This window comes from Acinetobacter sp. GRABPA_MV_2 (assembly GCF_056725885.1).
In genome coordinates this window covers 1-54,900 of sequence record NZ_JBWZNA010000023.1, presented here as the reverse complement: position 1 = coordinate 54,900, position 54,900 = coordinate 1, and the positions used below count along the sequence as shown (strand labels likewise).

The following is a 54,900-nucleotide window of genomic DNA, read 5'->3' as shown; positions in this document are numbered from 1 at the left end:
TTCTAAAGAAAACGGCACTTTACGTAAATTGAGTCCTACCTGACGTGTAATGAGCTGTAAAACATCATCAAGGTTTTGATTTTGGTTCCAGTCAAGTTGTAAACGAATCCTTTCTTCTGAAGGCTCAATTCTATAATGTTTAGCAATCGTTAAGACCGCCTGTAACCAGGGCTGGTAATTTATTTTTGTCATCATGGTTGTACTTCGAACCCCTGAATTGAAATATTATTTAAGTCATAAGCTTGGCGGGAACGTCCTGTTGCTGCAATGTACTGAACAATACTGCTGTAGATGTCATAACGTGCAGTTTCAAGTTCCGAATTGGCGCTATGAATCGCTTGTTCAGCATTCAGTAGGTCAACCAATGAACGGGTACCGAGTTTGTACTGCTCTTGATAAAGTTCGCGTGTACGAACTGTTGTCGCTTGGCGGTTGGCTAAAACCTGCATTTGACGTTGTTTATTTTCAATTTGTTCACGGCTAGTTCTGATCTGATCGAGCACATCCAGATACACAGAATTCACTTTAGATTTAGCGGCTTCTTCTGCATAACTTGCCATTTTTACTTGGGAAGAAACTACCCACCTTGATAAAACTGGCTGGTGGCTTCAAGCATGATGGAACTATATAAACCGTCGTCCTCATCATTGTTTGGGTTTTTTCCATTAATGGCCTGACTGACCGAACCTTTCACTGCCAAAGTTGGATAACGAGTTAAACGAGTCTGTTCCTTTTGAGCTTTAGCCACTTCAATACCCGCTTGTGCAGCGATCATTTTTGGAATGGTATTAAACTCAGGCTCACCATATAAATCAGATACTTTCACCAAATCATCTGAAATAATCCAACCTGTACGCGAAACATCAGCACCCAACAATGTTCTTAAATGTTGTTGGTACTGACGTAATAAAGATTGCTGTGCAATCAAACCGGACTGTGCAGCTTGTAAATAAGATTGAGCTTGGATCGGATCAGCCTGACTGCTAATACCAGCATTTGCACGTAAATTAGCGATTTCCTGAATTCGCTGAATACCCGCAATTTGCTGCTCGGCAATTTTATTTAATTGGAGATAGCGCTGAATATTGATAATCGACTGAGCCACATCAAGTGCAATATCATCAATGCTGACCAACACATTCGCCTGCTCGACTTGGAGTTTAGCCTTCTCAACCGATACGCCTGATTTGACTTTACCAAAATCATAAAGCATTTGAGTTGCGTTTAAAGTCAATAACTGCCGACCACGTTCACCACTACTCAAGTCTCCTGTGGTAATACCACCTGAAATTTGAGGATAGTAACCTGCCTTCGCAACATCAATACCAGCGTTTTGGCCAGCTAGAGTTGAAATGGCTTGGGAAATATCAGGGTTACGCTGGATGGCGATTTTCACCGCTTCCTGTAGAGTCATTTTCCTTGATGGCAAATTTGAATAAGATGAAGCTGCTCTATCATTGAGCTGAACAGTCGGAAACTCCTGCACTCTAGAACGATCTAGCCTAAAATTACTCAACTCTTGCATCTTAGCGACTTTAAATTCATCACTACTTTTAGGGGCAAAAAGTTGTGATAAGTTGTCTTTTAATGTGTGATATTGCTCACTTGGTTTAGCGGCATATATCACCATCGGTACATGCAGTGAAGTTAAAAGCATCAACCCTTTCAGGAAAGCTGGCTTTTTACATGTCCTTTTTACTCTTCTCTGGTTATATCCAATCATGCTTGTCTTGTTGATCTTGTTTGTTATCGTTTAAAAGCTTTTACATTCTACATATTTTTTTGCATAAAGAAGCATAAATGCAGGAATAATTCACACATTACTTTTTCATCAACTAAAGATTCTAATTTATTGTTTTTAAAAAATAAATATAAAAAAACTAAAAAGAGGCACTGACCTCTTTTTAGCCAATCAGATTAACTTTTTTATTTAAACTGTAAAATCGTCGCCTAAATATACTTTACGGACTTGTTCATTATCCAAAATTTCTTGTGGAGTACCTTCCGCAATTACCGCACCTTCACTCACAATATACGCACGTTCACAGATTGCCAAAGTTTCACGTACGTTATGGTCTGTGATAAGCACACCAATACCACGATCTTTTAAGGTCTGGATAATATCTTTAATATCACCTACCGAAATTGGATCGACACCGGCAAACGGTTCATCAAGTAACATAAACTTAGGATCAGCAGCCAATGCACGTGCAATTTCAGCACGGCGACGCTCACCACCAGACACACTCATTCCCAATGAATCTTTAATATGACTGATTTTAAAGTCATTCAACAATTCAGTAAGACGTTGTTGGCGCTGCTGCTTATTTAAGTCTTTGCGTGTTTCTAAAATAGACATAATATTTTCAGCAATTGTCAGCTTTCTAAAAATAGAAGCTTCTTGCGGAAGATATCCGATTCCCTTACGTGCCCGTTCATGCATTGCTAAATCGGACATATCAAGATCATCAAGGTGAATTTCACCCTTGTCCATACGCACTAGCCCAACAACCATATAGAAGCTTGTTGTTTTTCCTGCTCCGTTAGGGCCAAGCAAACCAACAATCTGTCCACTTTGCATACTAAAAGATACGTCTTTGACGACCCAACGTTTACTATAGTTTTTTGCTAAGTGCTTAATACACAAAGTTTGGGGTTGAAGAGCTTGTTGCATTAGTCACGCGCTCCTGGGAAACTTTTTGAAGTTGATGGCGGAATAATAATTTGAACACGGTTTGATGATGAACCTTGAGCTTCGACATCGCCTTTGTTCATACTATATTTCAACGAGTTACCACGAATACTTGAACCATCTTGATATAGATATGCACCACCAGTCAAAGTAATAATGCCTGTATCTGCATTATAAACAATGGTTTGACCCTCGCCTCGCGCAACGCCCTTGTCAGCACTAATTTGCTGTTGGAATTTAGACGGTCTACCTTTGGCAGTAATCGTTTGAATTTCACGTTTAGAGTTCAGCGTAGCAACAATCGAGTCGGCTTGAAGCTTCATCGTACCTTGCTCAATCACAACATTACCCGTATAAGTCGTCAAACCCGTTTTTTCATTATAAGTTGCACGATCTGCCACTAACGAAATTTGTTGATTACGGTCAGACGGTAAAGCAAAAGTCGAAGCAGATGATAAAGCAACGAATGTAATTACCGCAGCTTGTTTTAGGAAAGCTGAAGAACGTTTTAAATTAAGACTTTGGTACATACTTTCCTCGAATATTAAAAAATTCGTACTGACCATTATTCAAATTAGCTTTTAATCCTTTGCTGACAAAATCGCCTTGCGGAGATTGAACAACCACTTGGTGATCGGTTTCAATTTCTCTGGTTTTTGGATATCCGGTTAACTCATCAGTTTGGAACTCAATCTTCCCTTGTGGCGCCAGTTTGGTTGCGACCACATCACCCGATAAAATAACTTTACGGTTATCATCGTAGCCATTTGCCTGTTTTGCAAAGAACGTCGCATCAACTTTGCCATCTTTATACATCGAGGCATTAAGTTGATCCAACTTTGATGTTTTTTGTTGCATATCCTGTTCAAGCTGACGAACTTCAGCACGGATATACAAATTGCCTTGATCATCAGTTTGAGTCAAATGGACGCCCTGCGCTGAATATGTCATATTCTTCGCAGAACCAATGTCTAGTTTTTTTGCCTTGCCACTATAGTAGTAGTAACCACCACTTATAGCAGCAACCACTACAGCAACAATTGATAAAACTCTGGTATCCATGAGCAGGAATAGCCTACCTTTTTAAGTAATCTTATTATTAATGCGGTACTGCAAGATATTTTTCAAGAAGTTCTTGGTAAATGCCTTTTGCGATCAGCAACATATCACAGACTTCACGCACAGCACCACGCCCACCCATCGACTGCGTAACCAAATGCGCACGGCGACGTACTTCTTCATGACCATTTGGCACAGTAACACTCATACCTGCGATTGCAAAAGCAGATAAATCAGGCCAATCATCGCCCATATACAAGCAATCTGACGGCAAAATATTAAACTGCGCACAAGCTTCACGAAGTGCTGAGCCTTTGTCTTCACGGCCTTGAAAAACGAGGTCTACACCTAAATCAGACATACGTTTTTCCACAATATTACTTTTCCTGCCTGTAATAATGATAACTTTCATGCCGGCTTGCTGTGCAAGCTTCATTCCTAAACCATCACGAATATCGAATGATTTAATTTCATCGCCACTATTGGTTAACGTTACGAAGCCATCACTCAAAATACCATCAACATCCAGAACCAATGCCTGTAAATGACGTGCTTGTTCTAACAATGCATAAGATGCCATTGATTAATTTACCCCTGCCTGAATAAGGTCATGCATACTAATTACACCAATCACTTTGTTTTGGTCATCTACCACAACAAACTGACTAATTTTTTTCAGGTTCAGCTGTTGTAGAGCTTCTACCGCACGTGCTTCTTGAGAAATCGTTGATGGTTTTTTTGTCATCACTTCTGAAACAGGCAAATTCACATCAAAACCTTGCTGTTTATCAATTAAACGGCGCAAGTCACCATCGGTGAAAATACCAAGCAAATGTTCTTGTTCATCTACAATTGTCGTCAAGCCTAAACGTTTATTAGAAATTTCATAAAGCACTTGATTCATTGGTGTATCTGGTGAAACTTTTGGCAGTTCATCGCCTGTATGCATCAGATGTTTTACATGTAAAAGTAAGCGTTTACCCAACGCACCTGCTGGATGCGAACGAGCAAAATCATCTGCAGTAAAACCACGCGCTTCAAGTAAAGCGACAGCCAGTGCATCACCCAATACTAAAGTTGCTGTAGTACTCGACGTAGGTGCTAAACCTAATGGGCATGCTTCGTCAGACTCACCTAAAGTTAAAGCAATGTCTGCGTTTTGCGGCATTGGGCCTTTATCATCACGGCTAATGGTAATAAGAGGAACGCCAAGATGTTTGATTAAAGGCATCAACATCATGATTTCATCGCTTTTTCCAGAGTTGGAAATCGCAATTAAAACATCACCACGAACCAGCATTCCCAAATCGCCATGTCCAGCTTCACCCGGATGCATAAAGAAAGATGGTGTACCAGTTGAGGCGAAAGTAGCAGCCATTTTACGGCCAATATGCCCTGACTTACCCATGCCAGTGATCACAACACGACCTTTACACTGTAACAATATTTCACAAGCTCGGTTAAAACTGTCACCAATTTGTGTTGCTAACACGTCTAAGGCTTGTTGCTCAATACGCAATGTTGCTAATGCGCTGCTTTGGAAATCTGTAGGATTGGGCATACGAGTTTGACTCAAAATAATTGATCTGATCTCTTGTGAAGATCGGTGATTTTAATCAAAAGATTTGGGGGCATTCTAACATAACTCAATCATCTACACGTTTTTAAATGTATAAGATTTCACAAGCTTATAAAATTCTTGCATAAACCTTTGTGAAAAATGATGCATCAGTTATGATGTAACACTGTTTTTGTTGAGTGTTTGAAAACCCTTATGCAACCGTTTGTTTTATATAACTCTGAGCAACGAAAAAAAGTTGAATTTGTACCTCGCAAAGAAGGTCACATCGATATGTACGTCTGCGGTATGACCGTTTACGACTACTGTCATATCGGGCATGCTCGAGTTATGGTTGCATTTGACTACATTATTCGTTTCTTACGTAGTCAGGGCTGGAATGTTCGCTACATTCGTAACATTACCGACATTGACGACAAAATCATCAAACGTGCGAATGAGAATGGTGAAACAATCCAACAACTCACTACTCGTTTCATCGATGCAATGAATGAAGATGCTGCAAACCTAGGCTGTTTGGCTCCTGATGAAGCACCTAAAGCGACTGAATATATCGACCAGATGCAAAATATGATTGGCAATTTGGTCAACAAAGGCGCTGCTTACCCTGCTTCAAACGGCGATGTTTATTTTGAAGTGACCAAATTTGAAAAATATGGTCGCCTTTCTGGTCGTAAGCTTGATGATATGCAAGCAGGCGCAAGTGAGCGTGTTGACGTAGAAGTTGAAAAGAGACACCCTTTTGACTTTGTACTTTGGAAGCATGCAAAAGAAAATGAACCATCTTGGGCATCTCCTTGGGGTAATGGCCGTCCGGGTTGGCACATTGAATGTTCTGCAATGTCGACTTGCTGCTTAGGCAATCACTTTGATATTCATGGTGGTGGTTCAGATTTAATGTTCCCACACCATGAAAATGAAATTGCGCAAAGTGAAGCTTCGACTGGCGAGCAATATGTAAACTACTGGATGCATGTTGGCTTCATTAACGTTGACGGCGAAAAGATGTCTAAATCTTTAGGCAACTTCTTTACGATTCGTGACGTGATGGAGAAATTCCACCCTGAAGTGATCCGCTACTTTATTGTGTCTTCGCACTATCGTAGTCCTGTGAACTTCTCGGATGTGGCACTCAAAGAAGCAAAAACTTCTTTAACTCGCTTCTACCATTCATTTAAAGCTTACCAACAAGTGTACGGTCAGAAGACAACTGAAACACTTGATCAAAGCTTTATTGAGCGTTTTAACAATGCAATGTGTGATGACTTCAACACGGCCGAAGCAATGGCTGTATTGTTTGAACTCAATAAAGAGTTAAACCGTGCTGTAAAAGAAGAGCAAGCTGACCAAGCGACTGTACTTTATTCGACATTACGTCACCTCACCAATATTTTAGGTTTGGTACAACACAATGTAGATGATTTCTTAAAATCAGATATTGGACAAGAAGCGCTTGCTTTGTCTGATGCTGAAATTGAAGATTTCATTCAACAACGTGTTGATGCGAAAAAAGCAAAAGACTTTGCTAAAGCAGACGGTATTCGCCAGTCTTTACTCGACCAAGGTGTGGTACTTGAAGACACTCGCCAAGGTACAGTTTGGCGTCGTGCTGATTAAACGTTCAATTAGATCACAAGAGTGTTGACACTTTAATGAAACACTCTATAATGTGCTCACATTGCGGGAATAGCTCAGTTGGTAGAGCATAACCTTGCCAAGGTTGGGGTCGCGAGTTCGAGTCTCGTTTCCCGCTCCAAAATTTAAAAACCACTTAATTCGAAAGAATTAGGTGGCTTTTTATTGTCTATTACTTAGCTAAAAAGTCGGATTCCTTCCACCTCTTCTTATAATTATCTTTAATCAAATTTAACGGGCTGCATTCTTTCAACAAAGGACAAGATGGTAAGCATCTTTACGATCCCGAATAAAGCTATAAGTATCCTTGAAAAATCTAATATTCAAAGGTAGCAATGGCAATCAAGATATAAAACTAAAGGGCTAAATGCCCTTTAGTTTTTTAAATTACGGATCAGAATATAAAATATATATAAATATGACGTACGCCACACTTCCTAAATAATTAAGCTCTAATTTTTACCGAAAGGTAAATTTATAAAAACCAAGATAAAACAGAAGAGGTAAAGATAATGAAAAATAAATTTGATATAGCCGTTCTAGGTACTAGCTCCTCAGGATTAATAGAATCAATTCCTAAGGATGCAGATATCTCACCACTTGTAGGCGTAGGTGTTATGGTTTTCGATGAAACTGATAAAGTATTGCTAGGTTTACGTATAAAAGAAGGAGAAGAAACCTCTTGGTGTTTCCCTGGTGGAAAGATCGAAGCTGGTGAAACTTTTGAGCAATCAGCAGCAAGAGAAGTTTTCGAAGAAACTTGTTTAAAATTGGATATACAAAATATCCAACCTTTTACTGTACTTATCGATCAATCTTCACCACGTATTAACACGACTATAGGCCTAACTTTTAAATTAACAGATAGCAGTTTGAAGGAACAAGTTATGGTAACCGAACCAGATATTTTTGAACGCTGGAACTGGTTCTCTTTATCAGATTTACCTCCTAATTTATTCCCAGCATCTGCAGCAATGATAAATGTATGGAAAGAAGAGCAACTTGCTGATTATTGGGCTTCATACCCTATCAAAATGGCTGCTAATCCAAAACAACATCTAAGTTTTTAATTATATTTACGGTTTTTTATATCAACACACCTTATTTGTCAGATTAAGGAGCACAATTTGTATATCAATAAAATATTATTAATGGCAACGTTACTAGGCCTGCTTACCGCATGTAATCAACAATTTCAAAGTAAGCAAGAAAAAAACGATCAGCTAGCTTCAGTAAAGCTTCCTGTTTATCAATCTAATGGCGTTTTCGCCTCTGCACGATTGAGGGGGCCGTTACAGCTAAAACAAGAATGTCTATATGTAAATGATATTCTAATAATTTTCCCTGAAGGATATGCACAATGGGACCCTAAGAATCAAATTCTAACTTTTAATGATAAAAAAGTTGCATTAGGTGAAGAATTAGATTTAGCTGGTGGTTTTGGCCAGTTTGAACGAGATAGTAAGCGAGTTAAAAATTTAAGCCCTTTATGTGAGCATAAAAGTATTTGGTTTGCTGGATAAATTAGAGAGTTATTAAAAGTGCATTTCATAAATTGGAATGCACTTTTTCTTTTATACTGTAATTGTTAAACTAATTACTCTTCAAATCGCTTAATATCTCAGCTTTAATTGTAAAATTTTATTCGACACCACTTCGGCACCATTAAAATATAACCCTTTGTTATTTAATATTTATTATAACCTTGCCAAGGTTGGGGTCGCGAGTTCGAGTCTCGTTTCCCGCTCCAAAATTTAAAAACCACCTAGCTTAAAAAATAGGTGGTTTTTAGTATCGGTTAGTTAGCTAATTTCACCAACTCCCTCACATATTTTTAGCTAATTCTTTTGCCAAACATTGTTCATGCCAAGTGGTTTGAAAATTTTCGACAGCTTTTGACTTAATGAGAGGATCTTCAAATAGCTTTGAAGAATATGCAGATTTGATAAGTTCTTGATAAAGTTGCTTGGCTTGTTGCTCTTCAAGATGATTGGCGATGTCATGTAACTCTTTAGCTGGCACTTCATGTTGTCTAGCATCCATCACGCCACTCGCTGCTCTTTTCACAGTTTCACAGTAATGAAGTTCCATTGCTTCTGATGCTGCATAACATTGAATTGAAATTGCGCTTATAAAGAGGAATATAAATCTCATAATCTCACCTTAATTTGACGCGCAAGGTTATCAACTAATCTGCCTAAATTTAAGTTAAAAAAGGTTATTTTTGTTTTGTCTTATTTTATTTCACCTTTTGCACTTCAGTATTAGAGGCTCTCAGCACTGTTCCATCTGCCGCGACTGGTGCCATAAATGGAATTTGCTGACCCGTGTTTTTATCAATTAACAGAGAATGGCGCTCACCACTTTCAAATAGGTTCTGCTCTCCCCATTGTCGTAAAGCCACAATCACTGGGAACAAACTCTCCCCTTTAGCGGTCAATACATATTCTTGATAAGCCGTGCCATCTGAAGCATCTTGCAGTTCAAGAACACCAGTATCGACTAATTTTTTTAGGCGATCAGAAAGAATATTACGTGCTACTCCTAAGCTGCGCTGAAAATCTCCAAAACGGCGCATTCCGTCAAAAGCATCACGCACAATAAGCAATGACCAACGATCTCCTATGAGATTGACACAGCGCGCAACAGGACAAGGTTCATCTTTCATCAGTGTAGTGTTCGCCATTGAGTTTCCTAACCAATCATCAGTAATAAGTTATCTAGTTGCATTTTAAAACCAGACAATCTAACATTCAACTAGTTGCATTTTAAAACTAGATTGACTGGATTTAGGCCCATGAAAGCTTCTCTTGCATCTTCGACTTCATCCGCCGAAAGTGATAGACCACTTCCAAACATGCCTCGTGGAGTAATTTTACTATTTGCGATTGCTAGTGGTGCAAGCGTAGCAAATGTCTATTATGCACAGCCCTTGCTCGACATTTTGGCGAGTGACTTTAATGTGAGTCATGCCGCCATTGGTGGTGTGGTGACAGCCACTCAAATAGGTTGTGCGCTAGCATTAATCTTTTTAGTGCCGTTGGGTGATTTGGTAAATCGGCGTCGGTTAATGGCCCTACAGTTATTGGCTTTAATATCTGCATTGCTCGTGGTTGGCTTTGCCCATTCTACGATTATTCTTTTGGTAGGAATGCTTGCGGTGGGTTTACTCGGCACAGCCATGACACAAGGGCTTATTGCCTATGCTGCAAGTGCTGCGGGCCCACATGAGCAAGGACATGTGGTCGGTACTGCACAAAGTGGTGTGTTCATTGGTTTACTGCTTGCCCGTGTATTTTCAGGAGGCATTAGTGATGTGGCGGGTTGGCGTGGCGTGTACTTTTGTGCAGCCATCATCATGCTCATGATTGCTTTGCCCCTTTGGAAACGACTTCCTCATTTAAATATTCAACCCAGTGCCATTCACTACCCTCAACTTCTGGCTTCTATGTTGAAACTGCTACGCCAAGAAAAAGTGCTCCAAGTGCGCGGTGTGTTAGCTTTACTCATGTTTGCAGCATTTAATATTTTCTGGAGTGCATTGGTACTACCGTTAAGTGCCCCGCCTTATAACTTTTCTCATACTGTAATTGGGTCTTTTGGGCTCGTTGGGGTGATTGGTGCTTTGGCTGCTGCACGTGCCGGTTACTGGGCAGACCGTGGATATGCTCAGCGTACAAGCTTGGCGGCACTGTTAATATTATTAATTGCATGGGCTCCACTTTCACTCATGTCCTATTCGCTCTGGGCACTTGTAATTGGCATCGTATTGCTAGACTTAGGTGGACAAGCCCTACATGTCACCAACCAGAGTATGATTTTTCGTACTCGTCCAGAAGCGCATAGTCGGCTTGTTGGTCTATACATGCTCTTTTATGCGGTAGGTAGTGGATTGGGCGCAATTAGTACAACAGCGACTTATGCTTATGCTGGATGGTTAGGCGTGTGTGCACTCGGCGCAGGTGTTAGCCTTCTGGCATTATTATTTTGGCGAATGACACGGCATATTACGTCTTAAAGAGCAGATGAAAAAAGATAACAATATACAAATACATAAATTATAATAACCAAAAATTTCATCCCCCATAAATAAACTCATTTGGTCTTCAACTTTGAAGTTCGAGCGGTAATGGGATGAAATCTTCTTTAACAATCTAAAGATTGATATGTAACTTTAGTCAATTACTATCAAATATATGAAAACCCCTATAGGAACAAAATTGGGTATCTATAATAAAGTGATTTACACCATGGTATTTGCCCTTGTTGCAGGATGTCATCAACAAGAAGCAGACGATGGTCCCGATGCTGTAAAACTCCCAGTCTATCAGTTTAATGGCGTTTCTGGTTCAGCACGCTTAAAAGGAAATTTAGAGTTAAAGCAAGGATGTCTTTATGTGAAGGATATACTCATTGTCTTCCCTGAACATACTGCTCAGTGGGATGATGAAAAAAACACTTTAAGTTATAAAGGTCAGCAGATCGGCTTAGGCAATAGATTAGATATTACTGGAAATATTGGTGATTTTGAGCAAGACAATCTACGTATTAAGCATTTGAGTCCCATGTGTGATCATCAGAATATTTGGTTTGCCGGCTAATCTTTTGTGAAGACTATGAGTAAAAAAAAGCCCCCGTCTGGGAGCTTTTTCGAATTCGTTTAGCTGCTGTTATTTACAGCTTAAAACTTAACTGGGGTGAATTTCTGCCGTTAATCTTTGCAAGTCATGACCCGAAGGTGCTTGGTAAACACGTAAACCAAACTCGGGAAGAATCGCAATTAAATGGTCAAAAATATCTGACTGAATTGCTTCATAAGAAACCCACGCAATCGTGTTGGTAAATGCATAAATCTCCAGTGGCAACCCTTGACTGGTCGGCTGTAACTGACGAACAATAATGGTTTGATTTTGAGCAATACCCTTGTGCTGACGTAAGTAAAATTCAACATAGGCTCTAAATGTACCAATATTGGTTAGACGGCGCTTGTTGTAACGAGATTGATTGCTTAAATGCTTATTGAATTCTTCAATCTCAGAGTTCTTTGCATTTAAGTATTGATCTAACAACAAAAAGTCTTTGAGCTTTTGTTGCTCTTCATCACTCATGAAATGAACGCTACTTTGGTCGATGAAAAGTGAGCGTTTCATTCGACGGCAACCTGAATTACTCATACCGCGCCAGTTTTTAAAAGTATCGGTCACGAGCTTATTGGTTGGAATGGTGGTATAGGTTTTATCAAAATTTTGAACAGTCACGGTATGCAGTGAAATATCAATTACATCACCATCGGCATTGAGTGATGGCATTTCAATCCAGTCACCAATACGCACCATGTCATAAGAGGCAATTTGTACACTCGCCACCAAAGACAAAATGGTGTTTTGGAAAACCAGCATTAATACCGCTGCCATTGCACCAAAACCTGCAAGTAACGTGAACACATCCTTTTTAAGGAATGTTCCCAAAATCATGAGGCCACACACAACAAATAAAATGAGTTTAACCAGCTGTAAGTAACCTTTAATCGGCTTATTTCTAGATTTCGGATTACGCTGATAAATAAGGTTAAAGATATTTAACAGTTCGCTGATCGTAAGCGCGAGTGTAAGAAAAATGAATGCTTGCGCGCCCATCTCCACAAAAGCAATAAACTTCGGAGATAGATGAGGAACCGTTGCAATACCGTTCATAATCACAACGGCAGGAACAATATTTGCAAATTTCTTTATAACGCTATGCTGAGCAAAAATAGATTGATTCGGAGATTTGAGTTTTGTGACTAAATGACGAACGCCCCGAACAATAATGCGTTTAGCAATAAAATTTGCTATTGCTGCAAATAAAATCAAAATAGTGAGTGAAACAAACATCTCTAGCCAAGGATATTGGCTTAACTCACCCCGAATATCACGGAAAAAATTTAAAAAATCCAAACCTATACACCTTAAAACTTTCTTTTCTAGAATTTTAGGGGTTAAGGACATTTATAATAAGGTTTGTTTACATATGTAGTCATAAATACAACAACTAAGTTATATACCCACTCAAATTTAAATCGAATCTCTTAGTTTCACTCCCTTACCTATTTATGTTTAAGATTGATTCTAGAAAGTAGATCGAAGCTATCAGCTCCTTTAGAATAATGTGCTAAACGAAGGCTTCTGGTTGTATTGAGTGAAATTTTCTGACTTTTTGACTTTTATTGGAGTGGTCTGGTTCAGCTTATTCTTTACCTATATTGTCTGGACCTTTTTTCTTAAAAGTCAGGTTCAAAGATTTTTAATTTATAAACGAGGAAAGATGACTTCTGCCGAGGTCGTATATTTTCAAGACTCATTAGCTAAGGTGCAATATCGCCCTTTATGTTATATAAAATTAAAATTCCAAACTGAGAAAGGCCAAATCATTACTGAAAATCTAAAGGTGCTTATTGCTAAGCAAGATCATTATAAATATAAAGTCGGTAGCATTATTAATATTAAATATGACCATAAAAATTTAAAGAATATTTCGATATTGGGCGAAGTGATGATTTAGGTCATTAGAGATTATTTAAAAAATACGACAAACCTTGAGGTGCGCGTCCATTTAAACGACTACTTGTGGTTACTCGAACCAGATTGCTCCAAGTAATATTGCAACAATGATTGATCAATTTTTTGATTAGTGATACATCTTCATGACATGAAATAGGCTCAAAGCCACCAACCAAAAGATAGACCTCTGCACTAAAACTTAAATTTGCCCCATGAATATGCGCGTGATCCATCTGATCTTTATAGTGCGCTAAATATTTCTGCTGTTTCGTTATAGAGAGATGACTAAAATCATCTAGCGTCACAGTGCCGCAAATTGCATCTGTGGGTTGATGCTGGATTTGATAGCGTAGCCAATCTGGACTCACCACGGTGTCTGCATCAGTACATGCAATCCAAGTGACGCCACGCCTGATTAAATGACGGATTCCTAAATCCCTCGCTTGCCCTACACATGCATAGTTGCATTCAATCCAATTAATCTGATGACTTTGGACAATCAACCGCGACTGATCTGTACAGCTATCGAGTACAACAAGCACTTCTACCTCATAACCAGAAATATTATCTATGGCGACCTGAATAGATTGCAAACAGGCAGATAGATAATGCTCTTCGTTATGTGCTGGAATGACGATACCTATTTTCATCTTAGTTTTTCCTGCTGAGCTAGAGAGGAAGTGTTCGCCGTCCACAGATCAATCATAAAGTCTGGGTCGTTTAAGCTGAGGTAATGATGAAATGGGAAATGTTGCTGAAAAGCTTGATGGACTTGTTCGGCGTTTAACTCAAAATCTTGAATTTCATGACGCCAGTGACAACACAGAATCTCGCCATCATCATTTAAACTATGCTTTAACTTTTCAATAAACTGATGCAATTCATCCTTGGATAAGTAATAGGCCATCTCACTAATTAAAATCAGATCAAATTTTTGAATTAAGTAGTCTTCGGGTATTTTTCTGTTTTCAACAACGACATGCTCAAATTCTTTTAAACGCTCGGAAGCCAAGCGAACAGCACACTCAGAGACGTCTATACACACTAACTCCTCAGCTCTTTGTGCCAAATGAAAACTTAAATGTCCATTTGAACAGCCCACTTCTAGCACCTTTGGATAGCGGGGTTTTGTTAGCAGCGCGAGACAAATTTGTCTTTTACGAGCTTCATACCAATGAGCGTCATAGCCCCATGGATCACTGTTATGACGATATAAATCTTCAAAGTACACGCGAGAATGAATCACTCAAATAAACCTCATAAGGCATTAAAAGACGTTTAATCGCACTTGGAGAGAGAACCGCAGCATTACCCGTGGTTTCATCTGCTTCAAGTTGGGTTTTAAACTGCAAAATTGCTTGACGTTTTTTAGTTAGCTGTTCTTCGGTTAAGCGGTAGGCTTTTGCTCGGTGCCAATCAATGCGTGGGTCTAAAGGCTTTGCCCAATGCCAAGCCCAGATTAATACGTGTAAACATAGAAGTTGCTTAGCGGTTGCATAGGCTTGTACTGTTTTACCCACGGCTTCATGGTCTGGGTGACCATCAAATTCATAGCTACAAATTAGAATATCGTCGGCTTGAATAGTTTGCTCTAAACTCTGCCACAGTTGATCGGTTTGCAAATGGATCTGACCATCTAACAAATTAAGCTCTACGCGCTCGGTTGACTCTGTTACCTCTAAACAATTTAAGGCCGCCAAACTTTCTTGTGGGCGAAGAATATTGAGCTGATCTGGAGGATATTTTGTAGAGTGAGGATGACTTTGGGTGCCGTTACTTACTGCTAACACCAAAATCTTGCAGTTCAGTGCAATCAGCTGCTGCATTAATCCGCCACAGCCAAGCACTTCATCATCAGGATGTGGAGCGATAATTACCACTCTTTTTGAGCGAAATAGCTCAAGATCTAAAGCTGCTAACGGTTGTTCTTGAAATGCCTGTAACCATTGCTCTTTGGCCGTACCCTCACCAAAAATAACGCGGTCTTCAACTAAAGGATGTTTTAAAGTTCCCATAGGCTTTGCTCCGATACACAGAGTTCTGCAATTTGTTCATAGTCAAAAGCAGCATGACTTTGCCTGATAAACACAGGCAGATCAGCCATGAGCTGAGCAAATGTCGCATCCTCACAAAAAGGACGAGCGCCTAAGGCTTTCCCTACTCTTTCAATAACACTCAAACAGCATTGTTCTGTTTGGGCACGCAATATTCGAATTTCCCGCTCATGACTTAGCGTTGGTTTATGGTCTATAAGCTTGGCCACATATTGAAAATACTGTTTGGTGATTTCTAACTGATGAGCGACTTCGCCTAAATACAATTTTTTATAAGGATTCGGATTTGCCTGACAGCTTTCTTGTAAAAAACCGGCTAGACGAACGGCGGCACCAAACCAACAGGCCGCAACACCTGCTGCACCATGCCAAAAACCTGGGCGTTTTAAATAACTGTTTGGCTGACCAACCATCTGAACAGGCGTATTCTCGAAACGAACTCGTGCAGTCTGTGTTGCGTGCATGCCTACAGCGTGCCAGTGGTTTAAATCGGTCGTAATGGATGGATGACTTAAGTCAACAATACAAAGCTGCGCTTGGCCTTGCGGGTCCTTATAACTCATTAAAGCTTTATAAATAAATTCCGCACCAGAGCACCAAAGCTTGATGCCATTACAAAGACTATCTTCCACTTGTAATGGCGCTGGTCCACCGTCTGCCGCCCAAACAGCCCAAGTCTGGTCATCTATTTGTTGTTGATAATCTAATTCCCTCAAAATGCTTAAAGCATCGCAATGAGACTCAAAAAGCTTAGCTAAACTTAAGTCGACTCCAGCAATCTGAGCAAAAAGTTGCCAACGTTGATAGGTTTGGCCAGAAGCTGGGTGAGGCAAATTGTGAGTTAAACTTACCAATTGATTGAGCAAATCTATACGAAGCTTACTTTTCTCTTCAGCTAAGGCAGCTTCAAATTCACTCAAGATACTTAATATCGTCATATTTATAGGTATTTTAATATTCATTGCAAATAATTATTTATAAGACTTGATTTAACCATATCTAAATACTTCTGTTTAAATAAACATATAAATTGTAATAAAAAGATAAATATTATTAGTTTTATATCTAATTATTTCATTGTTATTCAAATACACCCATTAAGTGAACTTATAAACCGATCATGTAAGGTTTATTAAAAACTCAACATTTAGTTCATTATTTAAAGTAATTTAGTTCTTACCGTTTTTCTATTTCTACAGAAGAGGTCTAAAATGAACACTTTAAATATTAATGATATTAAAAAACACGCAGATGTTATTGCTTCTTGTGGCACTAAAGTAGGAACAGTCGATCACCTCGAAGGTGAAAATCAGTTAAAGCTCACCCGAGACGAAAGTGGTCAACATCACCTTATTCCTACAGGATGGATTGGGGAAGTAAAAGAAGACCAAGTCATTCTGAATAAAAATTCAGAGGAAGTTAAAGATCAGTGGCAAGCGATCTAGACTTCTAAATATAACTATAAAAGAGTTAGCTTTTATAAATAAGCTATTTTTTACTAATAAAATAAAATTAGTTTATTACTAAAATCTAAAACTAAGGCTCCTTTTTATAAAGGAGCTTTTTTTATTTATTTCATATTTAAAATAAATAAAACCTAACCTCGTTTTATTTCAAATTTAACTAGTCTTTAACAGAGCTGCTTTTATCTCTACAAACCTTTTTGTGGTTCATTTTGTCCCTTAAGCACATGGTGATCGTTTTTACTTAGTGCTAAAAATTGTGCATTCGCATTAAATGAACAATTATGAATAAGGTGACGTATATGATCACAGGGAATCATCAGCTTAAAGCCAGAAAGGTACATTTCGATTTTACCGATTCATCCGTCTGTTGGATGCCGAATGATCCGCTATGCTCGCATGTAGCCAATGGCATTAACATGCTCTTGCCAGCTGGTGAGTTTTGGTTTTGCCGTGTGTTTAATAAAACCCTGCCCTTAATTACCGATGAAACCCTAAAACAAGAAGTGATTGGATTTGTCCGCCAAGAAGCTGCTCATGCACGTGCGCATGAAAAAGCACAGGACTTCTTACGTGAAAATGGTTACGACATTCAAGAAACACTCAACCGAGCCCATTTTGTTTTTAACATTTTATTGGGTGACAAACCGCTCGGCATACCCTTTTTAAAAGGCGAAAAGCTTGATGAATATTGGTTACTTTTCCGAGTAGGCGTGATTGCTGCAATCGAGCACTTTACGGGAACCATTGGTCAATGGACGCTGGACAGTAAATCTTGGGACCAAGCTGACCCTGCTATGGCAGATTTGTTCCGTTGGCATTTAGCTGAAGAAGTTGAACATCGCTGTGTTGCCTACGATTTATTTGAGCACCTTTTAACAAACAAGTTTGGTTTTTATGTGTCACGCCAAGTGATTATGGCTGCTGTTTTCCCACTGTTTATTTATTTCCTTGCTGACTTTGCCCGTAGTTTAGGTAAGCAAGATTTAGAGCACGAAGATATTCAAAAATTGATGCGCCGTGGCTACTTCAAAATTATTCGTGAATTTGAAAAAACCGCGACTCGCTCAGACAACTTACCAACCATTAAATATTTGTGGAAAGCGACGTTAAGATGGGTTTCTCCAAAATTTAACCCAATTCATGAGGGAGACACCGAGCAAGCTTTAGCCTATATGGCTCGTTCGCCTGCGGTTCAATACTTTGAAGGAATGGTGCAGTCTGCAAAACCGGCGACATTAAGCTAAGCAACTATTTTTATTTAGAATGAAAAGCCTCCTTGTTTAGAGGCTTTTTCTTAGATGAGTTTTATCGCTTAAGCAAAATTTAAAAAGAAATAATCCAACAACCGACCTCTTTCATCTACCACATTTTTATCTAAAAGCTGAACCATTGCCCCATCAATCATAAATAAGAACATGTAAGCATCTTGGAGTGAAGCCGTAGATTTTAAGGTTAAAAGCACCTTATAAATTTCGCTAACCAACCAGTTTCTATAATCAATCACGACTTTATAGGCAACTGGGTAGAGCTTTTCTATTTCAAAAATTGCTTTAAAGGGTAAATGATAAAAGCCATTTAAGTCGGCATGTAAAAGGTAAATCTGCTTAAGTTTATCGAGCACCATTTGCTCACGGTAAGAATTAATAATGGAAAACACTTTTACTTTGAGCGCGTCTTTTTGAAAAGTGAGACACATCTCGATGAGTCGTGCTTTTGAGTGAAAGTCGTTGTAAAAAGTAGCCTTGGCAACTTTGGCTTCTGCAATAATTTGGTCGACCCCGACCTTATGAAACCCATATTGATTAAATAAGTTTTTTGCTACGTGAAGCACTCTTAGTGCTCTAAATGAAGATTCTAAATTTGGCATAGGAATACCGTTTAAATAATTTTTTGTTGTATCTAAAAGAGATAGAAATGCCGTCACTCTTAAAATGAGTGCTAAAAACAGGCATGCAAAAGCAGCACAAAAATGTGCCTAAGCTATCTCAGGTTTTATTGTTGCTATGATTTTTTAGTCGTAACGAGCTAAGGTTGTAGAAAACCTAGAGTCGATTGAACCGCTTTATAGATTGCTCGAGGGGTATGAATAAAGAGACTTTGGCAACGGCCAATAAAGAAGAAATAGTACGCATAGCGGACTCCTTTGGGTATAAAGAAGCTTCACCACATTACTGTCAAATAATGGTGGCGAAACGAGAGAAGGTTGACAGACTGATACCCAAAAGATCAGCACACCCGAAGGTGTCCCCCTCCCGTTCCGCCGCAGAGGGGGCACGCAGGGATGCCCACAAAAAAGAGAGACTTTTTCGTGTGCTTTGGGTATGCGGCCTGTCAAAGCCGACTGGCAATGTGGCCAGCAGGCAAAGGATAATCGGAGGGGTTTTAGGTGTCAATGTGATATTGGATAGAAAATAATTAAATAAATCTCGTTTTTTATAGGATTAAAATATTTAACTAATTTTTTTAAAACTCATTATTTAGTAAAAATAATAATAGAACAAAAGAGGGTTAGCAGACTGGGCATATAGAACCAGCACGCACAAGGCGTCCCTCTCTTATTCTGAGACGAAGAATAATAAGAGCGATTATATGTGTCAATGTGATATTAGGCAGTTTTTTTGGATTATTTTCTATTTTAATTGGCGAATTATATAGGGTGATACACCGATAAAATGAATAATTAAATCCATTTTATCGGCTTGCTAGAAGAGGTTTTTAAAACTTTTTTTATTTTTTAATATAGTTTGGATAATCTTTTAAAACCTTACTACACAGATGGCCTTTTGCATCTTCTCTTTTGCGCTCTTCAAATTGCTTCATACCAAATTTCATGACTTCTCTGCCGTATTTATCGCCTAGCTCATGTTTAGTACATTTTGCTGCAGCATCCTTTAACTCTTCTGAATAATAGTGAGAATTACAATCAAGTTGAGCACGGCTTAAAAAGCCATGTAGTTCAACTGCTTTCTCACATTGTGTTTGCTCTAGAAGATTCTTAGTTTCTTGACTAGCATAAATTGATGTTCCTACTAATAAAGTGAGAACTGTTACTAAAAAAATACGCATTATTTCCCCGACAAAGTTATTAAAAGTATTAGTGATAATATTGCGGGCGTATTAAATAATAATTATTCATAAGTGTCTATTAATAAAAAGAAAATTAAATAAAACCACTTCTCTTTTGAATACTTAATCACCTTAATAAAATTGGGTGATTAATTTTTATCAAGTAAATCATATTAGATTTGTTTTATAGTCATCTTTAATATAATCCAAGCTATTCGAGAAAAGAGTTCTAGTGATATTTAATTCATTTCTAATCTACTAAAACCCTTACTCATTCTGCTAATTTAAAACCCTAGTTTCTTAAAGACAAAATAACCCACATGACTTTCAAAGCTACCGTCATTTTGAATTTTGAAATATTTCTTCACAAGGTCAGATGAAGCTTCCTGCAAATAACGTAAAGTTTTGATTTGATCTTCAGGCGTTTTCATACGCTTCACCCAACTATCAAAATCTAATGAAAGTGTTTGTTTGTCTAAACCCACCAAATCAAAACCCGCATCTTCGATAAAATAGACCCACTCTTTCACACTATAGTTTCTTACATGACTCAGGTCTCGAATAGTTTCGATGGTCTGTAAAAACGTATCCAATATAGGCGAACTAGAACTAATAATATCTACAAAAATAACAATGCCATCAGGCTTAAGAACACGATTTACTTCCTTCATTGCAGTCGGAACATGCTGCCAGTGATGCGCAGAATATCGGCTAATGACCACATCAAACTGATGGTCGCTAAAAGGCATATCTTCAGCAATGCCCTGCTGCACAAAGATGTTTTTTAATTTACGTTGGCTAGCAGTTTTAGACACGGTGTCTAACATTTCATGAGATAAATCGTATGCAAAGACTAGATCAGCATGGGGAGCAACATTATAAGAGACATGACCACCACCACAGCCTAAATCAAGGACTACAGCATTTTCAAATTTCTGAATTTCATTAACAAATTTATTAAATTCAATACCTTCAGAGTGAGCTTGGCTGTTTAAATAGTCGAGAGATTTATTTTGATATTGTTTTTGATTTATATCATGCTGGGTGATCATAACCTTGCTCCTTCTATGTAATGGAATCACATTAAAGGAAAATTTAGATAAAAAATAATGATTAGTTTTTCTTCAATTGATAAATAAAAGTTATTATTTAATTTATTTTTATATGCCATGCCAATTAATAAAATAGATTTAAAGATTAATAAGAAATCCGCAAAGAGCACTGTTTAGTCACCCTTACTGAAACAGTGCTCTTTGCTCCATCCCAACCTCTATCCAGTAAGGTTCGATGCATAGAAATAGTGTATGTACCTTTGAATCAAAATGTTTCCTGTATTTTTTAAAATTTTTAAACATTCTCAGCATAAAAATGAAGTATATTGATTTTTATCAGAAGATTCTTCTTTGGTTTATATTTTGAACAGAACAGAATACACACTAGATCGTATAGATCGGAAAATTTTATCTGCATTGCGTGGAAATGGCCGTTTAACAGTTGCTCAACTGGCCGAAGAAGTAGGTCTTTCATCTTCTCCATGCTGGACTCGACTGAAACGTCTGGAAACTTTAAAAATTATTGAAGGATATACGGTAAACGTAAACCCAAAAGCGATTGGCATTCATGAAGTCTTTTTTATTGAAATTACTTTAGAGCGCCACGATGACGAAATGCTAGAAAATTTCAGTGAAGCATTAGCAGATATACCTGAAGTTGTAGAAGCTCACCTCGTCACAGGCGACTACGATTATCTGGTTAAAGTAGCAGTCAAAGATGCTGACCATTACGAACGATTTTTAAGAAAAAAACTTTATTCAATTAAGGGGATTCGACATACACGTTCGACCTTTGCCCTACGCCCTCTCAAATCTGCTAATACTGCCGATTTAATGTTAATTGAATAAAAAGGTTAAATACGTACAGTTAATTACTTAATTTATTGATTTTAAAATATTTACCAAGAGAAAACCTAAAAAATATAACAGATCATAGTTCTGTTATATTTTTTTTGAAAAATTCTGTATCTATGATTACAGCCTTCAATTCTTCAAAATGTAATTAATCTGAATTGGAGGCATCGCCATGAACATTTTGAAGAAAAAAAATAAGGCCAGTTTTGTATTCTTTATTATTACTCTCTACTCTTTTATTGGGTTTGGCTTAGGTTTCGTGATTTGGGAATACTTTTTAAAGGCCTAGTTTGCTCAAGAAGCGCTAACTCACCTCAGTAATAATTTCTGAAGTGATTTCTTTACTACGATGATATGCGGCCTTCATAGCTAAACGTATATCATCAGATACATTTCCTAACTCAAACATTCTGAGTGCTGATTCGGTAATCCCGTTAGCCAACGTCACCTTGCCACACAGATCTGCTGGTGGGACATTACTTTTACGGACCATTTCAACTGCACCACTAGCCGCTTGGAGTGCTAAATCTAGAGCAAATTGTTTATCAAGTCCTAAAGAAACCCCTGTCTTTATCATGCTATCTAAAATATAGAAAAAGTAAGCCGGTCCCGAACCAGATAAAGCAATAATTGCGTCTGTCTGAGTTTCCGACGGCGCCCAAAAAGTCTGCCCCGTTGCAGAATAGAGCATTTCGATTAAGTCTTTATCAAGCTGGTCCATTTGCTCTGACGCAATAAGCACATGTGTACCTGTATGCGTAAGTACAGGAGGATTTGAAATTACACGAACAATTTTTTTTGAACCAGTAAAACGATTCAAGTTAGCAATATCAATCCCTGCCATCATTGAAACAATTATTTTATTTGCTAACGCTTTTTTGAGGGGAATAAGTGTCTCTTTTAACTGTTTAGGATCTAATAACAACACCACAATTTCAGCTTTTTTTAAACCATTTTCTTTTTGATTTAAAATATTTAAATCATTAATTTTTTTCTCTTCAATCAAATGTATCTTTTCTTTTTGAAATCCTTTTAAAACTAATCCTCCTATTAACGCCAAAGCTAAATTACTACTTCCAATGAAACAAATACTAGGTTGTACTGCACTTAACATTTAAAATGTTTTCCTTTCTTAAGAGAGGCTTATAAAAAGAAATATTATCTATAATTTAATTATGAATATTGAATTAATGATGACCGTCTGAATAAAGAACCCACTTTAATAATATAAATTATTAAAATGGGTTTTGTTTTATTTGCGCAATAAATAAAACAACTTTAGCTTAAGCCTAATGTATTACTATTGTTAGTAAATACCACAAAAAAAATGTTAAGCTGTGTAACGTATACAATAGTATTGTAAAAAATTCTGTAACGAATTCTATTAAGCTTATATAAAGAATATCTATTACTTAATAGGAAAATCTTTAAACCAAATTAAGGCACGGAAGTGCTCTAGTTCAAACAACTAAAGAGTTTCTTTCTTATTCGATAAAATTCTCTCAGCTTTTCTGATTGCCTGTTGCAGATCAATCTCATCACAGACCCAGAAAGTAAAAATTTTTCCAAATAAGTGAAAATGTTGTTTTACATACTTCGAACTGTTATCAGAGTAATGCTCTTCTATCTTAAAAAAATCATTGTGATTTTCTATTTTTTGACCGTCAAAAATGCCGCCAATACAAATATCCATTTTAGTACCATACACCTAATTACTTATATTTTAACAAAAAATTTAGAAGTACTTTTAAGAGCGTATTTTTATTCTGCTTTTTATTTTAAAAATAAGTTTAATTAAAACTTATAAAAAACCCACAACATATAGTGGGTTTTCTTAAACTCTATCAAAGCACTTTAGCTTTAAACATATTCTATTTAAATAATATGTTTAAAACAACTATAGATGCCCTATCAAGTTATGAATTCTGAAGAATCACAATATTTGAAGCTTGTGGGCCTTTTTTACCCTGTACTACAGTAAACTCAACACGTTGACCTTCCAAGAGAACTTTAAAACCTTGTGTTTGGATATCGGTAAAATGAGCAAAAATATCTTTACCTTCATCAGCTGCAATAAAACCAAAACCTTTAGTTTCATTGAACCATTTTACTGTACCAGTAGTAGTAGACATATATTTATCCTAAATCTTAAAATATTATAACTTATTATTGGGGAAACCAATTTAACTAAAAAATAGACGTGAAAACTTAAATATCTGAATGAACCGAAGACTTATAAATAAAACTGCGAAAAAGAAATTTATGATGACAAGAATATTTTGTTAGTTATGCTCGACTATACACGCTTCAAAATCATTTGCAATCGATATTCAAAATAATTAAAGCGAGAAAAATTCTATGCTGTTTACATTTCGTCTTTCGTATTGATTTAATTAAAGATCTTTCAATTAAAAACTAGATATTTTAATTGAAAGAAATACATTTAATTATTTACACATTAATAGAATTTCTGTTCACCAGCAGGACGTGTCTTAAAGCGTCGGTGAAACCACATGTATTGTGTTGGGGCAATACGAATTTGGTTCTCAATAATTTTGTTTACCCTTTCAGCATCACTGACTTCACAGCCACTTGGGAAGTTGTCCAATTTTGGCTCTACTAAAACATGATATTGCGGATTACGAATGTTACCGCTTCGATAAAAATATAAAGGAACTGCCGCTGCTTTTGAGATATCCATTAGTCTACGATGGGCTGTAACTGTTGCGGCCTGAATACCAAAAAATGATGCCATTACACCTTGCTTAAGGCCAAAATCCTGATCTGGGCTATACCATATCGCATGCCCATGTTTAAGGTTTTGTATGAGCCCGCGCATATTGTCTCGAGCAATCTGATTTTTATACACTCGAGCCCGACTACGATGAATCAAAAAATCTAAAAATGGATTATTTTGTGGTCGGTAAACCACATCCATATTAAAAAATAAAGTACACGCTGCCCCACCTGCATCTAAAAGCGTACTATGGGTACCTAATAAAAGTACGCCATTTTCCTGATTATTGGTTAAGTTCTCTAATCCATCTATGTGAACACGGCTTTTAAACCAGTTTGGGCAGTACCATGCGTTTAGGGCTTCAAACACACCAGTTAAGGTGTCGACGAAAACTTGCTTGGCCTTTGTTTCAATCTGTAGAGGTGTTTTTTCAGGAAAACATGCCTGTAAATTACGTAGCGTTGTTTTTCTTCTCGAACCTAAAGATATCCATGCTATTTTTGATAAAAAATTAGCGAGGCGCCATTGAATAGCCCAAGGTAACATCGCGAATAACATCAAAATAAAAGCTAAGAACCATATACCCCAATATTTAAAAGATAAAAAGGAAAATTGAAACTCGCCAGATTTAAACTGCCGTTCATTTTTCGTCATATTATAGATTTCTTGAGGTATAGACTTAGCATACTAACACGCTCAATTTTTAAGGTTGTGTGTTTATGTTGCTTTCACTTTTATAGTTTTACTTTCCTGACCTGTTTATAAAAATCTATATTTTAAATATTTAATCTATTTAAGGCTTAAATATACATAACCTTCTGTATACACCGATTATTTTCTCATTTAAAGTAACCGCACAATCTTGCCTCAATTGATAAATAGGATATATCAGCGTGAGTGGTCTTTTAGTATTTATAACAATAGCATTTCTTACCCTATTAAGCCCAGGACCGGGAGTTTTATTTACTGTCACAAATTCAATTAACTATGGTGTTAAAACTGCTTTGTTTGGAATAAGTGGTTTAATTATTGGTATGTTTGTGATTGCTGTAATTTCTGCCAGCGGTGTAGGACTTATTATTACCAGTAACCCTACTATTTTTACGGTTTTAAAGTTTATTGGTGCATTTTATTTAATGTATCTCGGATATAAAAACTTCACTAAAAAACTTGCAACCCAAGATTTAATGACCGATCAACAAACCGATAAAGCTGTAAGTAAATCTAAATTGTTTTATCAGGGCCTATTCGCATCTTTGCTTAATCCTAAAACAATCGTATTTTTTATTGCTCTTTTCCCTCAATTTATCGATATAAAGAAAGAAATTTTAAATCAGTTTTTAATTCTATCTTTAACCTTTTGTTTGATTGGTTTTTTAATTCATCTAGTCTATGCAAATTTCTCTTCAATTTTTAAAGAAAAGATGTTGGCTGGAAATAATTTTTCTATACTCAATAAAATCAGTGGAGCTATTTTCTTTCTACTTGCCATTTTACTCATCGCACAATAAATCATTGCTTTAAGAATTATGCTTTAAAAGCCTTAACTCATATTTAGACTTTTAAAGCATTTCGATGATTCAGCATATTTTTATCTAATTACAATTTTTACAACGATACCCTGTTTAAGATCCAACCATAAAAGAAGACTTCATAATTTGGGTTCTTCTCTGTAATTTCGATATAGTGCTGCCCTTGCATAATATTTAAAACGCGTACCAATACCTTTTCTCCCTCTTTATTACGTCTTTTTAAGTACATAGCTAGTGCTTGCAAAGTAAGAGGTCCGTACTGACCATCTACCACAAGATTTGGCCAATCTTCCTTCCCCTGCTTATTCAGCAGATTTAAAGCACGCTGTAATAAAGGCTTTGTAAAATTGACGCCACAATTTATAGCTGTATCCAGTAACTCTTCTGCAATAACTGGGCTAATCGCATTAATTTGGTCAAACTGGGGTTCAAGCCAATATTTTTGCTTATAAATAGATTTGGCGACGCTTAATGGCAAGTCTTGCATATTGCCTTGATATCCGTTCGATCGAGCGACTGCCTCTGTAATGCCAAATTTAGTCGCATGGCCATGATCTGATGGATGATTAACATATCCGCCTTCTCGGCTGATAACTGTTTCTAAGTATTGGTCGATATTCATTTTATTCTACCTATATATTTAAAACTGTCTTTAACTATTTTGAAGATCATCTTTTGCTTTTTTTAGGTCTTTGATGACCTCTAAAATCGTTTTACCTTCTTGTTTATTGATGAAGTTAAATATCCATCTCACAATAGCCCAGCCCGGTAAACCACAGATAAAGAAGAATCCAGATAGGGTGATCATTCCCCAAATATCGGATACCCATTCATGCAGGTTCCATTTCATAATAATGAATGAGCCGCCTGTCAGGCTTGAAACTACTGTACAGATGAGAGCAACAATCCATTCTTGTGGAGAACGAGGGAAACGCATCATTAATACGACTGCGACAACTAAGCTGACTGCTAGAGCCACCATAATTGCAATACTATAAAAATTTAAAAATGTGGCTAACCCACTGCTAGAAACTGTTTCCATGACTTTGTCCTGCGCTAAAGGGTAAAACTTAAAAACTCAACACGTTGACCAGCTTGCGGTTTTCAATGTTTATTAATACCCTTCGTTTTCTTTATTACAGTCAATAAAAAACACTAACGCTTTAAAGCTGCGCTAAATTGCAAGACGAACTTATCCTTGACCCCATTTATTTCAGGGGTCCGAGAAAAAATGTTTGTATGCTAAAGCCTGTTAGTGTGCACCGTTTAAGGCTTGTTCAATCAACTCAATCACTGTGATTGCACCAATCGCTTTTTGCATAGAGACTTGATCATCGAATTCGAATGCTTCATCTTCAAGCTCATTTACAATCTGCTTGGCCTCCTCAAGTGCCCTTTTTATTTTTTGTACCTTATATTTGTTTACGTCTTTGGCAATTGTTGGGATATACCCTCCACGTTTTGCATTTTTAAGTTGTTTAGCTCTGTTCTGCATTACTGTAGTCATTCACTATCTCCAACTCAACTTACTCGTTAATAAGGCGTCTTTATCGTTTGTTATTCTTGAGGTTTTGATACATTCTTTGAGCAATATAGCTAAGCTATGGCTTCAAATATGTGTTCGAAACGTTTCAACGAGTACAACAAGCTTAAAGAACCAAACAAATTACTTTTAAGACATTAATTTATAAACAAATATTTCCTTTTTCTAAAATGTAAAAAAGTATTAAATTTTTTGGAATTAAACTTTTTACACACCTTAATTTTTTGACCAAAAAGTTCATATAAAGCTTTGCCGTATATCGGAAACTTTTGTTAGGCCTCACAATCTTTGTTAAATTCTTCATGTTCTTGATACCCTTTATCGACGAACATTAAGCCTGATCCACGGAATCGGGCTTTTTTTTATTCCAATTTTTGTTTTGATAGCCTGTTTGCAAATAATAATTGAGCTATCTCCCTTTTATTCTGCTACCTATAGAAACAAAATAAATTTAGCTTGTATCTCAAAGTTTTGATAAAGCGATAAATAGTGACTTAGACACCTCTTAAATTTCTCTACTCATCTTGAGATATAACTGATATTATAACTATAGTTATTATTAGTCAATAACTATAGTTGTTTTACTAGATATAACTTAAGTTATATATTTGTTATAAGTTTACTGGTGTAACCATTATGGCTCTTAAAGACCGTTTAAAAGACTCTAGAATTAAAGCCAAAAAAACTCAGGCTGAAGTGGCAGAAGCTGTAAAGATGTCGCAACCCGCCTATCAGGCTTTAGAGTCAGGGAAAAATTTAAAATCTGCATTTCTTCCTTTAATTGCCCAATTTTTAGGAGTAGATGGTTATTGGTTAACGACGGGGAATACTGAAGATTCTTTTAGAGAAAGTGATGTATTTAGCCCGACTGTAGTGAGTGCAGAATCTACCGATCAGTATGTTTGGATTGAAGTTGTAGAAGCTAACTTTTCTTGCGGGACAGGTGAATCTATTGAATTTCACTTTGATGCTATTAATGGAAAAATTCCATTCCCTGCTTCATTCTTTAAAGAAAAACGCGTTGCTCAAGAATGCATGCGTATTATTAAAGCTAAGGGCGATAGCATGACAGATTACATTAAAGATGGAGATTTGGTAGGTATTGATATCTCACAGACTGAAGTCATTGATGGCGAGATTTATGCGGTTTACTTTGCGGGAGAAGGAATGATCAAACAGATTTTTAAAGAAGCAGATGGTTCTTTAATTTTGCATAGCTTAAATGAAAAATTTAGAGACCGACGCGTGACAGAAGAGAACGGTAAAAACTTTAAGGTTATGGGGCGCCAGTTCTGGCGAGCAGGCTAATTGGGTTATTAAATATAATTAAAATAATACGATAATCTTTTTTAATCACTTCAACCTTTTTATAACTTTAATTATTTATATAACCTATAGACATAAAAAAACCTATCTCCTTTAAAAGAGATAGGTTTTCTCGCTTTATTACCATGGTTTTATCAACAATATGTATTTAAACGATAAAGTTGATTAAATCCGGTATAGAAGCTTTTACCATCTTGGTTTAACTCAATTTCTTCACCAGACTGAAGTTGAATTTTTTTACCAACTTCGACCCAACGATATCCATCGAGAGAGTTTTGTTTACGCACATGAGGAACAATCCTCACATTAATTTCGTTGCCATTTACGGCTGTGGCGATGTGCCACTCATTTACTATATTCACAATCATTCACTCATCACTGAGCTCATGTGATTTTACGGTATGTAATTAGAACGCTAGATTTAGGGTATGGACAGTTCGTCTAGAATTTAATATTTAGCTTTATATAGGGTTATTTATAAGCTAATTGCTTTTCATAATTTTCGTATTATGAAAAGTGGTACATCACAGAGCATAATATTTTGGATGCGGGAGTCGGATTTGAACCAACGACCTTCGGGTTATGAGCCCGACGAGCTACCAGACTGCTCCACCCCGCAATTGGAAGTAAGCTTTATACGCTCATATATTTTATAAAGCAAACTTTATTTTTTAATCGGTTGTAATTATTAACAATTCTCTTTCTATTATTTTTTCATTTTAACCATTCAGTCTAAATTCACATATCAATTTCAATTTTTAATTCTTTAAATTGTTGTATTTATTTTAAATAGAACCCGATATTCATAGACAACAATTGCCTTGGTTGGATGGCTTTTATACTATCTAGATTGGTCCTTTAATTTTTAGTTCGTATGTCTGAACCTCAGTTTTCCCTTAGTGAATATCTCGGCACAGTTCAGGAAGTCATACGTGTGGCTTTTGATGAGCCAGTTTGGGTAAAAGCAGAAATTCGAAATTTAAATATTAAGGGCGGTCATTACTATTTAGAACTCGCAGAAAAAGATGCAGAGACTGATAAAGTTATTGCCAGCTGTAAAGCTACGATCTGGAAATTTTCAGCGAGTAAAATTGTTTTAAAGTTCGAACGTGAAACTGGGATTGAGATTTCAAGTGATTTAAATGTACTCATCAAAATTAGAGCACGTTTTGATCCTCAATATGGATTTTCGGTCAATATTGAAGAGATTGACTCAAGCTTTACATTGGGTGAAATTGCTAAACGTTATCAGCAAATTATTGAACGACTTACTCAAGAAGGTTTAATCCATAAAAATAAACTTCTTCCCACTCCTTTTGATATTCAAAATGTTTTAGTAATTGCCCCTCAAAATGCTGCGGGCCTCGGTGACTTTAAAAAAGATGCAGATGCTCTTGAGCGAAATAGGGTTTGCCATTTTGTGTATCACACCGCTACTTTTCAAGGAAACACGGCTGCAACCAGTTTGATTGAATCCTTAGGTTCAGGTTTAAGACAATGGGCCAGCACGTTTAACTTTCCACCTGATTTAATTGTGATTATTCGCGGTGGTGGATCGGTGAATGATTTAGCTTATTTAAATGACTATGAACTTGCCGCCCTACTTTGCAAACGTAGTGTACCCATTTGGGTAGGCATCGGGCATGAAAAAGACCGTACAATTCTTGATGAAATTGCTCATCGCTCATTTGATACACCAAGTAAAGTGATTGCTGGTATTCGAAACCACATTGTTGAACGCGTACAAGAAGCTGTAGATAGTCTACAAACGATTAAGCTACTTTCTCAGCATCAAATCACGACCTATCAAAACAAGAATGATCAACTGCTTCATCACATAAAATCTTCGGCACAGAGTCAACTTAGCTCGGCCCATCGTTTGCTTGACCAGATGAAAGAACGTATTCAGTTTAGCTCACAGCAACAAGTTAAATTTTCATTAGCCCAAATCGAATCTTTGATGAAAGAAATCCTTTTGCAAAACCCGAAACAGGTTCAAGCCAAGGGCTATGCAATTGTGAGATCAGAAGGTAAAGCGATTCGCTCTATACATCAAATTTCAAGCCCCGCCATTGCTATTGAGATGCAAGATGGTGTGGTTGAAGCCAACATTACGCAGGTAATTCCAAATGAAGAATGAAGAGTTAACGTTTAAAGATGGTCATGACATTTTGAAGAAAAATGCCGAATTATTAGAATCTCAAGAAAGCCCAGATATTGATAATTTAATGAAAATTGTTGAAGAATCTATTACGGCTTATAAAGCATGTAAGTCACGTATTGAAGCCGTTCAACAAGCTTTAGATGAGACATTCAAAGAATAAAAAAAGCCCACTCCTACTTCTCATTGAAGGAATGGGCTTAGTGAAATCCACTTAATCCTGAAATGCAAAAATGTGGATTAGGTCACATTTTTACACAAGCATAGTCCCATAACCATTTTAGATGTTCAATATTTTAATTGTGTCTATACGTTAGTTTGGCTTAATTTTCACCACTTCTTAAATAAAACGAGTTCTATTAAGACCCTACCAAACACAAACTCTACTCATGGTTATTGTTAAATTTAATTTAAGAGTTATTCCTCACTGAATGGACCAATTAACTGATAAATTTTGCCGTCTTTAGGGTTTTCATAGAGCAAATCCATATTGGGTAAAATAATATCGTCATTAATTTCAATATGTTCAACGCTTTTATGAAGCTCAAGCGCATGGTCATTCATGGGTCTAACTTTTGCCAAAGCAATTGATTCTTTATCAAACTGGTCCTTGATAATTACTTTTAATCTTTTCATAAAAATCTCCTGAAAAATAAATTTTTTAATATAAATAATGGGTTAAGTTTAAAATGAGCTAATCGCAGAATAGCCGATTGGCATCGCAAAAAAAGTTAAAATAAATGCAGCCGTACGTTGTAAATTACGTTGGTTTAACCAAGTTACTTTGTTTGAAATTAATACGGTTCCAAAAGCAATCCATAAAAATGCAATGGGTGTAATTAATGATAAAAAAATAGCAATATGCACAAAATAAACGTGAAGCACTTCCCATGCTGCATGTGGAAAAATAGCAGAAGCAAAGAGTAAAGCTTTAGGATTTAAAAGTGTTGCAACAAATAAAGCCTTAGGTGTAATCAGTGGGGCGTCTAATTTGATGTCATTTGTTGATGTTATCCAAAGTTTAAATGCAAGGTAGAGAATAAAAGTTGCACTTATTAACTTTAATAAGGCAGGAAGCCAAGGAATAAAATGTGAAACTGACTCAAGCAAAACACCCCATGAAGTAATTGCAATAAGATAACCCATCACTTCAGCAGGAATAAGTTTAAGAGACTGCTTCACCCCTGCTTGTATTCCAGCCGAGGCTAACAATGTATTTGTTGGGCCTGGAGTCAACAAAATGGTGACCACAAGTCCAATAAACATAAATGACACCATAGGCAACGAACTCTTTAGTTATGCTAGGCGAAATATGTCAAAAAGGAATATCTATTGTCGACATAATGGTTGTAACAAGAAATATTGAATTTTATTTTTTTAATTTTAAAACAAATAATTAACTCCACCTGACTACAAATTCACTTACTATTTCAATAATTTTAAATATGCAAAATCGATCACACAAATATAGAATAAGTACAATTTTTTTCTGCTTGCTAAACAACTAAATTAAGTTTTTTTTACAGAAAATAAGCCGTTATTTTTAATATTTAGTTCTTATTCAGCTTATTTAATAAACGCTTTTTTCTGACTTGAAATTTAAAAATTGATCAATATATAAACAACTAGAAGTCGTGATTTTACTGAATATGATGTCCCATTCCCCATCAATTCTTTGATTGTCGCTTTCATCAAATAAATCAGATGATGGAGGATGCATGATGAATGCTTATGTTCGCCCTCATCCAGATGGTTTTAAATCTTTTTTAGGCAAGAATCAGAAAACTGGACTCTACATTGTACGAGTTGGTTGGACGGTTTATGAAATGAATGGCAATGGTTCTGTGCTATACATTGTCAAAAATGAAGATACGATTCCGTTGGATGTAGAAAAGTTTAAAACTGATCGTCCCAAAATTTATGCTGCTCTTCTAAGTGAAGTTCAGTTTCAACGCAAGAAACAACTCGCGATTGATCTCCAGCAATCAAACATCCCTTCTTATGACCGTAAAGCCTACAAAAAACGGCGTGGCTTTATTAACTCTTAAGTGAAGGTATTTACTTTAAACTCATATAGAAAAAGCACCCTTAGGTGCTTTTTCTTTTAACGACCTGTTGTAATTAATACAAGCATACTCAGTATTAAAGTACTTAATGATCGTTTGCAATGTATGTGGACTTCATGCTCAGCTCCGTGAGCATATTGATTAACGTTTTCCATTTCGTGTGCCCTTAAAGTTCACACTGATAATCTGCCCAATTTTCACACAATAAGAAATTAGCCAAAAGTATTATATGCAATTAAATTTAACACAATCCTTAAATTTAAATCCCCTCTTAACATGAACAATTATGAGCGTTTTAACTAAAAACTGGATGTAACATTCTACTACGAGGTTAATTATGTATTAGCGATTTGTAGACCTTTCATCTCAAACAGCCATGCCTTAAAAATGATCTTCTAAAATAGGAAATATAACGATATTCCATTTTTTAATAATAGTCTTCGACAGGAGAACTTTTATGGAAATTCAACGAGAAACCAACTCTTCTTTATTTTGTAATGCCTCTACCTCAATTCAAGCATGTATTGAATGTATGATTGCTTGTAAAACTTGTGCAGCTGCATGTTTACAAGAAGAACATGTTCATATGATGCGTGAATGTATTAAGCATTGCATGACATGTGTAGAAACCTGCCAACTTTGTACGTCTTTAGAACTAAGAAACTCTGAACTAGCAGAATCAGCCATGCAACTTTGCGCAAATGCATGTCAACTTTGTGCAGCGGAATGTAGCAAACATGAGCATGAACATTGTCAGATCTGTGCGAAAGCATGTTTAGCCTGTGCTCAAGCTTGTCTTGCCTATCGTGCTTAAATAATTTTCCAGATGTAAAGCCTACGCGTCTTTAGATCGTAGGCTGATTAAAATATTTTAAATAACAACGAATTATATATTTATTATTTAAGGAATACTTTTTTATAGGCATAAAAAAAACCCGCATCTTGGGGAAAATGCAGGCTCTTAGATCTCCCACAACGACCATGAGTTCATTATTAAACTTGAACTTTAAACCGTTAACTAAATGTACCGTTAATTAAAATAAAAATCAATACAGAATAGTCTGTATATTTCAATTTTTTTATGATTTTTACATTACTTTTTCATAAATAGTTTAAAAATATAAGATATTTTTAAATGAGAAATAGCTTTTTAAAAGACATTAAAAAAGCCCGTTTCACGGGCTTTTCTGCAACGGTGAGCAAGTTAAGATTTGTGTCTATCCATCTCTTAGTTTGCTCTTTGCTAGCTATATGTAAGGTCTTATCGTATCTTTTGCCCTGTCCCAAGTTTCCCTGTGGATCGAGGAGATATTACGATTACCTTAGGTACAGTTATAGCACATTATTTATTCATGACTAGTCTTGTTCACGTTTTTTTACAAATGAATAAAATACGATCTAACCTTAATATTTAAGGGTTTTCTATCCCATTTGGATATTGGCGAGCGGTATCACAAATTGGATACCACTTCACTTGTGAATTGACAAAAGCATGAGAGATGACTGGCGTCGATATTTCTTCATTAATAAGTCCTACCCTTAGGCGTACCACTTCTGGCTTATCTAGACGTTCACTCCAGATCGGTGAACCACAAGTTTTACAGAACACTCTCTTTTTATTAGGCGATGCAAAATAAGCCTGTAAAAGATTTTCACCCTGCACAATGTTTAAATCACTTTTTTGTACTTGAGTGATGGCAGCAAAAGCAGCCCCTTGTGCTTTTTGGCATTGCTTACAATGACAAACCATGATGGGTTCTAATTCGACATTAATGCACAGTTGAACGCCATTACAAAGACAAGAAGCAGTATAAGCCATGATTTTTCCTTTTTATTTTAATGAAACTTAGCTTACACCCACACCTTTTTCAATGTGATCTAAGATGGCACAAGAAGCCTGTTGGTCGCCACAGCAATCATCAGCAGAAGCCTGCAAAATATTGACCATTTCTTGGAGATGGGCAATTTTTTGTTTTAATTCGGCAATGTGTTTTACAGTTAAGGCTTTCACCTCTGCACTATGCCGATCGGTATTTTTCCAAAGCGAAATGAGTTCTTTCATCTGTTCGGATGAAAAACCTAACTCTCGAGCATGCTTTAAAAAGTTTAAAGTTTTCAGGTCTGTTTCTGAATAAATGCGATAGCCAGAAGCAGAACGCTGAGCTGCTTCAAGTAAACCGATTTCTTCATAGTAGCGAATCATTTTCGCCGAAATGCCCGAATGTTTGGATGCCTGACCGATATTCATCTCACACCTCAAATACTAAATTTGGTTTAAGACCTGCTGTCATGATCTTAAACCAAAAGTTGATTTGCAGCACGCTTACTCTACTGGCGCATGAAAACGTTTTAAGCGTAATGCATTGCCTAAAACAAAGACAGAAGAAAGTGCCATCGCGCCTGCTGCAAACATCGGTGAAAGTAACACACCAAATGCTGGATAAAGTGCACCTGCTGCAATTGGAATTAGAGCAACGTTATACACAAATGCCCAGAACAGGTTTTGACGTATGTTTCGCATGGTTGCTTTACTTAATGCAATTGCGTTCGGTACGCCTTTTAAACTACCTGACATCAATACAACATCGGCAGCTTCAATGGCAACATCTGTTCCTGTACCAATGGCTAAGCCAACATCTGCTTGCGCCAAGGCTGGTGCATCATTAATACCATCGCCTACGAAAGCCAAACGACCATATTGTTTTTGTAGTTGGCGAACTGTATCAACTTTGCCTTCGGTTAAAACCTCTGCCACAACTTCATCAATATTCAGCTTTTTAGCAATCGCTTGCGCCGTATGACGGTTGTCTCCTGTAATCATGGCAACCTTGAGACCTAATTGATGCAAGGCCTCAATCGCAGCATAGGTTGTTTCTTTAATTGGGTCTGTCACGGCAATAATTGCAGCAAGCTTTTGATCGATGGCGACATACAGCGGTGTTTTGCCTTCTTCACCTAATTGAGCAGCAATCGCTTGGAATGAGTTGGTGTCTAAACCAAGTTGATGCATATAACGATCTGCGCCAATTTGTACTTTTTGACCTGATACTTCAGCCTCAATACCTGAACCGGTAATCGAGTTAAATGCTGTTACGGGTAATAAGTTTAAGCCTTCGCTTTCTGCTGCTTGAACAATCGCGAGGGCAATTGGGTGTTCAGACTTGGCTTCGACTGAAGCAACTAAAGTTAGCACTTGTTCACGTTCAAAACCTGATTGCACATTAAAGTCTGTCAGTGTCGGTTTACCCTCGGTCAGTGTGCCCGTTTTATCAACGGCAACGACCTTCGCTTCTTGCAAAAGCTGCAAAGCTTCACCTTTACGGAACAAGACACCTAACTCAGCACCACGTCCAGTACCGACCATAATAGAAGTTGGCGTTGCAAGCCCCATCGCACAAGGACAAGCAATAATTAGTACCGCAACAGCATTCACTAAACCAAAAGTCAGCGCAGGCTCTGGCCCAAAAATAAACCAAACCAAGAAAGTAATTGCAGCAATTAACATCACTACAGGTACAAACCACATGGTGACTTTATCGACTAAACCCTGAATCGGAAGTTTAGAACCTTGAGCTTGTTCAACCATGCGAATAATTTGTGAAAGTACAGATGAGCTACCCACTGCGGTTGCCCGAATGTTTAGAGTACCGTTCTGGTTGACTGTACCACCGACCACCTGATGCCCTACTATTTTTTCAACAGGAACAGGTTCACCCGTAATCATAGATTCATCAATGTAGCTATGCCCTTCAATCACTTCACCATCGACAGGTACACGTTCACCCGGACGAATTTCTACAATAGTTCCACTAACCACGTCGGCAACAGCAACTTCCACCACTTGACCGTCACGCTGAATACGAGCAGTTTTTGGCTGCATTCCAACTAAATGTTGAATCGCTTGTGAAGTACGTCCTTTAGCTTTGGCTTCAAAATATCGCCCAAGTAAAATTAAACTAACAATTACAGCCGCTGCTTCAAAGTAAACATTGACCGTACCTTGTGGTAACACATGCGGCATAAAGGTTGCTACGACTGAGAAACTGTAGGCTGCCAAAGTTCCAACAGCCACCAGCGAGTTCATATCTGGTGCCAAACGCCATAAGGCCGGAATTCCTTTTTGATAAAAACGGCGACCAGGAAAAATGAGGACTAATGTGGTCAAAGCAAACTGTAAAAGCCAGCTATTGTATTGACCAATGGTGTGCATGACCCACATGTGAAAAGCTGGAATGAGATGTGAACCCATTTCCAAAATAAACACAGGTAAGGCCAACACAATCGAAATGATCAAATCTTTTTTAAGCTGATCTAACTCTGACGCTTTTTTGTCGAGCTGCTCATCTTGATTTTTTTCAGATGCTTTCGCGTCGTAACCTGCTTTTTTAACAGCACGAATTAAGTCTTCAACATTGACTGAGGAATCTGCCTGCACCCAAGCCTGCTCTGTTGCTAAGTTGACAGTCGCTTCTTGAACACCGTCTACTTTTTTAAGGGCTTTTTCTACACGTGCAACACAAGATGCACAAGTCATGCCCTCAATGGACAACTCTATTGGTGCGGCTTTTGGAACATCATATCCTGCTCGTTCAACTGCTTTAACCAGTGCTTCGCGCTGAATCGGTTGATTTGAATAAACAACCGCTTTTTCTGTTGCCAAATTAACGTTGGCAATTTCTACATTTTCAACTTTCTTAAGTGCTTTTTCGACACGACCTACACATGAGGCACAAGTCATGCCTTCAATTGGAAGTGTTTCACTATATGCTGGCAATTTTGTGTTTTTTGAGTCCATCAAACACCTCTGCAAATCTGCAAAATTTAATATTCTGTAGTGAGCATACAGATTCCCATCATGGGAAGGTCAAGCATATTTTTTTAAAAAATTGGTCTTGACCTTACAATCATGACAAGGTTTAGACTCAGTGTTATCCAAACAAACATCTCATTCTTGATGGAGTATGAACATGAAACTACTTATTGAAAATATGACTTGTGGTGGCTGCGCCCGTGGAGTGACTGCGACGATTCAAGATATCGACCCAAATGCAAAAGTAGATGTAGATTTAGCAACCAAAATCGTGACTGTTGAAAGCAGTGAAAGCATCGATAAAATTACCGAAGCACTTGAAGAAGATGGTTTCCCAGCGAAAGTGCAATAAGATATAAAACTGCATAGCTTCATCCTTTGAGGCTATGCACTTCCATTATTTAAAAATCGACACCATTTGAATCATCTATCGGGTTCTGATCTAGTGTAAAAACCGTCCGTTGATAAGGTATCCCTTCTAAGTCATAAACCTGATAAATACAATCAAACAGTGACTGTAAATCTTCACTTCGGTCCATTGCCCGTGCAGTAATAAAAATTGGGCTGACCGCGCCGTTATCTAAAATTGGAATATAGTTTAGGTGTGGAAATCGAATGGTATCGGCACTTGCTGGAATAATGCAAATCCCTTCTCCCGCTGCCACTAAGCCCAAAGCCAACTGAATCTCTCGTATTTCATGCATATTTTTTGGAACCAAACTATGTTCGGCAAAAATATTCAAAAGCTGGGTCGAAAAATTGGGTTTCGGTGAAGTGGGATACATAAACATCTTTTCATCAATGAGATCGGCCAGATATACCCCTTCCGTGCGCTGTGCAATTGGATGGCTGGTATGTGCTGCCACTACCAAACGCTCTTTACGTAAAAGAATTCGTCTCACAGCAGGATCACTAATTCTTAAACGTCCAAATCCAACATCAATACGTCCTTCTTTTAATGCCTGTAGCTGTTCGGTTGTGCTTAATTCCATGAGCTGAATATTCAGATGGGGTTGCTGTTGGCGAAATAAATAAATAATTCGAGGCAGCAAACCATAGAGTAAAGACCCAACAAAACCAATGGTCATACTTCTTTCGATGAGACCAATACGCTTGGTCATACTTTTTATTTCTTCAGCATTCGACAAAAGTTTAACGGCGTGCTGATAAAAGAAATGCCCTGCTTGTGTGGTTTGTAAAGGGCGGCTTCCACGCTCAAACAGTTGAATGCCAAGCTCGCTTTCCAGATTTTGAATCTGTCTACTCAAAGGTGGTTGAGCAATAAATAGTTTTTCGGCAGCCTTTGTAAAGCTCTGCTCTTCAACAACCGCAACAAAATACCGTAAATGTCTTAGTTCCATAAGGTTTCCATACCTTTAAGATATAAAAAAATGCAAATTCAGTCTTAGACACAGTTTAACCATTCTTTTAAGGTATATACAAGCAACAAACCGATGAAGTGATGAATTGCTTTATGAACAAGCCTTTTGCCAATCTTCCAGTTATTCATCTTCATCAATTCACGGTTAAACACTCAGCGCACTCATGCGCTTCATTGAAAATATTAGGATATCAAGACCTTGTAGATCGTAGCTAAGGCCTTGGTGACTTCCACACTTTTGGAAAGTCGGAGAACGGACATGCCACGTATTCCTGTAATCAATACTAGCCATCTTGACCGTATTGATGAATTACTTGTCGATAACATCGATACAGGTGAATTTAAACTTCATCGCTCAGTGTTTACTGACGAAGCTCTTTTTGACCTCGAAATGAAATATATCTTCGAAGGCAATTGGGTTTACTTAGCACACGAAAGCCAAATTCCAAACAATAATGACTACTACACTACTCATATTGGTCGTCAGCCTGTCATTATTGCACGTAACCGTAACGGCGAACTCAATGCCATGATCAATGCGTGTTCACACCGCGGAGCACAACTTTGCCGTTACAAACGTGGTAATAAAGCAACGTATACTTGCCCTTTCCACGGCTGGACCTTTAATAACTCAGGTAAATTGCTTAAGGTTAAAGATCCAAGTGAAGCAGGCTATTCTGACTGCTTTAACCAAGAAGGCTCACATGACCTTAAAAAAGTGGCTCGTTTTGAGAGCTACAAAGGTTTCTTATTTGGTAGCTTAAATCCCGATGTTCCTTCACTTGAAGAGTTCTTGGGTGAAACCACCAAAATCATCGACATGATTGTTGACCAGTCTGAACATGGTTTGGAAGTTTTACGTGGTTCATCTACGTATACTTATGAAGGCAATTGGAAACTCACTGCTGAAAATGGTGCCGACGGTTACCACGTTTCTGCTGTTCACTGGAACTACGCAGCAACGACCCAACACCGTAAAGAAACTCAAGCTGCCGATAACATCCGTGCGATGAGTGCAGGTTCTTGGGGTAAACAAGGCGGTGGCTCGTATGGCTTTGAAAATGGCCACATGTTGCTTTGGACACAATGGGCAAACCCAGAAGACCGTCCAAACTTCCCGAAAGCAGACGAATACACCGAAAAATACGGCGAAGCCATGTCGAAATGGATGATTGAGCGTTCACGTAATCTTTGTCTCTATCCAAATGTTTATTTGATGGATCAGTTTGGTTCGCAAATTCGTGTACTTCGCCCACTTTCGGTTAATAGAACCGAGGTCACCATTTATTGTATCGCGCCTAAAGGCGAAGCGCCTGAAGCTCGTGCACGTCGTATACGTCAATATGAAGATTTCTTCAATGCTTCAGGTATGGCAACACCAGACGATTTAGAAGAATTCCGTGCTTGTCAGGCAGGCTACGCAGGTATTGCTCTTGAATGGAATGACATGTGTCGTGGTTCAAAACATTGGATTTATGGACCAGACGATGCAGCGAACGAAATCGGTTTAAAACCCATGTTAAGCGGGATTAAAACTGAGGATGAAGGCCTGTATCTGGCCCAACATCAATATTGGTTACAAACCATGAAACACGCGATTGCATCAGAGAAAGAAATTGCTGATCAGGGAGAAACAGCATGAGTGCTCAAGACAAAGCAACTTTAGAAAATATTGCTCAGTTTCTCTATCGTGAAGCTCGCTTTTTAGATGATGAACAATGGGATGACTGGCTTGAATGCTATGCACCAGAAGCTTCATTCTGGATGCCAGCTTGGGATGATGACGATAGATTAACTGAAGATCCTCAATCTGAAATTTCACTTATTTATTATCCAGACCGTCAAGGTTTAGAAGATCGCGTGTTCCGCATTAAAACCGAGCGCTCATCTGCAACCATGCCGGACACACGCACAAGCCACAATATTGCCAACGTTGAAGTTCTCGATCGCGACGGCGACAAAGTTACTGTGCGCTTTAACTGGAATACCTTGAGTTTCCGTTACAAGACAAATTACAGCTATTTCGGTATGTCACGTTATGTGATCGATTTTTCAGGTGATCAACCAAAAATCTTGAGCAAGTATGTCGTTTTGAAAAATGACTACATCAATCAAGTCATTGATATTTACCACCTTTAAGACATACCCCCTCAGTTAAACGGACTGTTGGCTGAGGGTAAAAGATTCAAATATTTTGTAGGATACATGCCATGTCAAACCACAATGTTGCACTTCAATTTGAAGATGGTGTTACACGTTTCATTAACGTAGCTCAAGGTGAAACCCTATCTGACGCAGCCTATCGCCAAAAAATTAATATTCCTTTGGATTGCCGTGATGGTGCATGTGGAACTTGCCGCGCATTTTGCGAATCCGGTAGTTATGACATGCCAGAAGAAACCTATATTGAAGATGCATTAACCCCTGAAGAAGCTGAGCAAGGCTATATTCTTGCTTGCCAATGTCGCCCAACTTCCGATGCGGTATTCCAAATTCAAGCCTCATCAGATGTCTGTAAAACAGAAATTCATAGCTTCCAAGGTACCTTAGCCCGCGTTGAAAACTTATCAGACTCAACCATCACTTTTGACATTCAACTTGATGAAGGTCAACCAGATATTCATTTCCTTGCAGGTCAATACGTCAACGTTGCGATTCCAGAAACTGGCGAAACCCGTTCATATTCATTTAGCTCAAAACCAGGCAACCGTTTAACGGGTTTTGTAGTCCGTAATGTACCGAACGGCAAAATGAGTGAATTCTTAAACAAGAATGCCAAAGCCGGCGACAAAATGACATTTACAGGTCCATTCGGTAGCTTCTACTTACGTAATGTAGCGCGTCCAGTGCTAATGCTTGCAGGCGGTACTGGTATTGCCCCATTTATGTCGATGTTACAAGTGCTTGAAGAAAAAGGTTCAGAACAGCCTGTTCGTTTAGTCTTTGGTGTCACCAATGATTTTGATTTGGTGGCTCTAGAAAAACTCAATGAATTGCAGGCGAAATTCCCATGGTTTGAATATCGAACTGTAGTTGCAAGCCCTGAGAGTAACCATGAACGCAAAGGCTATGTCACTGGTCATATTGAAAGTGAATGGTTAAACGGTGGCGACGTCGATGTTTATCTATGTGGTCCAGTTCTAATGGTAGAGGCTGTACGTGGCTGGTTAGAAACTGAAAATATCAAACCTGCTAATTTCTTGTTTGAAAAATTCTCTGCAAACTAACTTAAGGTGGAGAAGTTATCTATGTCAAACCGTCAAAGATTTACCGATAAAGTGGTGATTGTCACAGGTAGTGCCCAAGGTATTGGCCGTGGCGTAGCACTACAAGTTGCAGCTGAAGGCGGCCAAGTCATCATGGCTGACCGCTCTGAATATGTTGAAGAAGTTCTCAAAGAAATTCAGAGCGCAGGCGGTGATGCTGTCACGATTAATGCCGACCTTGAAACCTATGCAGGCGCGCAAGCGGTAGTTGCAAAAGCCATCGAACACTATGGTCAGGTAGATATCCTGATTAATAATGTGGGTGGCGCGATCTGGATGAAACCTTTTGAAGAGTTTTCCGAAGAAGAGATCATTAAGGAAGTGAATCGCTCGTTGTTTCCAACGTTATGGTGTTGTCGTGCCGTTTTACCCGCCATGATTAAGCAACAATCGGGTGTTATTGTAAATGTCTCTTCAATTGCAACCCGTGGTATTAATCGTATTCCCTACTCGGCATCTAAAGGTGGGGTAAATGCTCTAACGGCATCGCTTGCTTTTGAACATGCCAAAGACGGAATTCGAGTCAATGCTGTTGCGACCGGTGGAACTGAAGCACCACCTCGCAAAGTACCACGCAATGCCAACCCGTTAAGTCAAAATGAAAAAGACTGGATGCAGCAAGTGGTTGATCAAACAATAGATCGAACATTTATGGCCCGTTATGGCACAATTCAAGAACAAGTCAATGCAATTTTATTTCTTGCATCAGACGAAGCATCATATATGACTGGCTCGGTTATTTCAGTCGGAGGTGGAGATCAGGGTTAACCCTGATCTTTTTGCATGATTGGGTAAATAACATGATTTGCATGGAGGCAATCACACATGGCAACCCTGTTAAAGACATTAAAAAATGACTGGTCCATATCAGCAACAGTTGCTGGCTTTCTTGCGGTTTTAATTTCTTACTCAGGCCCACTGATTATTTTTTTCCAAGCTGCTCAGCGTGCCCATGTCTCAACCGATATGATGGTGTCATGGATTTGGGGAATTTCAATTGGTGCCGCCGTTTCAGGTATTTATCTTTCGATTAAATATAAAACGCCTATCATAACCGCATGGTCAGCACCAGGCACTGCCCTGTTAGTTACTCTATTTCCAAATGTCTCATTGAATGAAGCAGTAGCCGCCTATATTACTTCTGCCATTGTTATATTCTTAATTGGCGTTACAGGTTACTTCGACAAATTACTGAAGTGGATTCCGCAAGATGTCGCTGCGGGCATGATGGCTGGTATTCTTTTTCAATTTGGTATTGGTCTATTTACCGCATCCGATAGCATGCCTTTTATTGTCTTTAGCATGCTTATTGTCTTTCTAATTGCCAAACGTTTAATGCCGCGCTATACCATGATTTGGGTGTTAGCTGCCGGAGTTTTATTAAGCCTCATTTTAGGCAAAATGAATCCGGTTGATGTGAGTTTTAATTTAGCGATCCCGCAGTGGATTAGCCCAGAATGGACTTGGAGCTCAACACTTAACCTCGCCGTTCCTCTCATTTTAGTCAGCCTAACCGGCCAGTTTTTACCGGGTATGGCGATTATGAAACTCAGCGGTTACGACACCCCGGCCAAACCCATTATTACTGTCACCAGTATTGCTTCTTTAGCCGTTGCCTGTGTCGGCGGTATTACCATTGTGCTTGCCTCAATTACCGCAGCTTTATGCATGGGCAAAGATGCACATGAATTGAAAGAAAAACGATATATCGCAGGAATCGCCAACGGAATTTTTTATATTTTAGGTGGCTTATTTGCTGGCAGTATTGTCATGCTATTTAGCTTACTTCCTAAAGAGTTGGTTGCAGCATTGGCAGGTTTAGCTTTGCTTGGAGCGATTGCCACCAATATTTCTGTTGCCATGAAAAATGACAGTCAACGTGATGCTGCACTTATTACTTTTTTAGCCACAGCATCAGGCATGCATTTCCTTGGATTAAGCTCAGTCTTTTGGGGTATTTGTATTGGTGTAATCGCCCATTTCATTCTCACCCCACGTTCAACTTCAGCCACAAATTAAGTTTTTTATCTAAGCGCCCGCCACTAAAATAAAGCCTCAATCGCCAAATCAGGATGCAAATAATTTGCTAATTCTGATTTGGCGATTTTTATTGAATATAGATTAAATTTCATTTTTAAGATCAATTTCTAAAATAATTAAATAATAGACTTTAGTATTTTGTTTTTATATTTTTACTTCAATTCATAATATAAAATTAGCTATATTTTTAGCTGTGATTATCATCAATAAAATCTATAAAAAAACATCTATAAAATCCTTAAAATTCTCATCATACAATATTTAACCCCTTTTAAAGACACAACAAAACCAACTAAATCAACAAAAATAAATACATATTTTTCAAATAATTAAACCAATAAAAGCACAATACCTTAAAGACATAAAGATATATCAATTAGGTTTTTGACTCTAATCCAATAACAAAATAGTTTATTAAAAAATAACGCGATGCTTCACAAATTGGAGGTGAAGAAAATGGATACGAGCAAGGTTAATATTAATGAGTTAATTGATAAAGCCAGTTTTACATCTTTTCATTGGAAAGTTTTAATCTGGTGCTTACTTATTATTATTTTTGATGGATATGATTTAGTTATTTATGGGGTTGCTCTTCCTCTGTTAATGCAGCAATGGTCATTAACTGCGGTAGAAGCTGGTTTACTCGCTAGTGCTGCTCTATTCGGTATGATGTTTGGTGCCATGATTTTCGGCACACTTTCAGACAAACTGGGACGTAAAAAAACCATCCTGATTTGTGTCACCTTATTTAGTGGATTTACCTTTATGGGTGCCTTTGCCAAAGGACCAACTGAGTTTGCTATTTTACGCTTTATTGCAGGCCTTGGGATTGGTGGCGTTATGCCAAACGTTGTCGCGCTTATGACCGAATACGCACCCAAAAAAATCCGCAGTACATTAGTCGCAATTATGTTTAGTGGCTATGCAATTGGCGGCATGACATCTGCTCTACTCGGTGCATGGCTCGTGAAAGACATGGGCTGGCAAATCATGTTTTTAATTGCAGGTATTCCCCTATTATTGCTCCCACTCATTTGGAAATTTTTACCTGAATCTCTCACCTTTTTAGTGAAATCAAACCATAGCGAGCAGGCAAAAAGTATTGTTTGTAAAATTGCGCCAGAAACGCAGGTAAACGCCAATACACAACTGGTGTTAAACGAAAGCACAACCACAGATGCACCTGTCCGTGCGCTTTTCCAACAAGGCCGTACCTTCAGCACATTTATGTTCTGGATTGCTTTCTTTATGTGCTTACTCATGGTGTATGCATTAGGAAGCTGGTTACCTAAACTTATGCTTCAAGCTGGTTATTCGTTAGGTGCAAGCATGTTATTCCTGTTTGCACTCAATATTGGCGGCATGGTCGGTGCAATTGGCGGCGGTGCTTTAGCGGACAGATTCCATTTAAAACCTGTTATTACAATCATGTTTATTGTGGGATCAGCAGCTTTAATTCTGCTTGGTATTAATAGCCCACAATTTATTTTATATAGCCTGATTGCCATTGCTGGTGCTGCCACAATTGGCTCACAAATCTTACTCTACACGTTTGTTGCGCAGTTCTATCCAACCGCACTTCGTTCAACTGGCATGGGCTGGGCATCTGGCATTGGTCGTATCGGTGCGATTATTGGACCAGTTTTAACAGGAGCCCTTCTCACACTTGAGCTTCCTCACCAAATGAATTTCTTAGCGATTGCAATTCCGGGTGTGATTGCTGCACTTGCAATATTTATGGTCAATCTAAAAGCCTCTGTTGCTGCACAAACGCCATCAACTTTTAACCCTCAAAACACGCTTACCCAGCAGTAAATATAAATGCGCCGAGGACTGGCGCATCTTTTGGAAATGGATTATGGAATTATTACACCGCTTTAAGCCATGTGCTTTAACTTTCGCGACCTTAGTGTTGATGTATGGCAATTCATTCGCTGCGAATCCAAATCAGCAAACTGAAGATGAATGGAAATTCACTTTAAAAAACGCCTATATCAACCGTAATTTTGATAATGATGCCCTCAAAGATACGGGCAGTTGGTCTCAGGCAGCGTCATTATTTTATAAGTCGAAAATGCATGACACCCCTCTGCAAATTGCAGACAAGCCTATTACGATTGGTGCAGATGCTTCTGTACAATACGCCGTGCGCTTGAGTTCAGACAAACATGTTGCGGACACGGTTTTGCCTTTTAATAAAGAAACTCAATCACAAGCATCTGACTTCTTAAAATACGGCGCTACTTTAAAGCTAGGGTATGACAAAACCCTTTTAAGCGTCGGTGAACTCTGGTTAGAATTACCAGTAACGGCTGTGGATGCCAGCCGACAACTACTTGCCTCTTATTGGGGAACCAATCTTAAGTCGCAACTTTCAGATCAGCTTTATGCAGAAATTGGTCGGGTTGAAAAAGTCTCTCCACGAAATGAAGAAGACTTTAAAAAGTTTTCGTTCACGGCAAATGGAATCACTAAAGAATCTGATGGTTTAAATTACCTAGATCTGCGCTATCAATTCACCCCCTCACTCAAGGGCGAATACTACTTTGGTAATTTAGAAGATCTGTATAACAAGCATTATGTTGGGCTTGAACATACTTGGAAACAACCTAATTTTGCTCTTACGTCTAAGTTTAAATACTTCAATGCAAAAGATGATGGCAATACTTTTGATATTGATGCGCAAAACATTGGGGTGTTAGAAACGCTCAAAGTAAAAAACCATACCTTTGGTTTGGGTTATCAACAGATTATCGGTGAGTCGGCTTACCCTCTACCGGATGGTTTTTTACCAGAGACCTATTTCATTAACTGGAACGCAACAGGGTTCTTTAAAGAAGATGAAAAGTCTTATCATGTCATGTATGGCTACGACTTTAAAGATTATGTTCCAGGCCTAAATGCGATGGTGAAATATGTTTACGGCCATGACTTTAAAGCAGCCAATGGCGAAAAGAATCATGAAACCGAGTCGAATGTGATTTTAAATTATGCGTTTCAGCAGCCATTCTTAAAAGGCGTCGCTCTGCAATATATTCGAATTGATTACAACGTTAAACATGGCAATGACTTTGGTGAAGATCGCCTGTTTGTAAACTACACCAAAAAGTTTTAATCATTTTTGATTTAATTGAAGCGGGCTGATTTTAGTCCGCTTTATTATTTTCGACCCATAAAAAAACGCTCTTACGAGCGTTTTTAATTAATCTAGTAACTTAAGCAACGTGCTTTTGAACAACAATCGAACCTACTGAATAACCAGCACCGAAAGATGAAATCACGCCATATTCGCCATCATCCACTTCGTGGCCTGTACGGTGTAAAGCAATAATCACACCTGCTGAAGAGGTATTCGCAAACTCATCTAGAATAATTGGTGCACGGCTTAAATCTGCCTCTTTACCAGCCACATATTTCAAGATTAGTTCATTCATATTGGCATTGGCTTGGTGTAACCAGAAACGCTTAATATCGTTTGCAGTTAACTGCATTTTTTCTAACTGTGCATTAATGATTTTTGCCACCAATGGACAAACATCTTTAAATACCTTACGGCCATCTTGACGGAATAACTTGTCATCAACGACCGCATCTTCGCTACGGTTTAAGAAACCAAAGTTATTGCGAATGTTGTTTGAAAATTGAGTAAATAAATGAATATCTAAAATTTCAAAACCAGTCTTAGTAGTGGTTTCTTCAATAATAGAAGCCGTTGCAACATCACCAAAAATGAAGTGGCAATCACGGTTACGGTAATCTAGATGACCCGATGTAATCTCGACATTTACCAATAAAACACGACGAGCACCCGAGCGAATTGCATCTGCCGCTTGTTTCAAACCAAAAGTAGCAGCTGAACATGCAACGTTCATGTCGTAGGCATAACCTTGAATGCCAAGTGCCGATTGAATTTCAATCGCTACAGCTGGATAAGCACGCTGCATGTTTGAACATGCCAAAATCACAACATCGATATCTTCAGCAGTTACGCCTGCATTTTCCATTGCTTGTTTAGCAGCAATCACACCCCACTCTGCTTGAAGTGAAAGTTCATCATTTGAACGTTCAGACAAACGAGGACGTAAACGTGTTGGATCAAGGATACCTGATTTCTCAATCACGTAACGGCGCTTAATACCAGACGCTTTTTCAATAAATTCAGCACTAGAACCACGTAACTCTTCTAGCTCACCTGCTGCAATTTTCTCTGCATTCTCTTGGTTATATTGTTCCACATAAGCATTTAAACTGTCGGCCAGTTCTTCATTAGAAATGATTTCTGTTGGGTGAAATAACCCAGTACCTGTGATACGAATGCCCATGTAAAACTCCTAAAAAAATGAATAGGGTCTGTTAATCTTTCATTTATAAATTGCGTTGTAGGCTAAACAACAGCATAAACAGACCCCGATCTATCTTAACTGATTCCCAAACGATCCCATAACTTTTGCAGTCGAGTTGGCGAAATAGGCATCTTGGTTTTCATCGGTTGAGAAAATAAAGAAATGCGAAATTCTTCCAACATCAAATACAATTCTTTGATTTTTGGATCGTTTTTGAATTTAAACACCTTGTCCATCCATGGATCGACATCGTCAATTGCAGCATGATCTCGCTGTAGATTATTTGGCAATCGATCTAAACGCAATAGCAGTGCTTTTAAATAACGCGGGTATTCCTGCCAAAGATCGACTGGTTGACAGTAAACAAAATTGCCAAGTGACATGAGATCTAACTGGTCTTCAATATCATCAATACTGCGTCCAAACACGTCTGGATCAAGTACTAAAATCTGACGACGGATTTGCTGCCACTGAATATAAATATCACTTAATTGCTCAAGTGCTTGCTGACCATAACTCAAAAATTGCTTTTTGACCTGATCTAGCAGCTTATTAAATTCATCTGCATTAATTGGCAAAGTCGTAATTGCCATCTGCAACGTTGCATAGACCAACATCTGCTCAAGCTTAGCTTTATCGCCCAAAGGTGAATAAGCTAACGCGAGCGGTTTTGAAATCTGCTTTTTCAACTGACGAACTAAATCACCAAGTTGCATATGGACTAGACGAATAATCCCTTCACGATGCTGTTTAATCGCCTCAGCCTGATCGTTAAACGTTTGAATAACAATGCCCGACTCATCTTTAGCTTCGAGGTCAGCAAAAGCCTTGGTCGGAACTAAAGCCTGATATTGCTTTACTACAACGCCCGTGACTTTATGAGAGGCCTCAAAAGTAAAGTTTTCAGGAAAGTTTTTAAACTCACCTTTTTGCTGTTTAACTGGACGATGTGTTTCTACGCGGCAACGTGCTTTTAACTCAGGTAAATCACGACCTTTCGCAATCAGCTTACCTTTTTCATCAATTACTTTAATGAAAGGCACCAAATATGGATCAATACGTTCAAACGAGAAATCTTTTTCAGTAATTTGCTCACCACGCAAGGCAAAAGCTAAATAACTAAAAATATGTTCACGTAAATGTACTGCATCAACCCCTTGCATGAGCTTACGAGCTGTATCAGGAATTGGCACCACATTACGACGCTTGTCTTTAGGTAAAGCTTTGAGTAAAGCCTCAATTAAATCTTGTCGCCAACCTGGAATTCCCCATGACCAGATATTTTCATCAACTTGAGGCAGCGCCTGTACAGGAATTTGAACAGTGGCACCATCTTCGTCATGGCTCGGGTCAAAATGATATGTGGTTGCTAAACGCAGCTGCCCATTGTGTAAATGATCTGGGAATTGCTGCGTAGTTGGCCGATCATTGAGCCAGAGCGCATCATCGTCAATAAATAAATAACGAGGATTATTTGCTTCTACCGTTGCACGCCAGTCTTCAAAACTACGGCGACTCGCGATTTCCTCAGGAATTTTCGACGCATAAAACTGATAAATTGTTTCTTCATCCACCACCAAATCACGGCGTCGCAATTTATCTTCAACTCGCTCTACTTCTTCAAGTTTAAGTAAGTTGTGTTTTAAAAATGGTGGAACTGTACCCAAGTTACCCGTAGTTAATGCATCGCGTAAGAAAATCTCATGAGCAGCAGGTTGGTCAACTTTCTCAAAATTAATTAACCGTTTTGGCTCAATAATTAAACCAAATAAAGAAATTTGCGCATACGCATTGACGATTCCCGCTTTCTTAGACCAATGTGGCTCAAAATAGTGATATTTCAACAAGTCGCGTGCAGCAAGCAAAATCCATTCAGGGTCAATTTTGGCTAAAGTACGTAAGTAAACTTGAGAGGTTTCGACCATCTCAAAAGCCATCACCCAAGAGGTATTGGTTTTATGCAGCGTACTTGCAGGGAAAACTTTGGCCTTTTGCTGACGCACCGCCATAAAGGTATTACGTTCATCAGTTTTATTGGCAATGAAGGATAATAAACCTGTCAGCAATGCACGATGCAAGTTTTCATAATTCGCAGGTTTTTCATTAAAGCTCAGTTTTAAGCCTTCGGCTAACTCAACCAATTGCTGATGTGTCTGTTTCCATTCACGTAAACGCAACCAGCTTAAGAAATGCTGCTTGGCAAATTGACGCCGTTTATTTTCAGACATTCCTGCTTCGCCTTTAGGATTTAAAATCTCCCAAAGTTTTAGATAAAACAGAAAATCTGAATCCGCTTCTTTGAATAATGCATGCTTTTGGTCAGCTTGCATTTGTTTATCTGCCGGACGCTCACGCGGGTCCTGAACAGCTAAAGCACTTACCACAATTAAGATTTCTTTGAGTACGCCAAAATGAGCACCACCCACGATCATACGCGCCAAACGTGGATCAATTGGCATACGTGCCATCATTTGCCCGACTTTAGTCAGCTCATTTTTCTTCTCGTTAAGTGCGCCTAACTCAATCAGCAACTTACGCCCATCATTGACTAGGCGGAAATCTGGCGGCTCAATAAAATCGAAGTTTTCTAACTCACCTAACCCTAAGCTCTGCATTTGCAAAATAACAGATGCTAAGTTGGTTCGTTTAATTTCAGGTTCGGTAAATTCAGGACGACTTAAAAAGTCTTCTTCGCTATATAAACGGATACACACACCCGGAGCAATACGACCACAACGCCCTTTTCGCTGATTGGCCGCAGCCTGAGAAATTGCTTCAATTGGTAAGCGTTGTACACGAGAACGGTAGTTATAACGCGATATACGAGCAAAACCGCTATCAATCACATAGCGAATATTTGGAACCGTAAGTGCAGTTTCGGCCACGTTCGTCGCAATAATAATACGACGACCTTTACCACCCGGACTAAAAATCTTTTGTTGTTCAGAAACAGCTAAACGCGCATACAACGGTAAAATTTCGGTATGTCTAGGCCCATACTTTTGTAAGGTTTCCTGCAACTCACGAATTTCTTGTTCTGTGCTTGAGAAAATTAAAATATCGGCATGTTCTGGATGACCTTTTGCTTCTGCGTCAGCAAAGCATTCTTCTACGGCCTGTACAACTGCACGAGGAAGGTTTTCTTCAAAATCATCAAACTCATCGTCATCACTGCCACCAATATTCATTTCTGAAATTGGGCGATAAAGTACTTCGACAGGATAACTACGCCCTTCTACTTCAAAAATAGGTGCGTCATTAAAGTAATTACTAAAGCGATTTACATCTAAAGTTGCCGAAGTCACAATAACTTTTAGATCTGGACGTTTTGGCAGTAACTGCTTTAAATAGCCCATAATAAAATCGATATTGAGTGAGCGTTCATGTGCTTCATCAATAATGATCGTGTCATATTTAGACAAATAACGGTCATTACCTAACTCGGCAAGCAAAATACCATCGGTCATTAACCTTACGATAGAGTCCTGCGAACCTTGTTCATTAAAACGGATTTTGAAACCAATCGATTCGCCAAGCTTTTCGCCGACTTCTTCTGCAATACGCTGAGAAACACTACGTGCAGCTAAACGACGTGGCTGGGTATGACCAATCATTCCCGTTAAACCACGGCCCGCTAGCATTGCAATCTGAGGAAGCTGGGTGGTTTTACCTGAACCCGTCTCACCTGCCACAATAATCACCTGATGCTTTTGAATCGCATCAATTAAACGGTCTGCATATTGGGAAACAGGTAAATCCTGATTCAGTTTGATTTTAGGGAGACGTTCAAATCGCTGCCTTACTTTGGCATTAGATTGTTCAAATAATTTTTCAATCTCTGCTGTATTGGCTTTTTTATCTTTACACAAACGATTTAAACGGTAACGATCTCTTGCCATCACCCACTGATCAATATTTAAATCATTCTGCACAGACAAATTTTCCTGAAAATACAACAATCCTCTATTTTACGCTCTAATGACCATAAGGTAAAACAGTTGGTTTTTTATATATTTTTAATTTTTTAAAATTTTACCCTTGAATTTTGATTCACTAGACTTCATGTTGTTAGGCAAGTTTCTTTTACGATAACTGTCATTTGATTTACATGTTTTTGCAGTCAAATCGAATACAGTGTGTGGGGACTTAAAAATCGTAAATTTATCACTTATTCGATTTTCCGATTTTAGTCATGTAAAAATACTATTTCCCCAATAAAGAATTTTTATTTATTCTACATCTCGTAAACAAGTTTAAATATAAACCTCAATCATGGAGACAATGATGAGCTTGATTAATACTGAAGTTAAACCATTCCAAGCAACTGCTTACCACAACGGCCAATTTGTTGAAGTTAACGAAACTAACCTTAAAGGTAAATGGTCTGTTGTATTCTTCTATCCAGCTGACTTCACTTTCGTTTGTCCAACTGAACTTGGTGACTTAGCTGACAACTACGCTGAATTCCAAAAACTTGGTGTTGAAATTTATGCTGTATCTACTGATACACACTTCACTCACAAAGCTTGGCACGACACTTCTGAAGAAATCAAAAAAATCCAATACCCATTAGTTGGTGACCCAACTTGGACTCTTTCTAAAAACTTCGACGTTCTTATCGAATCTGAAGGTTTAGCTGACCGTGGTACTTTCGTTATCGATCCAGAAGGTAAAATCCAAATCGTTGAACTAAACGCTGGTGGTATCGGCCGTGACGCATCTGAACTTCTTCGTAAAGTAAAAGCTGCTCAATACGTACACGCTCACCCAGGTGAAGTTTGCCCAGCTAAATGGAAAGAAGGCGAAGCAACTCTTGCTCCATCTATCGACCTAGTTGGTAAAATCTAATCTCTTATTAGATTTTAAAAACTCAAAGAACCATCCTTCATCGGATGGTTCTTTTGTTTTGAATAAGCACATCACATTTTCTACTGATACTTTTACAATTATGCCCTTCCCCATTACATGAAGTTTGAGTAATGTCGAATAAATAACCGATGTTTTTTGAGCTTAAGTAATATGAAATAAAAGGGGAAAAATTTATGGCGAATACTGTGGCAGTCACTTCATGGAAATACAATGCGACTTCACGTCATCTAAAAATATTTTATAGCGATGGTTCGGGCGAACTTTATCATCCTGTACCAGAATTTATTTATGACAACTTATTACGATCAACAGACAAAGCTGCTTTTGTACATAAATATTTAGAATTCGACTTACACTTTACTCGCCTATCTTTAGTGAATGCTTCATAACATAAAGAAATAAGGCCTGCTTTAACAGGCCTTTATGAATGAATAAATCATTTTTTAAATGGCTTACCTTGCCACCACAATACATAAACCAGCACCTACAGGTAAAATACTGCTCATAAAATTTTCATCTTTTTTAATTAAAGCTAAGAATGAGCTGACTTCAGCCGCATGAGAAATAACATTATCAATAATGAGTACGCCACCTTTTGGCTTCATTAAACGTTTTAAATCTGGCCAATAATTCTCGTAAGCAGGTCGCTCAGCATCTAACAAAATAAAATCGAAAGTTTCCTGAGTTTCTTTTAAGTAATCGGCCGCATCTCCCACCCAAAAATCAACCAATTCATCTAATGCCAGTTCAGTTGCATGGCGTTTTGCTTCATTACTACGCTTGGCATCAATTTCAAGCGTGGTTACTTTTCCATGAGTAGCTTGAGCAG

The 54,900-nt window shown here is 38.1% G+C and carries 58 protein-coding genes, 2 tRNA genes and 3 pseudogenes; 27 read left to right on the top strand and 36 right to left on the bottom strand.

Annotation, left to right across the window (positions count from 1 at the left end; genetic code table 11):
* From ACXM0J_RS16560 to ACXM0J_RS16530, 7 genes and pseudogenes are all read right to left on the bottom strand, one after another.
* A partial coding sequence (locus tag ACXM0J_RS16560; RefSeq protein WP_479750618.1) for a hypothetical protein occupies window positions 1-195 on the bottom strand: 195 nt, incomplete at its 3' end.
* Window positions 192-1,723: pseudogene (locus tag ACXM0J_RS16555) on the bottom strand (TolC family protein). The pseudogene ACXM0J_RS16555 and the gene ACXM0J_RS16560, both read right to left, overlap by 4 nt.
* A gap of 207 nt (window positions 1,724-1,930) precedes the next feature.
* On the bottom strand, window positions 1,931-2,674 hold the full coding sequence (gene lptB / locus ACXM0J_RS16550; RefSeq protein WP_002122331.1) for an LPS export ABC transporter ATP-binding protein: 744 nt from the start codon (window positions 2,672-2,674) through the stop codon (window positions 1,931-1,933).
* A complete protein-coding gene (gene lptA / locus ACXM0J_RS16545; protein ID WP_016144762.1) occupies window positions 2,674-3,222 on the bottom strand; it encodes a lipopolysaccharide transport periplasmic protein LptA in 549 nt (182 codons plus the stop codon). Before lptA ends, lptB begins: the two co-directional genes overlap by 1 nt.
* Complete coding sequence (lptC, locus tag ACXM0J_RS16540; protein WP_032007582.1) at window positions 3,206-3,754, bottom strand: LPS export ABC transporter periplasmic protein LptC; 549 nt, start codon at window positions 3,752-3,754, stop codon at window positions 3,206-3,208. The genes lptA and lptC overlap by 17 nt, the downstream gene beginning before the upstream one ends.
* A 37-nt stretch (window positions 3,755-3,791) precedes the next feature.
* Window positions 3,792-4,331, bottom strand: a complete 540-nt coding sequence (locus tag ACXM0J_RS16535; protein WP_002122322.1) for a KdsC family phosphatase — start codon at window positions 4,329-4,331, stop codon at window positions 3,792-3,794.
* A gap of 3 nt (window positions 4,332-4,334) precedes the next feature.
* Complete coding sequence (locus ACXM0J_RS16530) at window positions 4,335-5,312, bottom strand: KpsF/GutQ family sugar-phosphate isomerase (protein WP_002122342.1); 978 nt, start codon at window positions 5,310-5,312, stop codon at window positions 4,335-4,337.
* Between the two features lie 213 nt (window positions 5,313-5,525).
* Here ACXM0J_RS16530 and cysS point away from each other — a divergent pair, with 213 nt between their 5' ends.
* The 4 genes from cysS (at window position 5,526) to ACXM0J_RS16510 (ending at window position 8,488) form a co-directional block, all read left to right on the top strand.
* Window positions 5,526-6,947, top strand: coding sequence for a cysteine--tRNA ligase (cysS, locus tag ACXM0J_RS16525; protein ID WP_086266332.1), 1,422 nt, complete (start codon window positions 5,526-5,528; stop codon window positions 6,945-6,947).
* Window positions 6,948-7,010: 63 nt separating this feature from the next.
* Window positions 7,011-7,086, top strand: a tRNA-Gly gene (locus tag ACXM0J_RS16520).
* 391 nt (window positions 7,087-7,477) lie between these two features.
* Window positions 7,478-8,035 carry a nucleotide triphosphate diphosphatase NUDT15 gene (locus ACXM0J_RS16515; RefSeq protein WP_086266331.1) on the top strand — a complete coding sequence of 186 codons (558 nt, stop codon included), beginning with the start codon at window positions 7,478-7,480 and terminating at the stop codon, window positions 8,033-8,035.
* Window positions 8,036-8,116: 81 nt separating this feature from the next.
* Window positions 8,117-8,488 carry a hypothetical protein gene (locus ACXM0J_RS16510; RefSeq protein ID WP_086266330.1) on the top strand — a complete coding sequence of 124 codons (372 nt, stop codon included), beginning with the start codon at window positions 8,117-8,119 and terminating at the stop codon, window positions 8,486-8,488.
* Window positions 8,489-8,789: 301 nt separating this feature from the next.
* Here the strand turns inward: ACXM0J_RS16510 and ACXM0J_RS16505 are convergent, their stop codons facing one another.
* A complete protein-coding gene (locus ACXM0J_RS16505; protein ID WP_032053046.1) occupies window positions 8,790-9,119 on the bottom strand; it encodes a hypothetical protein in 330 nt (109 codons plus the stop codon).
* A gap of 85 nt (window positions 9,120-9,204) precedes the next feature.
* Window positions 9,205-9,651, bottom strand: a complete 447-nt coding sequence (locus ACXM0J_RS16500; RefSeq protein WP_086266329.1) for a winged helix-turn-helix transcriptional regulator — start codon at window positions 9,649-9,651, stop codon at window positions 9,205-9,207.
* A gap of 111 nt (window positions 9,652-9,762) precedes the next feature.
* Here ACXM0J_RS16500 and ACXM0J_RS16495 point away from each other — a divergent pair.
* Both ACXM0J_RS16495 and ACXM0J_RS16490 read left to right on the top strand, forming a co-directional pair.
* Window positions 9,763-11,029, top strand: a pseudogene (locus tag ACXM0J_RS16495) (MFS transporter).
* Between the two features lie 132 nt (window positions 11,030-11,161).
* The gene (locus ACXM0J_RS16490; RefSeq protein ID WP_086266327.1) at window positions 11,162-11,566 is read left to right on the top strand and encodes a hypothetical protein; all 405 of its coding nucleotides are present in this window, start codon (window positions 11,162-11,164) and stop codon (window positions 11,564-11,566) included.
* 87 nt (window positions 11,567-11,653) lie between these two features.
* Here ACXM0J_RS16490 and ACXM0J_RS16485 read toward each other — a convergent pair whose 3' ends face one another.
* Complete coding sequence (locus tag ACXM0J_RS16485) at window positions 11,654-12,901, bottom strand: mechanosensitive ion channel family protein (protein WP_032003974.1); 1,248 nt, start codon at window positions 12,899-12,901, stop codon at window positions 11,654-11,656.
* Window positions 12,902-13,142: 241 nt separating this feature from the next.
* Between ACXM0J_RS16485 and ACXM0J_RS16480 the strand changes: the two genes are divergently transcribed.
* On the top strand, window positions 13,143-13,505 hold the full coding sequence (locus tag ACXM0J_RS16480) for a DUF3592 domain-containing protein (RefSeq protein WP_086266326.1): 363 nt from the start codon (window positions 13,143-13,145) through the stop codon (window positions 13,503-13,505).
* Between the two features lie 4 nt (window positions 13,506-13,509).
* On the opposite strand, the gene ACXM0J_RS16475 is transcribed toward ACXM0J_RS16480, so the two are convergent.
* The 4 genes from ACXM0J_RS16475 to ACXM0J_RS16460 are packed head-to-tail and all read right to left on the bottom strand — an operon-like array spanning window position 13,510 to window position 16,520.
* The gene (locus tag ACXM0J_RS16475) at window positions 13,510-14,154 is read right to left on the bottom strand and encodes a glycosyltransferase family 2 protein (RefSeq protein WP_213034480.1); all 645 of its coding nucleotides are present in this window, start codon (window positions 14,152-14,154) and stop codon (window positions 13,510-13,512) included.
* Window positions 14,151-14,750 carry a class I SAM-dependent methyltransferase gene (locus tag ACXM0J_RS16470; RefSeq protein ID WP_086266324.1) on the bottom strand — a complete coding sequence of 200 codons (600 nt, stop codon included), beginning with the start codon at window positions 14,748-14,750 and terminating at the stop codon, window positions 14,151-14,153. Before ACXM0J_RS16470 ends, ACXM0J_RS16475 begins: the two co-directional genes overlap by 4 nt.
* Window positions 14,725-15,519: a PIG-L deacetylase family protein gene (locus tag ACXM0J_RS16465; RefSeq protein WP_086266323.1), complete on the bottom strand. Its 795-nt coding sequence runs from the start codon at window positions 15,517-15,519 to the stop codon at window positions 14,725-14,727. The genes ACXM0J_RS16470 and ACXM0J_RS16465 overlap by 26 nt, the downstream gene beginning before the upstream one ends.
* Window positions 15,507-16,520 carry an acyl-CoA dehydrogenase family protein gene (locus ACXM0J_RS16460; RefSeq protein WP_139841496.1) on the bottom strand — a complete coding sequence of 338 codons (1,014 nt, stop codon included), beginning with the start codon at window positions 16,518-16,520 and terminating at the stop codon, window positions 15,507-15,509. The genes ACXM0J_RS16465 and ACXM0J_RS16460 overlap by 13 nt, the downstream gene beginning before the upstream one ends.
* 249 nt (window positions 16,521-16,769) lie before the next feature.
* On the opposite strand from ACXM0J_RS16460, the gene ACXM0J_RS16455 reads away from it, so the two are divergent.
* Together ACXM0J_RS16455 and ACXM0J_RS16450 are read left to right on the top strand one after the other, a co-directional pair.
* Window positions 16,770-17,003, top strand: coding sequence for a DUF2171 domain-containing protein (locus ACXM0J_RS16455; RefSeq protein WP_014206240.1), 234 nt, complete (start codon window positions 16,770-16,772; stop codon window positions 17,001-17,003).
* A 320-nt stretch (window positions 17,004-17,323) separates the two neighbouring features.
* Window positions 17,324-18,268, top strand: coding sequence for a metal-dependent hydrolase (locus ACXM0J_RS16450; RefSeq protein WP_086266321.1), 945 nt, complete (start codon window positions 17,324-17,326; stop codon window positions 18,266-18,268).
* Window positions 18,269-18,336: 68 nt separating this feature from the next.
* Here ACXM0J_RS16450 and ACXM0J_RS16445 read toward each other — a convergent pair whose 3' ends face one another.
* The 3 genes from ACXM0J_RS16445 to ACXM0J_RS16435 all read right to left on the bottom strand — a co-directional run bounded on the left by ACXM0J_RS16445 (window position 18,337) and on the right by ACXM0J_RS16435 (window position 21,142).
* Window positions 18,337-18,891, bottom strand: a complete 555-nt coding sequence (locus ACXM0J_RS16445) for a TetR/AcrR family transcriptional regulator (protein WP_086266320.1) — start codon at window positions 18,889-18,891, stop codon at window positions 18,337-18,339.
* 860 nt (window positions 18,892-19,751) lie between these two features.
* Window positions 19,752-20,090 (bottom strand): hypothetical protein, encoded by a 339-nt coding sequence (locus tag ACXM0J_RS16440; RefSeq protein ID WP_032006548.1) that lies wholly within the window; start codon window positions 20,088-20,090, stop codon window positions 19,752-19,754.
* 284 nt (window positions 20,091-20,374) lie between these two features.
* A complete protein-coding gene (locus ACXM0J_RS16435; RefSeq protein ID WP_086266318.1) occupies window positions 20,375-21,142 on the bottom strand; it encodes a class I SAM-dependent methyltransferase in 768 nt (255 codons plus the stop codon).
* A gap of 363 nt (window positions 21,143-21,505) precedes the next feature.
* Between ACXM0J_RS16435 and ACXM0J_RS16430 the strand changes: the two genes are divergently transcribed.
* Together ACXM0J_RS16430 and ACXM0J_RS16425 are read left to right on the top strand one after the other, a co-directional pair.
* Window positions 21,506-21,991, top strand: a complete 486-nt coding sequence (locus ACXM0J_RS16430) for an Lrp/AsnC family transcriptional regulator (RefSeq protein ID WP_031945309.1) — start codon at window positions 21,506-21,508, stop codon at window positions 21,989-21,991.
* Window positions 21,992-22,169: 178 nt separating this feature from the next.
* Window positions 22,170-22,286 (top strand): hypothetical protein, encoded by a 117-nt coding sequence (locus ACXM0J_RS16425; protein ID WP_002117441.1) that lies wholly within the window; start codon window positions 22,170-22,172, stop codon window positions 22,284-22,286.
* Window positions 22,287-22,301: 15 nt separating this feature from the next.
* Here ACXM0J_RS16425 and ACXM0J_RS16420 read toward each other — a convergent pair whose 3' ends face one another.
* From ACXM0J_RS16420 to ACXM0J_RS16405, 4 genes are all read right to left on the bottom strand, one after another.
* Window positions 22,302-23,111, bottom strand: a complete 810-nt coding sequence (locus tag ACXM0J_RS16420) for a pyrroline-5-carboxylate reductase family protein (protein WP_068563697.1) — start codon at window positions 23,109-23,111, stop codon at window positions 22,302-22,304.
* A gap of 354 nt (window positions 23,112-23,465) precedes the next feature.
* Window positions 23,466-23,690 (bottom strand): hypothetical protein, encoded by a 225-nt coding sequence (locus ACXM0J_RS16415; RefSeq protein WP_086266317.1) that lies wholly within the window; start codon window positions 23,688-23,690, stop codon window positions 23,466-23,468.
* Window positions 23,691-23,913: 223 nt separating this feature from the next.
* A complete protein-coding gene (locus tag ACXM0J_RS16410) occupies window positions 23,914-24,129 on the bottom strand; it encodes a cold-shock protein (protein ID WP_032037901.1) in 216 nt (71 codons plus the stop codon).
* A 326-nt stretch (window positions 24,130-24,455) separates the two neighbouring features.
* Complete coding sequence (locus tag ACXM0J_RS16405; RefSeq protein ID WP_086266316.1) at window positions 24,456-25,388, bottom strand: LpxL/LpxP family acyltransferase; 933 nt, start codon at window positions 25,386-25,388, stop codon at window positions 24,456-24,458.
* 239 nt (window positions 25,389-25,627) lie between these two features.
* Between ACXM0J_RS16405 and ACXM0J_RS16400 the strand changes: the two genes are divergently transcribed.
* A complete protein-coding gene (locus ACXM0J_RS16400; RefSeq protein WP_086266315.1) occupies window positions 25,628-26,245 on the top strand; it encodes a LysE family translocator in 618 nt (205 codons plus the stop codon).
* Window positions 26,246-26,342: 97 nt separating this feature from the next.
* On the opposite strand, the gene ACXM0J_RS16395 is transcribed toward ACXM0J_RS16400, so the two are convergent.
* The 3 genes from ACXM0J_RS16395 to ACXM0J_RS16385 all read right to left on the bottom strand — a co-directional run bounded on the left by ACXM0J_RS16395 (window position 26,343) and on the right by ACXM0J_RS16385 (window position 27,773).
* On the bottom strand, window positions 26,343-26,888 hold the full coding sequence (locus ACXM0J_RS16395; RefSeq protein WP_086266314.1) for a glycoside hydrolase family 108 protein: 546 nt from the start codon (window positions 26,886-26,888) through the stop codon (window positions 26,343-26,345).
* Between the two features lie 30 nt (window positions 26,889-26,918).
* On the bottom strand, window positions 26,919-27,308 hold the full coding sequence (locus ACXM0J_RS16390; RefSeq protein ID WP_086266313.1) for a hypothetical protein: 390 nt from the start codon (window positions 27,306-27,308) through the stop codon (window positions 26,919-26,921).
* A gap of 210 nt (window positions 27,309-27,518) precedes the next feature.
* Window positions 27,519-27,773 (bottom strand): hypothetical protein, encoded by a 255-nt coding sequence (locus tag ACXM0J_RS16385; protein WP_086266312.1) that lies wholly within the window; start codon window positions 27,771-27,773, stop codon window positions 27,519-27,521.
* Between the two features lie 672 nt (window positions 27,774-28,445).
* On the opposite strand from ACXM0J_RS16385, the gene ACXM0J_RS16380 reads away from it, so the two are divergent.
* A complete protein-coding gene (locus ACXM0J_RS16380; RefSeq protein WP_002119885.1) occupies window positions 28,446-29,117 on the top strand; it encodes an XRE family transcriptional regulator in 672 nt (223 codons plus the stop codon).
* A 152-nt stretch (window positions 29,118-29,269) separates the two neighbouring features.
* Here the strand turns inward: ACXM0J_RS16380 and ACXM0J_RS16375 are convergent, their stop codons facing one another.
* Both ACXM0J_RS16375 and ACXM0J_RS16370 read right to left on the bottom strand, forming a co-directional pair.
* Complete coding sequence (locus tag ACXM0J_RS16375) at window positions 29,270-29,503, bottom strand: hypothetical protein (RefSeq protein ID WP_005070233.1); 234 nt, start codon at window positions 29,501-29,503, stop codon at window positions 29,270-29,272.
* 174 nt (window positions 29,504-29,677) lie between these two features.
* A tRNA-Met gene (locus ACXM0J_RS16370) sits at window positions 29,678-29,754 on the bottom strand.
* A gap of 255 nt (window positions 29,755-30,009) precedes the next feature.
* Between ACXM0J_RS16370 and xseA the strand changes: the two genes are divergently transcribed.
* Window positions 30,010-31,275, top strand: a complete 1,266-nt coding sequence (gene xseA / locus ACXM0J_RS16365) for an exodeoxyribonuclease VII large subunit (protein ID WP_032006559.1) — start codon at window positions 30,010-30,012, stop codon at window positions 31,273-31,275.
* Window positions 31,265-31,459: an exodeoxyribonuclease VII small subunit gene (gene xseB, locus ACXM0J_RS16360; protein ID WP_002119890.1), complete on the top strand. Its 195-nt coding sequence runs from the start codon at window positions 31,265-31,267 to the stop codon at window positions 31,457-31,459. Before xseA ends, xseB begins: the two co-directional genes overlap by 11 nt.
* Window positions 31,460-31,713: 254 nt before the next feature.
* On the opposite strand, the gene ACXM0J_RS16355 is transcribed toward xseB, so the two are convergent.
* Window positions 31,714-31,932, bottom strand: coding sequence for a hypothetical protein (locus tag ACXM0J_RS16355; protein ID WP_004709788.1), 219 nt, complete (start codon window positions 31,930-31,932; stop codon window positions 31,714-31,716).
* A 48-nt stretch (window positions 31,933-31,980) separates the two neighbouring features.
* A complete protein-coding gene (locus ACXM0J_RS16350; RefSeq protein ID WP_213034479.1) occupies window positions 31,981-32,574 on the bottom strand; it encodes a LysE family translocator in 594 nt (197 codons plus the stop codon).
* Window positions 32,575-33,014: 440 nt separating this feature from the next.
* Between ACXM0J_RS16350 and ACXM0J_RS16345 the strand changes: the two genes are divergently transcribed.
* Complete coding sequence (locus ACXM0J_RS16345; protein ID WP_086266310.1) at window positions 33,015-33,344, top strand: hypothetical protein; 330 nt, start codon at window positions 33,015-33,017, stop codon at window positions 33,342-33,344.
* A gap of 475 nt (window positions 33,345-33,819) precedes the next feature.
* A complete protein-coding gene (locus ACXM0J_RS16340) occupies window positions 33,820-34,176 on the top strand; it encodes a four-helix bundle copper-binding protein (RefSeq protein ID WP_086266309.1) in 357 nt (118 codons plus the stop codon).
* 597 nt (window positions 34,177-34,773) lie between these two features.
* Here the strand turns inward: ACXM0J_RS16340 and ACXM0J_RS16335 are convergent.
* The 3 genes from ACXM0J_RS16335 to ACXM0J_RS16325 form a co-directional block, all read right to left on the bottom strand.
* Window positions 34,774-35,181 (bottom strand): GFA family protein, encoded by a 408-nt coding sequence (locus tag ACXM0J_RS16335; RefSeq protein WP_086266308.1) that lies wholly within the window; start codon window positions 35,179-35,181, stop codon window positions 34,774-34,776.
* Between the two features lie 27 nt (window positions 35,182-35,208).
* Window positions 35,209-35,610, bottom strand: a complete 402-nt coding sequence (cueR, locus tag ACXM0J_RS16330; protein WP_001020650.1) for a Cu(I)-responsive transcriptional regulator — start codon at window positions 35,608-35,610, stop codon at window positions 35,209-35,211.
* 75 nt (window positions 35,611-35,685) lie between these two features.
* Window positions 35,686-38,157 (bottom strand): heavy metal translocating P-type ATPase, encoded by a 2,472-nt coding sequence (locus ACXM0J_RS16325; RefSeq protein WP_086266307.1) that lies wholly within the window; start codon window positions 38,155-38,157, stop codon window positions 35,686-35,688.
* Between the two features lie 166 nt (window positions 38,158-38,323).
* On the opposite strand from ACXM0J_RS16325, the gene ACXM0J_RS16320 reads away from it, so the two are divergent.
* The gene (locus ACXM0J_RS16320) at window positions 38,324-38,524 is read left to right on the top strand and encodes a heavy-metal-associated domain-containing protein (RefSeq protein ID WP_086223908.1); all 201 of its coding nucleotides are present in this window, start codon (window positions 38,324-38,326) and stop codon (window positions 38,522-38,524) included.
* A gap of 49 nt (window positions 38,525-38,573) precedes the next feature.
* Here the strand turns inward: ACXM0J_RS16320 and ACXM0J_RS16315 are convergent, their stop codons facing one another.
* Window positions 38,574-39,533: a LysR family transcriptional regulator gene (locus ACXM0J_RS16315; RefSeq protein WP_039757490.1), complete on the bottom strand. Its 960-nt coding sequence runs from the start codon at window positions 39,531-39,533 to the stop codon at window positions 38,574-38,576.
* Between the two features lie 44 nt (window positions 39,534-39,577).
* On the bottom strand, window positions 39,578-39,706 hold the full coding sequence (locus tag ACXM0J_RS16310) for a hypothetical protein (RefSeq protein WP_002011251.1): 129 nt from the start codon (window positions 39,704-39,706) through the stop codon (window positions 39,578-39,580).
* A 106-nt stretch (window positions 39,707-39,812) separates the two neighbouring features.
* On the opposite strand from ACXM0J_RS16310, the gene benA reads away from it, so the two are divergent.
* The 7 genes and pseudogenes from benA to ACXM0J_RS16275 all read left to right on the top strand — a co-directional run bounded on the left by benA (window position 39,813) and on the right by ACXM0J_RS16275 (window position 47,974).
* Entirely contained in the window at window positions 39,813-41,195 is a 1,383-nt protein-coding gene (gene benA, locus ACXM0J_RS16305) for a benzoate 1,2-dioxygenase large subunit (protein ID WP_086266306.1), read from the top strand.
* Window positions 41,192-41,711, top strand: a pseudogene (gene benB / locus ACXM0J_RS16300) (benzoate 1,2-dioxygenase small subunit). The gene benA and the pseudogene benB overlap by 4 nt, the downstream one beginning before the upstream one ends.
* Window positions 41,712-41,763: 52 nt before the next feature.
* Complete coding sequence (benC, locus tag ACXM0J_RS16295) at window positions 41,764-42,780, top strand: benzoate 1,2-dioxygenase electron transfer component BenC (RefSeq protein ID WP_086266305.1); 1,017 nt, start codon at window positions 41,764-41,766, stop codon at window positions 42,778-42,780.
* Between the two features lie 21 nt (window positions 42,781-42,801).
* Window positions 42,802-43,587 (top strand): 1,6-dihydroxycyclohexa-2,4-diene-1-carboxylate dehydrogenase, encoded by a 786-nt coding sequence (locus ACXM0J_RS16290; RefSeq protein ID WP_086266304.1) that lies wholly within the window; start codon window positions 42,802-42,804, stop codon window positions 43,585-43,587.
* Window positions 43,588-43,644: 57 nt separating this feature from the next.
* A complete protein-coding gene (gene benE, locus ACXM0J_RS16285; protein ID WP_086266303.1) occupies window positions 43,645-44,838 on the top strand; it encodes a benzoate/H(+) symporter BenE in 1,194 nt (397 codons plus the stop codon).
* A 477-nt stretch (window positions 44,839-45,315) separates the two neighbouring features.
* A complete protein-coding gene (locus tag ACXM0J_RS16280; RefSeq protein WP_086266302.1) occupies window positions 45,316-46,674 on the top strand; it encodes an aromatic acid/H+ symport family MFS transporter in 1,359 nt (452 codons plus the stop codon).
* A 43-nt stretch (window positions 46,675-46,717) separates the two neighbouring features.
* Window positions 46,718-47,974, top strand: coding sequence for an OprD family outer membrane porin (locus tag ACXM0J_RS16275; RefSeq protein WP_086266301.1), 1,257 nt, complete (start codon window positions 46,718-46,720; stop codon window positions 47,972-47,974).
* 100 nt (window positions 47,975-48,074) lie between these two features.
* Here ACXM0J_RS16275 and ACXM0J_RS16270 read toward each other — a convergent pair whose 3' ends face one another.
* Together ACXM0J_RS16270 and hrpA are read right to left on the bottom strand one after the other, a co-directional pair.
* A complete protein-coding gene (locus ACXM0J_RS16270; protein WP_031947810.1) occupies window positions 48,075-49,181 on the bottom strand; it encodes a beta-ketoacyl-ACP synthase III in 1,107 nt (368 codons plus the stop codon).
* A gap of 95 nt (window positions 49,182-49,276) precedes the next feature.
* Complete coding sequence (hrpA, locus tag ACXM0J_RS16265; RefSeq protein WP_086266300.1) at window positions 49,277-53,134, bottom strand: ATP-dependent RNA helicase HrpA; 3,858 nt, start codon at window positions 53,132-53,134, stop codon at window positions 49,277-49,279.
* A gap of 352 nt (window positions 53,135-53,486) precedes the next feature.
* Between hrpA and ahpC the strand changes: the two genes are divergently transcribed.
* Both ahpC and ACXM0J_RS16255 read left to right on the top strand, forming a co-directional pair.
* Window positions 53,487-54,050, top strand: a complete 564-nt coding sequence (ahpC, locus tag ACXM0J_RS16260; protein ID WP_003652649.1) for an alkyl hydroperoxide reductase subunit C — start codon at window positions 53,487-53,489, stop codon at window positions 54,048-54,050.
* Between the two features lie 194 nt (window positions 54,051-54,244).
* The gene (locus ACXM0J_RS16255; RefSeq protein WP_005070287.1) at window positions 54,245-54,460 is read left to right on the top strand and encodes a KTSC domain-containing protein; all 216 of its coding nucleotides are present in this window, start codon (window positions 54,245-54,247) and stop codon (window positions 54,458-54,460) included.
* Window positions 54,461-54,523: 63 nt separating this feature from the next.
* Here ACXM0J_RS16255 and ACXM0J_RS16250 read toward each other — a convergent pair.
* Window positions 54,524-54,900: O-methyltransferase (locus ACXM0J_RS16250; RefSeq protein ID WP_479750656.1), on the bottom strand; the 377-nt coding region annotated here is incomplete at its 5' end.

Excerpts from the sequence above, each read along its gene's own strand:
- lptB (WP_002122331.1), bottom strand. The coding sequence starts at position 2,674 with ATGCAACAAGCTCTTCAACCCCAAACTTTGTGTATTAAGCACTTAGCA.
- lptA (WP_016144762.1), bottom strand. The coding sequence starts at position 3,222 with ATGTACCAAAGTCTTAATTTAAAACGTTCTTCAGCTTTCCTAAAACAA.
- lptC (WP_032007582.1), bottom strand. The coding sequence starts at position 3,754 with ATGGATACCAGAGTTTTATCAATTGTTGCTGTAGTGGTTGCTGCTATA.
- ACXM0J_RS16535 (WP_002122322.1), bottom strand. The coding sequence starts at position 4,331 with ATGGCATCTTATGCATTGTTAGAACAAGCACGTCATTTACAGGCATTG.
- ACXM0J_RS16530 (WP_002122342.1), bottom strand. The coding sequence starts at position 5,312 with ATGCCCAATCCTACAGATTTCCAAAGCAGCGCATTAGCAACATTGCGT.
- cysS (WP_086266332.1), top strand. The coding sequence starts at position 5,526 with ATGCAACCGTTTGTTTTATATAACTCTGAGCAACGAAAAAAAGTTGAA.
- ACXM0J_RS16515 (WP_086266331.1), top strand. The coding sequence starts at position 7,478 with ATGAAAAATAAATTTGATATAGCCGTTCTAGGTACTAGCTCCTCAGGA.
- ACXM0J_RS16510 (WP_086266330.1), top strand. The coding sequence starts at position 8,117 with ATGGCAACGTTACTAGGCCTGCTTACCGCATGTAATCAACAATTTCAA.
- ACXM0J_RS16505 (WP_032053046.1), bottom strand. The coding sequence starts at position 9,119 with ATGAGATTTATATTCCTCTTTATAAGCGCAATTTCAATTCAATGTTAT.
- ACXM0J_RS16500 (WP_086266329.1), bottom strand. The coding sequence starts at position 9,651 with ATGGCGAACACTACACTGATGAAAGATGAACCTTGTCCTGTTGCGCGC.
- ACXM0J_RS16490 (WP_086266327.1), top strand. The coding sequence starts at position 11,162 with ATGAAAACCCCTATAGGAACAAAATTGGGTATCTATAATAAAGTGATT.
- ACXM0J_RS16475 (WP_213034480.1), bottom strand. The coding sequence starts at position 14,154 with ATGAAAATAGGTATCGTCATTCCAGCACATAACGAAGAGCATTATCTA.
- ACXM0J_RS16465 (WP_086266323.1), bottom strand. The coding sequence starts at position 15,519 with ATGGGAACTTTAAAACATCCTTTAGTTGAAGACCGCGTTATTTTTGGT.
- ACXM0J_RS16460 (WP_139841496.1), bottom strand. The coding sequence starts at position 16,520 with ATGAATATTAAAATACCTATAAATATGACGATATTAAGTATCTTGAGT.
- ACXM0J_RS16455 (WP_014206240.1), top strand. The coding sequence starts at position 16,770 with ATGAACACTTTAAATATTAATGATATTAAAAAACACGCAGATGTTATT.
- ACXM0J_RS16450 (WP_086266321.1), top strand. The coding sequence starts at position 17,324 with ATGATCACAGGGAATCATCAGCTTAAAGCCAGAAAGGTACATTTCGAT.
- ACXM0J_RS16445 (WP_086266320.1), bottom strand. The coding sequence starts at position 18,891 with ATGCCAAATTTAGAATCTTCATTTAGAGCACTAAGAGTGCTTCACGTA.
- ACXM0J_RS16440 (WP_032006548.1), bottom strand. The coding sequence starts at position 20,090 with ATGCGTATTTTTTTAGTAACAGTTCTCACTTTATTAGTAGGAACATCA.
- ACXM0J_RS16435 (WP_086266318.1), bottom strand. The coding sequence starts at position 21,142 with ATGATCACCCAGCATGATATAAATCAAAAACAATATCAAAATAAATCT.
- ACXM0J_RS16425 (WP_002117441.1), top strand. The coding sequence starts at position 22,170 with ATGAACATTTTGAAGAAAAAAAATAAGGCCAGTTTTGTATTCTTTATT.
- ACXM0J_RS16420 (WP_068563697.1), bottom strand. The coding sequence starts at position 23,111 with ATGTTAAGTGCAGTACAACCTAGTATTTGTTTCATTGGAAGTAGTAAT.
- ACXM0J_RS16415 (WP_086266317.1), bottom strand. The coding sequence starts at position 23,690 with ATGGATATTTGTATTGGCGGCATTTTTGACGGTCAAAAAATAGAAAAT.
- ACXM0J_RS16410 (WP_032037901.1), bottom strand. The coding sequence starts at position 24,129 with ATGTCTACTACTACTGGTACAGTAAAATGGTTCAATGAAACTAAAGGT.
- ACXM0J_RS16405 (WP_086266316.1), bottom strand. The coding sequence starts at position 25,388 with ATGACGAAAAATGAACGGCAGTTTAAATCTGGCGAGTTTCAATTTTCC.
- ACXM0J_RS16395 (WP_086266314.1), bottom strand. The coding sequence starts at position 26,888 with ATGAATATCGACCAATACTTAGAAACAGTTATCAGCCGAGAAGGCGGA.
- ACXM0J_RS16390 (WP_086266313.1), bottom strand. The coding sequence starts at position 27,308 with ATGGAAACAGTTTCTAGCAGTGGGTTAGCCACATTTTTAAATTTTTAT.
- ACXM0J_RS16385 (WP_086266312.1), bottom strand. The coding sequence starts at position 27,773 with ATGACTACAGTAATGCAGAACAGAGCTAAACAACTTAAAAATGCAAAA.
- ACXM0J_RS16380 (WP_002119885.1), top strand. The coding sequence starts at position 28,446 with ATGGCTCTTAAAGACCGTTTAAAAGACTCTAGAATTAAAGCCAAAAAA.
- ACXM0J_RS16375 (WP_005070233.1), bottom strand. The coding sequence starts at position 29,503 with ATGATTGTGAATATAGTAAATGAGTGGCACATCGCCACAGCCGTAAAT.
- xseA (WP_032006559.1), top strand. The coding sequence starts at position 30,010 with ATGTCTGAACCTCAGTTTTCCCTTAGTGAATATCTCGGCACAGTTCAG.
- xseB (WP_002119890.1), top strand. The coding sequence starts at position 31,265 with ATGAAGAATGAAGAGTTAACGTTTAAAGATGGTCATGACATTTTGAAG.
- ACXM0J_RS16355 (WP_004709788.1), bottom strand. The coding sequence starts at position 31,932 with ATGAAAAGATTAAAAGTAATTATCAAGGACCAGTTTGATAAAGAATCA.
- ACXM0J_RS16350 (WP_213034479.1), bottom strand. The coding sequence starts at position 32,574 with ATGGTGTCATTTATGTTTATTGGACTTGTGGTCACCATTTTGTTGACT.
- ACXM0J_RS16345 (WP_086266310.1), top strand. The coding sequence starts at position 33,015 with ATGATGAATGCTTATGTTCGCCCTCATCCAGATGGTTTTAAATCTTTT.
- ACXM0J_RS16340 (WP_086266309.1), top strand. The coding sequence starts at position 33,820 with ATGGAAATTCAACGAGAAACCAACTCTTCTTTATTTTGTAATGCCTCT.
- ACXM0J_RS16335 (WP_086266308.1), bottom strand. The coding sequence starts at position 35,181 with ATGGCTTATACTGCTTCTTGTCTTTGTAATGGCGTTCAACTGTGCATT.
- cueR (WP_001020650.1), bottom strand. The coding sequence starts at position 35,610 with ATGAATATCGGTCAGGCATCCAAACATTCGGGCATTTCGGCGAAAATG.
- ACXM0J_RS16325 (WP_086266307.1), bottom strand. The coding sequence starts at position 38,157 with ATGGACTCAAAAAACACAAAATTGCCAGCATATAGTGAAACACTTCCA.
- ACXM0J_RS16320 (WP_086223908.1), top strand. The coding sequence starts at position 38,324 with ATGAACATGAAACTACTTATTGAAAATATGACTTGTGGTGGCTGCGCC.
- ACXM0J_RS16315 (WP_039757490.1), bottom strand. The coding sequence starts at position 39,533 with ATGGAACTAAGACATTTACGGTATTTTGTTGCGGTTGTTGAAGAGCAG.
- benA (WP_086266306.1), top strand. The coding sequence starts at position 39,813 with ATGCCACGTATTCCTGTAATCAATACTAGCCATCTTGACCGTATTGAT.
- benC (WP_086266305.1), top strand. The coding sequence starts at position 41,764 with ATGTCAAACCACAATGTTGCACTTCAATTTGAAGATGGTGTTACACGT.
- ACXM0J_RS16290 (WP_086266304.1), top strand. The coding sequence starts at position 42,802 with ATGTCAAACCGTCAAAGATTTACCGATAAAGTGGTGATTGTCACAGGT.
- benE (WP_086266303.1), top strand. The coding sequence starts at position 43,645 with ATGGCAACCCTGTTAAAGACATTAAAAAATGACTGGTCCATATCAGCA.
- ACXM0J_RS16280 (WP_086266302.1), top strand. The coding sequence starts at position 45,316 with ATGGATACGAGCAAGGTTAATATTAATGAGTTAATTGATAAAGCCAGT.
- ACXM0J_RS16275 (WP_086266301.1), top strand. The coding sequence starts at position 46,718 with ATGGAATTATTACACCGCTTTAAGCCATGTGCTTTAACTTTCGCGACC.
- ACXM0J_RS16270 (WP_031947810.1), bottom strand. The coding sequence starts at position 49,181 with ATGGGCATTCGTATCACAGGTACTGGGTTATTTCACCCAACAGAAATC.
- ahpC (WP_003652649.1), top strand. The coding sequence starts at position 53,487 with ATGAGCTTGATTAATACTGAAGTTAAACCATTCCAAGCAACTGCTTAC.
- ACXM0J_RS16255 (WP_005070287.1), top strand. The coding sequence starts at position 54,245 with ATGGCGAATACTGTGGCAGTCACTTCATGGAAATACAATGCGACTTCA.